This is a genomic window from Erythrobacter sp. NFXS35 (assembly GCF_040148725.1).
GTDB lineage: Bacteria > Pseudomonadota > Alphaproteobacteria > Sphingomonadales > Sphingomonadaceae > Erythrobacter.
Window position 1 is genome coordinate 1,366,952 of the sequence record NZ_JAGDEB010000001.1, and the last position, 57,671, is coordinate 1,424,622.

Consider the following 57,671-nt stretch of genomic DNA (forward strand, 5'->3'; position numbering starts at 1 on the left):
ATAAGCTGGCGTTGCACGTCGAGCACATCGAACAGCGAAGCGAGCCCTTCGCGGTAGAGCGCATTGGACTGTTCGAACGCAGCCTCGCTCTCGGTCACAGCGTTCTGGAATTCGCCGGTCCTGTCCTTGGCCGCGCTGATCGCGGTGAGCGCGGTCTCAACCTCCGCCAGAACCGCCAGCAGTGTCTGGCGGTAATCGGCCAGTTCAGCAGCAAGGAAGCTTTCCGCCGCCCGTACTTCGGCGCGGCGGCGGCCACCATCGATCAGCGGCACGCCCAGCACGGCGGACAGGCTGGCGATGGCCTGCGAAAACAGCCCGTCGACGCTGCCATTGCCCAGCGTCACCAAGCCGGGGAGCGCGAGCGCCGGCAGCAGATCGGCGCGCTCCACCCCGACATTCGCGGCTGCTTCGGCAATCGACGCTTCGGCCAGCAGCAGATCAGGGCGGCGGCGCAGCAGGTCTGCGGGCACACCGATCGCCGGGCCTCTGGCAAAGTTCGGCACCGTGGCATCGCGCGCGGCTTCGGGAACGCCGGACGGAGTCTCGCCCACCAGCACCGCCAAGGCATTGGCTGCCCGGGCGCGCGCCAGCAACAGCAGACCGCGCTGTGCTTCGGTGCGGGCCACATCGGCGCGGGCGCGGCGCACGTCGAGATTGGATGAAAGGCCCGCCTCGAACCGCAAGGTCACGATCCTGAGCGTTTGCCGCTGGAGATCGCTCGATTCCTCCAGCAGCCGCAGCCGCGCTGCGGTACGCTGCAATTCGATATACTGGCTGGCCACGGCAGCGGCGAGCAGGCGGCGGCGGTCTGCGACCAGTTGCGCAGCCCCGTCGGCAGCGGCGATGGCGGCGGCGCGTTCGGCCGAGAGACGCCCGTTGGTATCGATCCGCCAAACGCCGCCGAGGCTTGCGCCCGCACCATCGGTAAAAGAACCGCGATCGTCGAACACGCTATCGCCAGCCACTTCGCCATCGATGGTGGGAAGGAAATCGGATTCTTCGGCGACCACGATTGCCCGCGCCGCCGCCAGCCGCTGACGCGCCGCATCGAGCGAGGGGTTGCGGGTGAGCGCCGCATCGACCAGCCGATCAAGTTCCGGATCGCCGAAGCCGTGCCACCATGCATCCTCCAGCCCGGCTGCGGGCCGCGCACCGGCGAAATAGTCGGGCGGCAGGGTGACACCCGCCCCGGGTTCGACTGTCGGGATGCGCGGCGTGGCGCAGGCCGCCAGCAGCATCACCGCTGGCACAAGGGCTGCAACCCGGAACCTCATGCTGCAGGCTCCGCGTTGCGTTCCTCGTCGGCGCGCAATTCGCGGTCGAGACGCGCCAGATCGACACTGCGCGATTTCGCCAGCGGCGCAATCAGCGCATAAAGCGCAGGCACCAGAAACAGCGTGAACAACGCCGCGATCCCCAACCCGCCGAAGATCACCCAGCCGATTGCCTGCCGCGCCTCTGCTCCCGCCCCGCTGGCGATCACCAGCGGCACCGCGCCTGCGACGGTGGAGATCAGGGTCATGGCGATGGGACGCAGGCGGATCGTCGCGGCCTCGCGGATTGCGGCGGCGACGTCGGCGCCCTCCTCGCGGCGCTGATCGGCGAATTCCACCATCAGGATGCCGTTCTTGGCCATCAGCCCGATCAGCATCACAAGCCCGATCTGCGAATAGATATTGAGTGACGTTCCCGACATGAACAGCGCAAACAGCGCTGCGGCGAGCGCGAAGGGGATCGATGCGAGGATCACGAACGGGCTGGCGAGGCTTTCGAACTGGGCGACCAGCACGAGGAACACGATCAGGACTGCGAAACCATAGGTCAGCAGCAATTCGCGCGAGCTTTCCTCCAACTGCTGCGCTTCGCCGCGCAGGATCGGTTCGATTCCTTCCTCCAGCGCTTCGTCCGACAATCGCTCGATCTCGGCAATGGCGTCGGCCAGCGGCACGCCGGGCGCAATCGCAGCCTGTACCTCGATAGCGCGGCGCTGTTCGGTGCGGTCGAGTTCGGCGGCGACGCCCTGTTCGTTGAGGCGGGTCAGAGATGACAGCGGCACCAGCCCGCCCGCGCTGCTGCGGACATAAAGATTGCCCAGATCGTCCGGCCCGGTGATCGCGGATGTCTGCGAGGTGAGCAGGATCGGGATCGCCTGATCGTCGACATTGAGATCGACCACTTCGAACCCGTCCACCATCGCCTGAAGGGTCAGCGCCAAGTCGTCCAGATTGGCGCCGAGATCGGCGGCGCGGGCGCGGTCTATCGAGATGGACAGCTGCGGCTGAGTCGGCTGATAGGAAAGATCGGGATCGGAGAGGATCGCCGATTGGTCGATCGCGTCCGCCAGCGCGCGCGCGGACACATAGATGCCTTCGTAATCATTGCCGGTCAGCGCGACTTCGATGCCGCCCTGCCCGCCCCCGCCGCCGCCGCCCAGGGTAGAGCGCCCTCGGGCAGACGCGCCCGAACCGGGGATCGCATCGAGTGGTTCTTCCAGCGCGGCGACGATTTCACTTTGGCTGCGCTGCCGCTCGTCCCAGTCGGCCAGCGTGGCGGTGACTTGAATAAGGTTGGGATCGTAACGCCCGACGATCGCGAGCGTGGACTGGATTTCGCCGCTTTCCTCCAACGGCGCTAGCACCGCCTCGACTTGATCCATCTGGCGGTCCATGAAGGCAAGGCCTGTGCCGTCCGGCCCGCGCGCCCAGACATAGAAGGTGGCGCGGTCTTCCTCCGGCACCAGTTCCTCGTCGATCTGGGTGTAGGTCAAACCTGCGCCGAACAATGCCAGCAAGCACACGAGCACCACCCGCCATGGCCGGGCGATACAGGTAGCGACCAGCCTGTCGTAGCGGCGCGCAAATCCGGTGGCGAAGCGTTGCAGCCGCGGATGGGGATCGGCCCCGTCACCGGCGAGATCGACCTTCGCCGCCAGCGCGGGCACGAGGCTGACCGCGACGAACGTCGACAGGATCACCGCAATTGCCAGCACGAACCCGAATTCGCGGAACAGGCGCCCCGTTTCGGACGGCAGGAAGCTGATCGGCACGAATACCGAAACCAGCACCGCAGTGGTCGCAATAACCGCGAAATAGACCTGCCGGGTGCCCAGCACCGCCGCTGCCTTGCGCCCCAGCCCCTGCTCTTTCTGCAGACGCTGCGCGTTTTCCAGCACGACGATGGCATCATCGACCACAAGCCCGGTCGCGAGAACCAGTGCGAGCAGGGTGAGAAGGTTGATCGAAAAGCCCATCGCCCAAATCCCGGCTATGACACCGATCAGCGCCACGGGAATCGCAGTGCTGGGGATCAGGGTCGGCTTAAGATGGCCGAAGAACAGATAGATCACCGCCATCACCACCAGCACGGTAACGACCAGTGTCACCATCACCTCGCGCACCGAAACGCGGATGAATTCGGCATCGTCGGATATCACCCTGACCGAAATATCGTCGAACCGCGCGTCGAGCCGCTCCGCCGCCTTACGGGTCGCATCGGAGATGGCGATGGTGTTGGAATTGGCCTGCCGCACCACCCCCAGCCCGATCACCGGCTCCCCGTCGAGCCGGACATAGCTGGTGGCGTCGGCGGGCGCGAAATAACTTTCCGCAACATCGCCGATCGTCACCTCGCCCTGGATCACCACCTCCGCGATGCGAGCGGGATCGGCAGCGGTGGCTTCGGCACGGACCAGCAAGTTCTGCGCATCGGAGCGGAACGAGCCGACCGGCGTATCGAACGGTGCCTGCCGCAAAGCGGCGGCGACATCGCTCATCGTCAGACGGAAGCGCGCCAGCCTGATCGGATCGACCGCGACCCGCAGCTGCGTCGGGCGCGTGCCGAACGTGTCGATATTCGCCACGCCTTCGGCCGCCAGCAATTCGGGGATGATATCGTTTTCGACGATCCGGGTAAGTTCGGCGACGTCATAACGGCGGCTGGAGACCGCCAGCGTCATGATCGCCTCGGCATCCTGATCGGCTTTGACGACCTGAATCTGCTCGGTGCGTTCGGGCAGGTCGCGGGTCACCCGGCTGACCGCCTCGCGCAGGTCCGACGCGGCGGTATCGAGGTTGGTTCCGGGGTTGAACTCGACCCGGATCCGGCTGCTGTTTTCCTCGCTGGAGGAGCGGATATTGCGCACCCCGTTGACCCGCGCGGCGGCGTTTTCGAGCCGTGAAGTCACCTCGGCGTCGATGGTCTCGGGCGCCCCTCCCGGCAGCGTGGCCGTGACGGTGACGATCGGGCGGTCGACGTTGGGCAGCTCGCGCACTTCGGTGCCGAGCAGTGCGGCGACCCCGGCGATGACGATCAGCAGGTTGAGCACGATGACCAGCAGCGGCCGCTTGACCGCCAACAACGGAAGATCGGAGCCGCGGCTCACGACGGCGCGACCTCGACCTGTGCAGCGTCGCGCACAGGCGGACTGACCAGCGTCACCGCCTGTCCTTCGCGCAGCTTCTGCACGCCTTCGACGATGATCTGGGTTCCCTTGGCGATGTCGGCTTCGAGCAGCGCCAGACCCTCCCGGCGCGAAGCGATGGTGATCGGCACGCGCACCGCCTTGCCTTCGCGCACGGCGAAGACGGACGAGCCATCGCCCGTCCACATCACGGCCGCTTCGGGCACGGCCGGGCGCAATTGTCCGCTATCGGCGAACCGCACGGCAAAGCTCATGCCGGGGCGAAAGCGGTCAGCGGAATTGTCGATCGCGGCGCGCGCACGGTAGCTGCGCTGTTCAAGTTCGATATTGCTGTCGACCGCTTCGATGCTGGTGACGATCGTCCGGTCGGGATCGGCAAACGGTACCACTTCGACGCTCTGGCCTGGACGCAGGCGCCGGAACACCGCCTCGGGCGCGTTGAAATCGATGTAGAGCCGCCCGCGCTGGTCGATCTGAGCCACCAGCGTGGTCGGCGTCACGCGGTCACCGGGGTCGAGCTCGGAAAAGCTGACATGGCCGCTGAACGGCGCGCGGATGGTGCGTTCGGACAGCGCGAGCGCAGCCTGATCGCGTTCGACCTGCGCGGCGGCGAGCGCGGTTTCGCCCGCTTCGATCTGGCTTTCGGACAGCGCGCCGGTATCCTCGATCCGGCGATAGCGGCCGAGCAATTGCCGCGCCTCTTCAACGCGGACTTCGGCGAGCTTCAGCGCCAGCTGCTCGGCCCGCGCATCAAGCTCGACCAGCACAGCGCCCTGCCGCACGAACGCGCCGGGACTGAACCGCACTGCGGCGACCCGGCCCGAGACCTCGGGAAATATCTGCGCCGACCGGACCGCACGGGCAGTGCCGACCGCCTCGACGACATCCTCGTCGGCGAGCAGGCGCACGGGCTCGGCAACGACGGCGACCTTGCTCTCGTCGACGCGTTGTTCGTCGGCAGAGCAGGCGGCCAGCAGCGCCATGGCCGCCAGGGAAAGGAAAAATCGCATGGATTCGGGGTATTTCGTATCTCTGAAGGTTTGTCCATTCAACCCCGCTGGCGGCATAGGGTTCCCCTCAGGCCATCGAAGCAGCGCGCGCTTGGTGCTTGCCGAGCATGCAGCCCCGCGCCATGATCGATTGGAAGGCGACAGGGCAAAGGCGACGGGGCAAAGGATCGGCGATGATGCAGATGGGGCGGACGACGCGGGCTATGGCCAAGCTGACAATGCTGGCGGCGATCACCATGTCCACTGCCATTCTGTCATCCGGGCCAGTCCATGCCGACGATGCGGCGCCGATCGCCATGAGCCAGACCGAGCACGCCGCCCCGGCACTGCCGCCGATCCTGTCACCGCGCGACCGGGCCGTTCTGGAAAACCGCATTCTGGCCGGACGGCTCGATAGCATCATCCCTGCGATCATGCGCGAACAGGGCATCGACCTGTGGCTGCTGATGGCGCGCGAATATTTCGAGGAACCGGTGGTCGCCAGCATGCTCGATGCCGAGAACATGCACGCCCGGCGCCGGACAATCCTGATCTTCCACGATCCGGGCGAGGGCCAGCCGGTCGAGCGGCTGACTGTCAGCCGCTATGGCCTCGGCGGCCTGTTCGACCCCGCCTGGAACCCGGACGAACAACCCGACCAGTGGCAGGCGGTCGCCGGCCTCATCGCCGCGCGTGACCCCGCCAAAATCGCGATCAACACGTCTGATCTGTCCCAGTTCGGTGATGGCATGACGCTGAGCCAGTATGATCGCTTCATGTCCGCTCTGCCGCCCGCGCTGCACGAGCGCGTGGTGAGCGGCGAACGGCTGGCGATCCGCTGGCTCGAAACCCGCACCCCTGCCGAGTTGGAAATCTATCCCACCATCGTGCGCATCGCCCATGCAGTGATCGGCGAGGCGTTCTCGCGCAAGGTCATCACCCCCGGCGTGACGACCGCTGAGCAGGTGCAATGGTGGTATCGCGATCGGCTGATGCAGCTCGGGCTCGATCCGTGGTTCCACCCCTCGGTCGCGATCCAGCGGCAGGGCACAAAGGGCATGATCGAAGGCGATGCGGTGATCCAGCCGGGCGATTTGCTGTGGACCGATTTCGGCATCACCTATCTGCGGCTCAACACCGACACCCAGCACCTCGCCTATGTGCTCAAGCCCGGTGAGACCGAAGCCCCGGCGGGCCTGCGCGCGGGGCTGGCGAATTCGAACAAGGTGCAGGATTTCCTCACCCGCGCCTTCACAACCGGGCGCAGCGGTAACGAGGCGCTAAAATTGGCGCGAGCCGGTGCGATTGCGGCGGGTATCGACCCGTCGATTTACACCCATCCCATCGGCAATCACGGCCATGGCGCGGGGCCGAGTATCGGTTTCTGGGACAATCAGAACCCCGATCCGCGCGGGGACGGGCCGATCAACGCCGACACCGCATGGTCGATCGAGCTGACATCCTACGCCGCCGTGCCCGAATGGGGAGGCCAAATGGTCGATTTCCGCACCGAGGAAGACGCCTTCTTCGACGGCACCAGCGTGCGCTATATCGACGGTCGGCAGACGGAGATCACGCTGATCCCCTCGGGCTAGCGGCTCGACGACCCGATCCCGTGCGCCGCCGTCTTGACCCGGTAAACATCGGTCAGGGCGGTGATGTAAAGCTCGGACAGATCCGCCCCGGCCCACGCAAGATTGGTCGCGCGCTTGGGCGTTTCGAGCCGCGCGACCACCGTGCCGCTGGCCGGATCGACCACGCACAGCCCGCCCGGACAGGTGAAATAGACCCGCCCTTCGCTGTCTACCCGCACCCCGTCGACCCGGCCCTGCTTGCTCTCGTCCGTCACATCGACCACCAGCCGCTTGCCGGAAGCGGTGCCATCGGCGGCGATGTCATAGGCCCAGACCGTCTGCGTCGCCGTATCGCCGACATACAGCACGCGCTCGTCGGGCGAGAAGGCGAGGCCGTTCGGCCGGCTCAGCGCATCGTCGATCAGCACCATCCGGCCCGTGCCTTCATCGAAGCCATAGACGCCGTTGAACCCGACCTCGGCCTCGCGCTGGATCCCCTGATAAGCGCTGCCGAGACCATAGGGAGGATCGGTGAAGAAGATCATCCCGTCGGATGCGCGCACCACCACGTCATTGGGGCTGTTGAGATGCTTGCCCTCATACTCCGCCACCACGGTCTGCCGCCCGCCTTCGGGCGTCCAGCGCGTGATCTCGCCGCTGCCGTGCTCGGCATTGAGCAGCCGCCCTTCGCGGTCGAAGGTGTGGCCATTCGCCAAGGCGGACGGAGTGTAGAGCACGCTCGGCGCCCCTTCTCCCGGCGTATAGACGTAGACCGTGTCGCCCGGGATATCGCTGAAGATCACCCGCGCCCCATCCCACGCCGGGCCTTCGGTGAAGGTGTATCCGTCTGCAACAAGTTCGAGAGTGCCGGGGACGAAAATGCTCTCCTCGTCCACGGGCACCGGAGTGGGTGTCTGCGCCCAAGCAGTGCTGACCGAAAGCACCGCCGATGCTGCAATTAACCTCAAAGCCTTCCGCATTTTCGCGTTCCTTGTCGCCGTGTCTGCGGCACAACCTGCCTCGTCCGGCCCTTGCGCGCCAGCACTTTCGAGAGGAAGCGCGCCCTTGCCAGCGTGGGCCAGCATCGCCATTGGGAACGCCAGAGACAGGAGACTTATTCCATGCGTCAGATCGACCATTTCATTGTCGGCGACAGCCCCGCCCCCACACGCAAGCATCAAATCTGGAACCCTTCGACCGGCGAAGTGCAAGCGGAGGTTGCGTTGGGCGATGCCGCGTTGCTGACCCGCGCGGTTGAGACCGCCAAACGCGTCCAGCCCGGCTGGGCCGCCACCAATCCGCAGCGCCGCGCGCGGGTGATGTTCGCCTTCAAGGAGCTGGTCGAGGCGAATATGCAGGACCTCGCCGAAATGCTCTCGTCGGAGCATGGCAAGACCGTGCCGGATGCCAAGGGCGATGTGCAGCGCGGGCTCGAAGTGATCGAATATGCCTGCGGCCTCCCGCAGATCATGAAGGGCGAATACACCCACGGCGCAGGGCCTGGGATCGACGTCTACTCGATGCGCCAGCCGCTCGGCATCGGCGCAGGGATCACCCCGTTCAACTTCCCGGCGATGATCCCGATGTGGATGTTCGGCATGGCCATCGCGGCCGGCAATGCCTTCATCCTGAAGCCTTCCGAACGCGATCCCAGCGTTCCGGTGCGGCTAGCCGAACTGTTCCTCGAAGCGGGCGCGCCCGAAGGGCTGTTGCAGGTCGTGCACGGTGACAAGGAAATGGTCGACGCCATCCTCGATCACCCCGATATCGCCGCGATCAGCTTTGTCGGTTCCTCCGACACCGCGCAGTATATTTACTCACGCGGCACCGCCAGCAACAAGCGGGTGCAGGCCTTCGGCGGGGCCAAGAACCACGGGATCGTGATGCCCGATGCCGATCTCGATCAGGTGGTGAACGATCTTGCCGGCGCGGCCTTCGGTTCGGCGGGCGAACGCTGCATGGCGCTGCCGGTGGTGGTGCCGGTGGGTGAGGACACCGCCAATCGGTTGCGCGAAAAGCTCATCCCCGCGATCCACGGCTTACGCATCGGCGTGTCGAACGATCCCGACGCGGACTACGGCCCGGTCGTCACGCCCGAACACAAGGCGCGGATCGAACAATGGATTGGCGTGGCCGAGGAAGAAGGCGCGGAAATCGTCATCGACGGGCGCGGGTTCTCGCTTCAGGGGCACGAGAAGGGCTTCTTCGTCGGCCCCACGCTGATCGACCGCGTGACCCCGCAGATGAAATCCTACCAGGAGGAAATCTTCGGCCCCGTGCTCCAGATCGTGCGCGCCGATGATTTCGAACACGCGCTGCGCCTGCCGTCCGAGCACCAGTATGGCAATGGCGTTGCAATCTTCACCCGCAACGGCCACGCCGCGCGCGAATTCGCCGCGCGGGTCAATGTCGGGATGGTCGGCATCAACGTGCCGATCCCGGTACCGGTCGCCTACCACAGCTTCGGCGGGTGGAAGCGGTCGGGCTTCGGCGATATCGATCAGTACGGCACCGAAGGTCTGCGGTTCTGGACCAAGAACAAGAAGGTCACCCAACGCTGGCCCGATGGCGGGATGGACGGCTCGAACGCCTTCGTAATCCCGACGATGGGGTGAGGAATATGCACCGTCTGATCCTGTACGCCGCCGCCGGCATCGCGCTGGCGGGATGCGACCAGCAGGAAGCCGGACCGGTCGACGCCGAGGTTGCGCCGACGAGCGCGGCGGATGCGGCACAGACGCTCGAAGGCGAACGCAGCCTCGCCGACGAAACCGAGACCGGCCCGACCCGCGCGCGAGACGTGGCTTCGGGCGACATTGTGCCGGCGCGTTTCCACGGCGTATGGGACGCCGCCAAAGGCACCTGCGACCCGGCCTCTGACCTGCGGGTCGAAATCGGGCCGGACCGAATAGAATTCTACGAGAGCGCTGGCGAAGTCACCGGCGTTATCGAGGAGAATGGCCGCATTATGGCCGACCTTGCTTTGCAAGGAGAGGGCGAGACATGGACGAACCGTCTCGCGCTCTCGCTGGACGGAGACCGGCTAACCCTTGACGATCCTGATGCGCCGGGCGTTGGCGGCGCGCCTGCGCGGGTGCGCTGTCCCGGCTAGCCTCAGCACGCTTCGATCGCCGCAATCATCGACTTGAGCCATGCCCGCGGCTCCGGATCGCCGCCCACAGGCGCAACGAATTCCTGCCCGCGAGACACGGCCTGCAGCCGCCCCTCCTCGCCCCAGCGCCACGCCGCGTCGTGGCAGCTCAGACCGGTGCGATGCAGCCAGTCCGGCACGATCCATTGGCTCGGCTTCTCCCCCGGCGCGGTCAACCGCAAGGAGGCGGGCACGGTCTTCGCAGCCGGCCCGCGCCCGACATAAAGCATGTCGTTGGCGCCGTGCAGCCCGAAGGCATGCGGCTGGCCCAGCGTGCGGTAGCGGGCGCGGGTATCCTCGTCACAGGTGACCAGATCGATGCGCTGTTCGATAACGAGATAGGCGAAGACGCGGTGGTGCCGTCCCTCGCCCTCCCCATCGAACAGGCCGAAGAACAGGAAGACATCGCCCTCGCGCACGCCCTGCTTCACCAGATGTCCCTGCGCCGCATGGCACTGGCCCAGGATCGCAGTGCCACCCGCAAGGAACATCGGATCGTGATGGCAGGCATCGTCTGGCCCAAATCGCCCCTTGCTAGCCTGCGCAGCCTCCGCGCCAAGCCCCAGATCGCCGTAGGTGACGGGCGACAATCCCTTCCTATCGGGGATCGGCAGGCTGTGCGGACGGCCCGCGACAATCGGCGAAGGCCCGCCGCCCGAGGTGCTGTCAAAACCCTTGCGGGAGAGGATGATGCGCATCGCCTCTCATCGCCCCGTCCGCTTTGTTGCGCAAGCCGCACCATCCACGCTTGGCTTTTTTGCTCACAAGCGGCTAAGGGCCGCGCGCTATGGTGAACGACGTAAAGGCTACCGCGCTCGTGATGGCGGGCAAGCGTTCGGGCGTGCTCGATCCGCTGGCCGAGCGTGCTGGCGTCTCGCAGAAGGCGGTCGTGCCGGTCAACGGCACCCCGATGATCGAGCGCGTGGTGGCTCAGGTCGCGGCCTGTCCTGCGGTCGGCGCTATCCGCGTGGTTGCCCATGACGAGGGCGAAATCGCCCGCCTGCCAACCATCGCCGCGCTGATCGCAGAAGGTCGCCTCTCAATGGTCGAGGGCCGCTTCAACATCGTCGACAGCGTGTTCGCGGGGTCGGAAGGCGCGGATTTCCCGCTGTTGATCACCACCGCCGATAACTGCCTCGTCACGCCCGAAGGCTATGCCGAGTTCGTCGCCGCATGCCTTGCGGCGGACGCAGGCGGGGCGGCGGCGCTGGCCCGGCGCGAGGACGTGCAAGCCGCCGATCCCATCGGACAAAAGCGGTTCTACGAATTCCGCGACGGGGCCTATTCCAACTGCAACACCTACTGGCTCGGCAGCGCGCAAGCTCTGAAGGCCGCCGAGATCATGCGCGAAGGCGGGCAGTTCATCAAATATCCGCGCCGCATCATCAAGGCGTTCGGGCTCATCAACCTGATTCGGTTTCGCATGGGCTGGGGTTCCAAGGAAAAGCTGTTCGCGCAAATATCGCGCCGCTTCGGGTTCAAGCTGGTGCCGGTGGTATTGTCCGACGGGCATTTCGCCATCGATGTCGACAACGAGCGCACCTTTGCGGTGACCGAGAAAATCCTCAAGCGCCGCGAAGGCGATCGCACCACCCCTGCAGCGGCGCAAAATCCGCCCAGCGTCGACTGACGCGGCGAGGCCCCCGCACGGCATGAAACGGCTGTTTTCCAACATGGGCTGGCTGCTGGGTGGGCGCGGCTTCAATGCGGTGCTCAGCCTCGTCTACCTCGCGCTCGCCACGCGGGCGCTCGGCCCGGTCGGCTTCGGCCATTTCGCGCTGATCGTGGCGCTGGGGCAGGCGATCACCGGTCTGGCGAATTTCCAGACCTGGCAATTCATCGTGCGCTGGGGCGCCAACGGCGATGGCGGCAGCGTTGACCCGGTCAAGGCAGCCGAGGCGACCGGCTTTGCAATCGCGCTCGATTTCGTTTCGGTTGCGCTCGGCATTGCGCTCGCGGGCGCGATGATCCTGAGCGCGCCTTACTGGCTGGAGGTGCCGCCCGATCTGTTGTGGCTCGCGTTTGCCTATTGCGTGGTGTCGCTCGCAGCGATCCGCACCACGCCCACCGGCATCCTGCGGCTGCATTTCCAGTATGCCAAGGCGACAGGGGCCGAAGCGGTGCAGCCGCTGATCCGCGCTATCGGTGCGGGGCTGGCCTTTTTCTTCATGCCCACCGTGATGGGCTTCATTCTCGCCTATGCCGTTTCCGAAGTGGCGGTTGCGGTGTCGCTCTGGCTGGTGGCGGCACGGGTGCAGCCGCTGCGCCTGCAGGCGGTGAGTCTCAAGACGATCCCCGCACGCCACAAGGATGCCTGGCGGTTCGTCGTGTCGACCAATCTTTCAGGCAGCCTTTCGATCGCGGGCAAGCAAGTGATGATCCTGCTGGTCGGCACCTTCGGCGGTGCAGCGCTGGCGGGCGGATTCCGGGTGGCCAGCCAACTGGGGCAGGCGCTGGTCAGCCTTGCCCAAACCGTGTCCAAGGCAATCCTGCCCGAACTCGTCCACGCCCGCGAGAACGCGCTGGAGATCGCCCGGCGCATGGCCAATATCGCCGCTGTGGGCGGCGTGATCGCGGTGGTCACCGCGCTTGTGTTCGGCCGGGTCGGGCTGGAACTGATCGCGGGCCCGGAATTCGGCGTGTTCTACTGGGCGATGGTGATTCTTGCCATCGCGGGCGCAGTCGAACTGGTCGGCGCGAGCCTTGAATCGCTGCTGGTTTCGGCGGGCAAGGCCCATGTGTCCTTCTTCGTCCGAGCAGTGCCGACGGTGCTGGCGCTGGTCTTCCTCGATGCGGCGATCGACTGGAACGGTGCCAAGGGCGCGGCCTTCGCCATGCTCGGATCAAGCAGCCTCGCGGTGATCGGCTTCTACGTCGCGATCCTCAACCTCAGCCAGATCCGGCTGGTGGTGGAGCCGGAGGAAGCGGAGGCGGAGGAGCAAGCACTGCCCGCCTCTCCGCCTGAACGCTGATTACCCCTCGTAAGCCAGCTTGGGCTTGCGCGCCGCTGCCGTTTCATCGAGTCTGCGGCGGGGCGCATAATAGGGCGCCTGCTTTAACGCCTCGTCGCCCGCCAGCGCCCGTTCCACCACCGCGCGGAAGGCGGTAATGAACTGGTCGATGGTCGCCTTGCTCTCGGTCTCGGTCGGTTCGACCAGCATTGCGCCATGCACCACCAGCGGGAAATACACCGTCATCGGGTGATAGCCCTCGTCGATCAGGCCCTTGGCGACATCGAGCGTGGAGAGGCCGCCGGTGAAGTCCTTGTCGCCGAACAGCGCCTCATGCATGCACGGGCCGCTGGCGGCGAATGGCGCATGGAGAATGTCCTCCATGCTGCGCAGGATGTAATTGGCATTGAGCACCGCATCCTCGGCCACCTGCTTGAGGCCATCGGCCCCGTGGCTGAGCATATAGGTGAGCGCGCGGGTAAACATGCCCATCTGGCCGTGAAACGCGGTCATCCGGCCAAAGCTGGGGCCGCGCTCCTCGCGGTTTTCCTCCTCGACAAGGTAGAAAGTGCCCGCATTGTCGCGCCGAACGAAGGGCAGCGGCGCGAAGGGGGCCAGCGCTTCCGACAGCACCACCGGCCCGGAACCCGGCCCGCCGCCGCCATGCGGGGTGGAGAAGGTCTTGTGCAGGTTGATGTGCATCGCATCGACGCCAAGATCGCCCGGGCGCACCTTGCCGACGATGGCGTTGAAGTTGGCCCCGTCGCAATAGACGTAACCGCCCGCCGCGTGGACCGCATCGGCGATCTCGCGGAAATCCTTTTCGAACAATCCGCAGGTGTTGGGGTTGGTGATCATCACCGCCGCCACATCCGGGCCCAGCCGCGCCTTCAGCGCCGCCACATCGACCCGGCCTTCCGGCGTCGCGGGGATATCCTCGACCCGGTAATTGGCGAAGGCGGCAGTGGCAGGGTTGGTGCCGTGGGCGCTTTCGGGCACCAGCACCACCTCGCGCGCATCGCCGCGCGCTTCGTGAGCGGCGCGGATCGCAAGGATCCCGCACAGCTCGCCATGCGCGCCCGCCTTGGGGCTCATCGCCACGGCGGGCATCCCGGTGAGGGTGCACAGCCAGCCGCCCAGTTGGTGGATCACCTCCAGCGCGCCCTGCACCGCGTTCTGCGGGCTGAGCGGGTGGACATCGGCGAACCCGGGCAGCCGCGCGACCTTCTCGTTCAGGCGCGGGTTGTGCTTCATGGTGCAGCTGCCAAGCGGGAAGAAGCCGAGGTCGATCCCGTAGTTCTGACGGCTGAGGCGGGTGTAGTGGCGCACCGTTTCTGGCTCTGTCAGGCCCACGAGGCCGATCGCTTCGCTGCGTCCGAGTCCGGCGAGGCGGGTCGGCGCGCTGGCATCGACTGGCGGCAGGTCGACCCCGGTCACATCGCTGCGGCCGATTTCGAACAGCAGCGGTTCTTCCAGCATCAGCGCGCGGTTGCCGGTGGTGGTGGCGGGGCCGTTGTGCATCCCGTCTTCGGAGAGTTCCATCGCGGGCTTCCAGCCGGACTTGTTGGGGGCGTTCATGCTGCGGACTCCTTGATGCTGGCTTCAAGCTCGCGGGCGAGCGCTGCGATATCTTCCTCGGTGGTGGTCTCGGTCACGGCCACCAGCAGCGCGTGTTCGAGCGCGGCCACGCCGGGATAGAGCCTGCCCAGCGATACCCCGCCGAGCACGCCGCGATCCGCCAGATCGCGCACGATCTCGCGCGCAGGCTTGCCTTCGAGGATCAGCGTGAATTCGTTGAAGAAGGCAGTGTTGAGGACCCTTACCCCCGGCACCTGCGCCAGCCGGTCAGCGGCAAGGCAGGCAAGCCGGTGGTTTTCCGCCGCCAATTCGCGCAGGCCGCGCTCGCCCAGCAGCGTCATGTGGACGGTAAAGGCCAGCGCGCACAGGCCCGAATTGGTGCAGATGTTGCTCGTCGCCTTCTCGCGGCGGATGTGCTGTTCGCGGGTCGACAGCGTCAGCACGAAGCCGCGCCTGCCTTCGGCATCGGTGGTCTCGCCGCACAACCGGCCCGGCATCTGGCGCACATGCTTGGGATCGCGCACCGCGAACAGGCCGAGGTATGGCCCGCCGAACTGCAGCCCGACGCCGAGCGACTGCCCCTCGCCCACCACGATATCCGCGCCCATTTCGCCCGGCGACCTTATCGCGCCCAGGGCCACGGGTTCGGTATTGACCACCACCAGCAGCGCGCCCTTGGCATGGGCGGCTTCGGCCACCGGAGTCAGATCGCTGATCCGGCCAAGGATGTCGGGATATTGCACCACCACACAGGCCGTATCCTCGTCGATCCGCGCCATCAGGCCATCGAGATCGGGCTCGGCGGTGATGGCAGGCTGCGCATCGGCGATTTCGTCGCCGGTGAAACTCGCCATGGTCCTGACCACCTCGGCGTAATGCGGGTGCAGCGCGCCCGACAGCACTGCGCGCTTGCGGCGGGTCACGCGGGTCGCCATCGCCACCGCTTCCCAGCACGCGGTCGAGCCATCATACAGCGATGCATTGGCCACCGCGCAGCCATACAACCGCGCGACCTGCGTCTGGAACTCGAACAGCATCTGCAGCGTGCCCTGCGCGATTTCCGGCTGATAAGGGGTGTAGGCGGTCAGGAACTCGCCACGCTGGATGATCGTATCGACGCTGGCGGGCACGTGGTGCCGGTATGCGCCCGCGCCCAGAAAGAACGGCACCTCGCCCGCGACCAGGTTCTTCGCCGCGAGTTTCTTCATGTGGCGTTCGACCGCCATCTCGCTCGCGTGCATCGGCAGGTCGCGGATCGGGCCGTCGAGCCGGGCGACTTCGGGCACGTCGACGAACAGATCATCGACCGTTGCGGCGCCGATTGTTGCGAGCATCGCCGCGCGGTCTGTATCGGTGAGAGGAAGGTAACGCATTCTCAATGTCCCGTTGCGGGTCCCCGCGAAGGCGGGGATCTCGTTCAGATAAAGTGCCAGCCAGCCTGAGGTCCCCGCCTTCGCGGGGACTCACGCCAGATCACAAGTTCGCGACGAAGTCCTTGTAGGCGGCGGCGTCCATCAGCCCTTCGAGCTGGCCGCTATCGCCGATGGTCATCTTGAAGAACCAGCCGTCGCCCTCGGGCGCGGAATTGACCAGCGCGGGGTCTGCTTCGAGCGCGGGGTTCACCTCGGTCACTTCGCCGGTGATCGGCGCGTAAACGTCGGACGCCGCCTTGACGCTTTCGACCACAGCAGCGTCCTTGCCCTTCTCGACGCTTGTGCCGACGGCGGGCAGTTCAACGAAGACGATGTCGCCCAGCTGGCTCTGCGCATAATCGGTGATGCCGACCGTCGCGACATCGCCATCGACGTCGATCCATTCATGTTCATCGGTGAAATAACGGGTCATCGGTTCATTTCCCTCGGTAATAGCGGTGGGGGACAAATGGTGTGGGGGTGACAGTGGCGACGAGGCGTTTGCCCCGCACCTCGACTTCGAGCGCAGTGCCCAGCGCAGCGTGGGCGGCGGCGACATAGGCCATGGCGATGGGCGCGCCGAGCGTGGGCGAAAATCCGCCACTGGTGACGGTGCCGATGCGGTCGTCGCCGACGAACACCTCGGCCCCCTCGCGTGCGGGCAGGCGGCCTTCGAGCTTCAACCCGACCCACTTGCGGGGCGTGCCTTCGGCGATTTCGCGGATGATCCGGTCTGCGCCGGGGAAGCCGCCTTGCGTCCTGCGGCGCTTGTTGATGCCGAAGATCAGGCCCGCTTCGATGGGGCTGATCTCGGGCGTCATGTCATGGCCATACAGCGGCAAACCTGCCTCCAGCCGCAGCGAATCGCGTGCGCCGAGGCCGATGGGCTGTACCTCCGGCTCGGCGCAAAGCAGGTCGGCGATTTCAGCGGCGGCATCGGCGGAAGCCGAGATTTCGAACCCGTCCTCGCCGGTATAGCCTGCCCGCGCGATGGTGACGTCGTGGCCCGCCAGCGTGAACCGCCCGAACTTCATGAAGGTCAGGTCCTCCACGCCGGGCACGAGCCGCGCCAGCGCATCGACCGCCTTCGGCCCTTGCAGTGCCAGCAGCGCGTAATCGTCCATGTGGTTCAAGGTGATGTCATCGGGCAGTGCCTCACGCAGCGTGCCGATATCGTCCCACTTGGTTGCTCCGTTTACCACCAGATAGAGCGCATCGGGCCAGCGCGAGACCATCAGGTCATCCAGCACCCCGCCGTCCTCGTCCAGCAGCAGCGAATAGCGTTGCTGGCCGACCTTCAGCGTCGACAGGTCGATCGGCAATACGGCTTCAACCGCCGCGTCCAGACCGGGGCCGTCGAGCAGCAGCTGCCCCATGTGCGACACATCGAATAGCCCTGCACTCTCGCGAGTCCAGTTGTGCTCGGCAACGATGCCCCCAGACGGGCCGGTGTACTGAATCGGCATCTCGTAGCCCGCGAACGGCACCATCCGCGCACCCCGCGCACGGTGCCAGGCATCGAGCGGCAGCGCGTCGAGCGGCAGGTCTTCGAGCGTTTCGTCGTTGTCGTGGTCGGTCACTTGGATTCATCCCGGCAGCAGAAAGTCGGCAGTCCGACGACGCTTTTGCAAGCACCGCCATGATCCTGCCCCCTCTGTCGGGTGAACCTGAGAGCTTCGGTGCAACCGCCAGTACGGCGCAGCACCTCCCCTTCGGTGGCCCACAGCACAAGGCCGGGGGCGCTTTCCAGAGTGTCACGCAGCCGAGCGGTCCGTTGGCCTGAGAGTTTCCGGGGCGGTTGCTCCTTCGGCGCCTTTGCCCCGCAAAGGGCATCGGGCTCTCCCGCTCGCCTGCCCGCGCGAGAATCACTTCGCGCGCGGAAGACGCCTCAGCACTGCGCGAAATGCTGCACCGCGTCAATCGCACCCCACCCCTATTTCGCGTTGAGCCACAGCAAATAGACGGCAGACAGCACGATCCAGCTGCCATCGAGCGTCTTCAAACGCTTTGCCCCCAGCCACAGGGCGATCGGGCGGGCGAGGAATCCGCCCAGCGCCGCCGCCGGAGCGGCGAGCAGCACCACCTCCCACTGGATTGTGCCTGCGCCGATATGCCAGATGGTGCCGGAAATGCAGCTCACCGCAGAGATCACGCAGGCCGCACCCGTGCACAGCAGCACCGGATAGTGGCGGATGAACAGGTAAAGCGCGACCAACTCGCCCACCCCGACCGAAAACAACGCGGTCAGCACGCCGCCAGGCACCGCCAGCGCCAGCAGCACGGCGAGGTCGATCCGCGCCAGTCGTGCGCGTTCGGGCCGGGCAGCGTTGATCGTCCAGGTCGCGGCAATCAGCGCGCAGCCCAGCAGGATCGAGAACGCCTTGTAGGCATAAAGCACCTGCATCTGATCGAAGGCGGTGAGCCGCTGGGTCGCCAGCATCGCCGGCAGCGACAGCGCCAGCACAGCGCACACCACGACGGCGAAATCCTTCAGCCGGACCTGCGCTTCCAAATGACCGGACGCAGGCTGGTGCAGCAGCCGGTCGGTCCAGCGCAGCGCCCCCATGCTCATGCCGAAGCTTTGGATGCCCATTGACACGCCCACCACGGCGAGCGGCGCAAGGCTCATCACGCCCAGTTCGCGCAGGGCGTTGAACACGGGCACGAACACCACTCCGCCCCCGGTCCCAGAGGTGTTGGCAATGATCGCGCCAACAACGCCGACGCCGGGGAGGAACCACAGACGCGCCAACAGTGCCGGATCGGCGGGCACCAGTGCCGAGAGCACTACATAGGCGGTGAGCAGACCGAGCCCGCCGATCCAGACCAGCCGTCCGGGCGGCAGCGCCGAGCCTTGTTGCGTAACAGGAACGGCGGTCATGCCCTAGTCGCCGCGATCCGCCGACAGCGCCAGCGCGCGCTGCATCAACTCCACCTCACGCGGATCGGAGCCGCCGGTGTCCTCGCCGCCGGGCGGTGGGGGGACTGCGGTGGTGAAATAGGCGAGGCCGGAACCGCGGCCCATATCGAGCCAAAGTCCCGAGCGCAGCCCGTAAGCTTCTCCACCATGGCCGATGCGCTCGCTGCCATCCATGAACAGGTCGTCGCGGCACGGCTCTGCCTCCACCAGTCCGTAGGAGGCCAGGCCATAGCCGCAGAAATCGCGGGTAGCTTCGTCAGGCGGATAGTGATTGGCAGCCGCAATCATCGCCTGAAACCAGAGGCCTTGGCTGCGGCGGGACAGGAAATCGGTGCGCGTATCCATGCGCAGCAACGCCTGCCCGATTTTCGCCAGATCGACCATTCCGATCCGAACGCCGCCTTGAGGGCTGAACACAGACGCATTGGTGCCGGGCACATAGGCATCGATATCGCACGCCTCCCCCTCCGCCACAGGGATCGTGCAGTTGGGCGGCAGGTCTTGCGGAAAATCGCGCGCGGCCTCGCCGGTGTGGCGGTAGAGCGTCACTGCCCTCGCCTGCATGGCAGCATCGCAGCCGATCCAGTTCAAACAGGCCTTTACCCCCAAAGGTGCAAACACCAGCCGCTCGACCAGGCGATCGTAACGCTCGCCCGATGCTGCCTCCAGCGCCGTGGCGACCAGCGGCGAGCCGAGGTTGGCATATTGAAATCCGGCCCTGCCCGGGCGTCCGGTTTCGCGCCACGCCGCCGGGTCGGCAAGCTTGACCTCGAGGCTTGTCCCCAGCGGGATGATGTAGCCCGCCGCATCGGACAGGCCCGCACGGTGCATCAGCAGGTGGGTCAGTGTGACCGGCGCATCGGGATGATACGGCGAGCGCAATGTCCATCCCAGATATTCCGAAACGTCCCGGTCCAGATCGACCTTCCCCTCGTCCATAAGCCGCAGCGCGGTCAGCCCCATGATCAGCTTGGAAATGCTGGCGATCCGCACCGGATCGTTCGCCTCTACGGCGCGGGCCGTGTCCTTGTTCGCCTGTCCCTCGACGATCAGCGGGCGGATCGTGTCGCTGTCAAACGCCACCACGACTGCGGCGGGCGGGACCGGGTCTTGCGCAGCGGCGGGCGCGAGCGGGGCGAGGAGCGCGATAGCGGCAAGGGTGCGGTAAAGCATCCCCGCCTTATTCCCGCAAAACCCCGCCCGATCAATCGAGGTTGGGCCGAAGCCAGCGTTCCGCCGTCGCCAGATCGACCCCGCGCCGTGCGGCATAATCCTCCAACTGATCGCGGCCGACGCGGGCGACACCGAAATACTGGCTTTCGGGATGCCCGAAATAGAAGCCCGAAACCGCAGCCGTCGGCCACATGGCGAAACTTTCGGTCAGAGTCAGGCCGACATTCTTCGGCGCATCGAGCAGATCGAACAGGATCGGCTTCAAGCTGTGATCCGGGCACGCAGGGTATCCCGGCGCGGGCCGGATGCCGCGATACTGCTCCTTGATCAACGCCTCGCAGGTCAGCTGCTCGCCCGGCGCATAGCCCCACAACGTCGTGCGCACATGCTGGTGCAGCGCCTCGGCGAAGGCCTCGGCAAAGCGGTCGGCCAGCGCCTTCAGCAGGATGTCGGAATAGTCGTCCTTGTCCGCCTGGAACCGCGCCGAATGCGGGTCGATCCCGTGGATGCCAACCGCAAAGCCGCCGATCCAGTCGCCGTTCGGATCGATGAAATCGGCAAGGCACATATTGGCACGGTCGCGGCTTTTCTTCACCTGCTGGCGCAGGAAGGGCAGGCGTACGTGTTCCTCGGTCTCGGCGAGGTGGATTGTCACATCATCCCCGTCACGCGCGCAGGGCCACAGGCCCGCGACGCCGCGCGCGGTCAGCCATTTTTCGGCGATGATCTGGTCGAGCATCGCATTGGCATCGGCGAACAATTGCGTGGCGGTCTCGCCCACCACCTCGTCGGTCAGGATCGCCGGGTAATTGCCATGGAGTTCCCATGCGCGGAAGAACGGCGTCCAGTCGATGAAGGTGCGCAGGTGCTCCAGCGACCAGTCGGGGAACACATGCACCCCCGGCTGTTCGGGCGGAGCGGGCTTGTCCGACAGGAACGCATCGTAGAAATTGGCGCGCGCATCGTCGAGGCTGAGCAGCACGCTCTGCGACTTGCCAGCGCGGGCATCGCGGACGTGGGTATATTCGTCCTCGATCTGCGCGACATATTCGTCGCGCTGGGTGTCGGAGAGCAGCTTCGATGCCACCCCCACGGCGCGGCTCGCGTCGAGCACGTGGATCACCGGACCTTCGTAAGCGGGGTCGATCCGCAAAGCGGTGTGCACCTTGCTGGTGGTCGCCCCGCCGATCAGCAGCGGCATGGTCATGCCCGCACGCTGCATTTCCTCCGCGACGGTCACCATCTCGTCGAGGCTCGGCGTGATCAGGCCGGACAGCCCGATCATGTCGGCCTTGTTGTCATTGGCGCTGGCAAGAATCGTCGGCCACGGCACCATCACGCCCAGATCGATCACGTCATAACCGTTGCACTGCAGCACCACGCCGACGATGTTCTTGCCGATGTCGTGCACATCGCCCTTCACCGTCGCCATGATGATCTTGCCTTTGGCCTTGCGCTCGGCCTCGGGCAGCAGGTCCTTCTCCGCCTCGATGAAGGGGATGAGGTGGGCGACCGCCTTCTTCATCACCCGTGCGGATTTGACCACCTGCGGCAGGAACATCTTGCCGCTGCCGAACAGGTCGCCGACCACGTTCATGCCGTCCATCAGCGGGCCTTCGATCACTTCGATCGGGCGGCCGCCATTGGCAGCGCGGGCGGCGCGGGCTTCCTCGGTGTCGTCGACGACATAGGCGTCGATGCCCTTGACCAGCGCGTGTTCAAGCCGCCGCTCGACCGGCCAGCCGCGCCATTCCTCGGCGGCCTTTTCGTCGGCGACGCTCTTGCCCTTGTAGCTTTCGGCAAGGTCGATCAGGCGCTCGGTCGCGTCGGATCGGCGCGCGAGGATCACGTCCTCGCAGGCCTCGCGCAAGGTTGGGTCGATCTGGTCATAGACGTCGAGTTGGCCTGCATTGACGATCGCCATGTCGAGCCCGGCGGGGATCGCGTGATACAGGAACACCGAATGCATTGCTCGGCGCACGGTTTCATTGCCGCGAAAGCTGAAGGAGAGGTTGGAGAGGCCGCCGCTGGTTTTGGCGTGCGGGCACTGGGCCTTGATCTCGCGCACCGCCTCGATGAAGTCCAAGCCGTAGCGGTCGTGCTCCTCGATCCCCGTCGCCACCGCAAAGATGTTGGGGTCGAAGATGATGTCTTCTGCCGGAAAGCCCTCGCCCACCAGCAGATCATAGGCGCGCTTGCAGATTTCGATCTTGCGCTGCCTGGTGTCGGCCTGCCCGGTCTCGTCGAAGGCCATTACGACAACGGCAGCGCCGTAATCCATGCAGATGCGCGCCTGTTCGAGGAATTGCTCTTCGCCTTCCTTCATGCTGATCGAATTGACGATCGGCTTGCCGGAAACGCATTTCAGCCCGGCTTCGATGACGTGGAATTTGGAACTGTCGATCATCACCGGCGCGCGCGCGATATCCGGTTCGGCGGCGATCAGTTTGAGGAAGGTCGTCATCGCGTGGACGGCATCGAGCAGCCCCTCGTCCATGTTGACGTCGATCACCTGCGCGCCGTTTTCGACCTGCTGGCGCGCGACTTCGACGGCAGCCGGGTAATCGCCCGCCATGATCAGCTTCTTGAACGCGGCGCTGCCGGTGACGTTGGTGCGCTCGCCGATATTGATGAAGCGCGAGGAAGAGGGTTGGGTCACTTGCAATCTTTCGCTTCGGATCAGGCCGCCACTGTGAAGGGTTCAAGCCCCGCCAGCCGCATGGCAGGCGCGGGCGAAGGCACCGAACGCGGCTCGGCCTTCGCCACCGCCCGCGCAATGGCGGCGATGTGTTCCGGCGTCGATCCGCAACAGCCGCCGAGGATGTTCACCTGCCCATGATCGGCCCAGTCCGCGACCAGCCCTGCGGTCGTCTCGGGCGCTTCGTCATATTCGCCCAACTCGTTGGGCAGCCCGGCATTGGGATAGATCATCAGCAGCGTATCGGCGATCTGCGACAGCACTTTCACGTGCGGGCGCAATTGCTCTGCGCCAAAGCTGCAATTCAGCCCGATGGTGAGCGGCCTAGCATGACGCACGGCATACCAGAACGCTTCGACCGTGTGGCCCGACAGGTTGCGGCCCGACAGATCGGTGAGCGTCATAGAGATCATCACCGGGACCTCGTAACCAAGATCGCGCTCCAGCTGCTTGACCGCCATGATCCCGGCCTTGGCGTTCAATGTATCGAACACGGTCTCGATGAGGATGAAGTCCACCCCGCCCTCGAACAGCGCAGCGGCCTGTTCCTTATAGACCGCGACCAGTTCGTCGAAATCGATCTCGCGGTAGCCGGGGTCTTCGACATCGGGGCTGAGCGATAATGTCTTGTTGGTCGGCCCGATCGCGCCTGCGACAAACCGGGGCTTGCCATCTTTCGCGGCGTATTCGTCGGCGAGTTCGCGCGCGATCCTGCCACTGGCGATGTTGATATCTGCGACCAGACCTTCGGCGGCATAATCCGCCTGACTGATCCGGTTGGCCGAGAAGGTGTTGGTCGAAACCACGTCCGACCCGGCATCCAGATAGGCGCGGGTAATGTCCCCGATCACATCCGGACGGGTCAGCGCAAGGATGTCGTTGTTGCCCTTCTGATCGGCGGACAGGCCCAGATCGCCTGCGTAATCCGCTTCGCTTAAGCGGCGGTTCTGGATCTGCGTCCCGAACGCCCCGTCGAAGATCAGCACGCGCTTGGTAGCGGCATCGAGAAAGCGTTGGCGGGCGCTCATGCCGCATCTCCGACAGGACGTTTCCCGAGCATGTGGCAGATCGCATAGGCCAGTTCAGGGCGGTTGAGGGTGTAGAAGTGGAAATCGCGCACCCCGCCCGCATACAAGCGGCGGCACAATTCGGCGGCGACCGTGGCGGCGACCAGTTGGCGGGCGGCGGGCTTTTCATCCAGCCCTTCGAACAATCCGTCCATCCAGGCCGGGATTGCCGCCCCGCAGGCGCCGGCAAACTTGCGCGCCTGCGCGACGTTGGTGACGGGCAGGATGCCCGGCAGGATCGGTGCGTCGATCCCGGCAGCGGCACATTGATCGCGGAACCGGAAGAACGCTTCGGCCGAGAAGAAGAACTGCGAAATCGCACGGCTGGCGCCTGCATCCAGCTTGCGTTTGAGGTTATCGATGTCGTCCTGCGGCGACACGGCATCGGGGTGGGTTTCAGGATAGGCGGCAACCGAAATATCGAAATCGGCGATGTCCTTCAGCCCGGCGACCAGTTCCGCCGCACTGGCAAAGCCTTCGGGGTGCGGCGTGAACGGCGCGCCCGGCTCTCCCGCGTCGCCGCGCAGCGCAACAATGTGACGCACGCCCGCTTCCCAATATTGCTCGGCCACCTCGCGGATTTCCGCCTTCGAGGCCGCGACGCAGGTGAGATGCGCGGCGGCGGGCAAGCCCGCTTCGGCAATGATCCGCGCGACCGTGGCATGGGTGCGCTCGCGGGTGGATCCGCCTGCGCCATAGGTCACCGAAACGAAGCTCGGAGCGAGCGGTTTCAACTGCGTTACCGCGTCCCACAACTGCGTTTCCATCTTCTCCGACTTTGGCGGAAAGAATTCGAAACTCACCGCAACATCGCCCGGCAGGCCGGAAAACAGCGGCGTGTCGGTTGCGGTGCGGTATTCGTGAAGCTGGTCGAGCGTGGGGGTCATCGGACGGGTTCCATGGCGGCTATCTTCGGCGTGGAGGCGGCGGCGCGGCGCTTGCCGATCCAAATCTTGACGACCAGTTCCCCGCCTTTGAGAGCAAGCGGAGCGCTGGCGGTGAATCCGGCGCCCCGCAGCAGATCGGCCATCTGCCGGTCGGCAAAGCCCAGCCGCGCGTGCTGATGGCGATCGCGCAACTCCTCCCGGTCATGATTGGCGAAATCGACGATCGCGATGCGCCCGCCGGGCCGCAAAACCCGCGCCGCTTCGGCAAGAACCGGGGCCGGATCGGTGGCGAAATGCAGCACCTGATGCAGCAGAACGGTGTCGAAACCGGCATCGGGGAAGGGCAGATCGGAAAAATCGCCCTGCACCAGTTCGATTTGTGCAGTCGGCAGATGTTGCAGCTTGGCGCGGGCGAGGCGCAGCATCTCGAGGTTCTTGTCCAGCGCCACGATCCGCTCGGCCGATGCGGCGAACAATTCCGCCATGCGTCCGGTGCCGGTGCCGATGTCGAGGGCATGGCCCAGCGGCGCATCGGCCAGGGCCTCGGCCAATCGGCGCTCGACCTCGGCATCGGGGCTATGGAGCGCGCGCAGTTCGTCCCACTCACCGGCATGACGGGCGAAGTAATGTTCCGCCGCGCTCTCTCGCGATTGCCGGATCGCTGCAAGCTTGCGGCGGTCGGCCTCGCACAGGGCCGCGAAGTCGGGCTCTTCGCGTTCGGCGATAGCGAGCAGGCGCTGCACCGAATCGACCAGGGGTGCGCCCGGCTCGGCCTGACGCAGGAACACCCAGCTGCCTTCGCGCCGCCGTTCGGCAAGGCCGGCATCGCACAGGATGCCGACATGGCGCGAGACGCGCGGCTGGCTTTGCCCCAGCACCTGCGCCAACTCGCCCACGGCCAGCTCCATCGTCCCGAGCAAGCGCGCGATGCGCAGGCGGGTCGGATCGGCCAGCGCCTTGAAGATATCCTCGATCACCATGATGAGCGACATATAAAGATATTTTTATATCTGTAAATCACCTCGATGAGGGGATTGTCGTTCAACCGATGCAGAATCGCCTGCCACTCGGCTCCTGAAGGTGTTTCATCAACTAAAGCCCGATCCGGGCTGCACCCCCGGCAGGCCGAAACCCTTCGATCCGCGCCGGTTGGACGGCATCCGCGTTATAGCGGGCCACGACTTCGTCAAGCGCCGGGAGAGCCGCAGCCTGGCTTACCGCAACCAGGCAGCCACCGAAACCAGCCCCCGTCAGGCGCACCCCGCCCGCTGTGCCGAGCGCCGCCTGCACCAGCCCCGCCAACCGGTCGAGCGCGGGGAGCGACACCGCGAAATCTTCCGCCAACGAACAGTGCCCTTCGCCCAGCAGCCGGGCAATCATGGCCGTGTCACCGCCGGTCAGCGCGGCGGCGAACGGCGCCACTCTGCCGATTTCCGAAACCACATGCCGCGCGCGAGCGAACAGCACGGGATCGAGCCCGCCCCGACCCGCCTCCAGCTGTGCCGGATCGCAATCGCGCAGCGCCGCCACACCGTAATGCGCAGCCGCCGCTTCGCATTCGGCGCGGCGCTGGTTGAAGGCGCTTTGCGTGAGGTGGCGGCGGATACCCGAATCGATCACCGTGATGGCAAGATCTGGGTGAATCGGCACCGCGCGGGTTGCGAGCGTCCGGCAATCGAGCAGCAACGCCGCACCCGCAACGCTCGCCGCCGAAGCCATCTGATCCATGATCCCGCAGGCACAGCCGACAAAGTCGTTCTCCGCCGCTTGCGCTATTCTGGCGAGTTGCGCCGGGTTGAGGCCAAGCCCGGAATGCGCCGACACCGCGAGTGCTGCCGCCACCCCGAGGGATGCGGACGAGGACAGCCCCGCCCCGATCGGCACATCGCCCGCCACCGCGATCCGCGCCGGACGCACGCCATAACCGCCGGCCTGAACGAAATGCACGACGCCGCGGAGGTGATTCTGCCATTCGCCCTCGATCCGGGCGATCGGCGCATCCAGCGCGAAACTGTCGCGCGCTTGTGCGCCCATGTCGAGCGCGACCGCCTCGAACTGCGCACCATCGCCCTCGCCCAGCGCAATGATGGTTTCACGGTCGATGGCGCAGGGCAGGACGAAGCCGTCATTATAATCGACATGCTCGCCGATCAGGTTGACCCGCCCGGGCGCGGCGAACAGCTGCTCAGGATCGGCGCCATAGGCTGCGCGGTAGCCTGCAATGACGCGGGCGATCAGCGTTTCCCGGCGGTTCATGCGCGACTCCTGTAATGCACTGTCCCGCTGACGGCGCGCAGCATTTCGGCGGCGCGCTCGGGCGTCAGATCACGCTGCGGCTCGGCCAACATCTCGTAGCCGACCATGAACTTGCGCACATTGGCAGAGCGCAGCAGCGGCGGGTAAAAATGGGCGTGGAGTTGCCAATGATCGATATCGGGCATCCCGAAAGGCGCGCCGTGCCAGCCCATCGAATAGGGAAAGCTGGTCTCGAACAGATTGTCGTACCGGGTAGTCAGCGCCTTCAGAATGCTGGCCAGGCTATCGCGCTGGCTGGCGCCAAGCTGCGGCATCCGCTGCACCTCGAAACGCGGCAGTAGCAGCGTTTCGATTGGCCAGGCCGCCCAGAACGGCACGATTGCCAGCCAATCCGCGTTCGCCTCGACCACCCGTTCGCCCTGCGCAAGCTCGCGCTCGGCGGTATCCAGCAGCAGCGAGCCCCCATGCTGTTCGTGATATTGGCGCAGGTGAGTGTCTTCGCGCGCCACCTCCAACCCCCAGTGCTCCGTCGCCCACACCTGTCCGTGCGGGTGCGGGTTCGAACAGCCCATCATCGCGCCTTTGTTCTCGAAAATCTGCACGTTTCCGAAGCGCTCGCCAAGCTCCTGTGTCTGGGCGGCCCAAACGTCGATGACTTCGCGGATCGCACGGCTGGAGAGTTCCGGCAAAGTCTTCGAATGATCGGGCGAAAAGCAGATGACGCGGGACAGCCCCCGCGTCGTCTCAGCGCGAAATAGCGGGTCGTGGTCGCTGTCGGCGCTTCCTTCGTCCATCAGCGCCGGAAAATCGTTGTCGAAAACATGAACGCCCCGATAATCGGGATTCACCGCGCCGCCTTTCCGGGCGTTGCCGGGGCACAGGTAGCAGTCCGGATCGTAGGCCGGGACCGGCGGCGCGGTCTGGGTTTCCTCGCCCTGCCATGGCCGGTCCAGCCTGTGCGGAGAAACCTGCACCCAGCCGCCGTTCAGCGGATTCCAGCGGCGGTGCGGCTTTGAAAAATCCACCGGCATCAGACCGCCTCCACCCCGGCTCCCCGGCGGGCCAGCGCCTGACGCGGCGCGAACTCGGCCCGTCCCCCCAGCACGAACCGGTTGACCGCCAGCGCCGCCATGACGCTGGTCACAAGCGTCACCACCATGAAGTGGATATAATGCAGCGTGATGATCCCGGCAGGCTGTAGCTGGAACGTGAACAGCGCGTAGAGCGCCACGCCCCACACCACCCCGGCAATCGCTGCCGGAGCCGCCACGCCGCGGAACAGGAGGCCAGCGACGAAAGCCGACAGGATCGGCATGGAGAGGAGCCCGTTCAGCTGCTGCAGCAGGTTGATGATGCTGGTCGCGGATTGATACATCGGCACCAGCATGATCGCCACCATGGCCAGCAGGGTCGAAACCGCGGCGGACAGCTTCCAATGGTCCTTGACCTCGCCGATGAACTGCTCGTGGAAATCGACGGCATACAGCGCGACCGAAGAATTCAGCACTGCGCTGAAGGTGGTGATCACCGCCGCCGCCACCATCGCCGCGAACGCACCCGACAGCCACGGCGGCAGGATTTCGGCCACCAGCCTGCCATAAGCGGCATCGCCGACATCGCCGAACAGCTTGAACGCGATGATGCCGGGGATCACCACGATCGGCGGCACGATCAGGATGCGGATGAAAGCGGCAACCATCACCCCTTTCTGCGCCTCACGGATGGTGGGCGCGGCCATCGCCTTTTGCGTGAGGTTCTGGTTGGTCGACCAGTAGAAGATCTGGATGAAGATCATGCCGGTGAACAACGTCTGCCATGGGATCGGGCTATCCGGTCCGCCGAACATTGTTACACGCTCTGCCGGAACGCCGCTGACGATATCCCAGTCCACCGCCGCCAGCCCCAGCACCACGATCAACAGCGCCAGCCCGAGAATGCCGACCCCGGAATAGGTGTCCATCACCGCCACCGCGCGCAGGCCGCCGAAAATGGTGTATCCCGCCGAAATCACCGCGAGGACCGCAGCGAAGGCCAGCAAGGGCACGCCATCCCCAAATAGCGACTGCATGAACAGGCTGCCCGAATAGAGCGCGGCAGGCAGGTAGATCAGCACATTGCCGAGCAGGAACAGCGCCGAAATCAGCGTGCGGATGCTGCGCCCGCCATAGCGCTTTTCGAGCAGCTCGGTCACCGTGGTGCACTGTTCTCGGTAATAAACCGGCACGAACACGAAGGCGAGGATCAGCAGACCGAAGAACCCGGCGATCTCCCACCACGCCAGCAGCAGCATCTGATTGCCGTTCATCCCCACCAGCTGATCGGTGGAGAGGTTGGTGAGCGTGATTGACCCCGCCACGAACAGCCATGACAGCTTGCCGCCCGCCAGATACACATCCTTGCGCGAACCGTCATGGCCAGAGCGGCGGATGGTCATCCAGGTCGCCAGCCCCACCAGCACGGTCAGCCCCACGCAGACCGCGATCTGGATCAGGCTGGCGGCCGACATGGTATCGAGCATTGGACGCTTCCCCCTCACGTTTGGTGCGGTTACAGCCGATTGCCGGATAGCGGGCAAGCCTGCAGGCTGCGCTCATCACCGGAACGGGTGGGAGAGGGATCGCATGGAATTCGTTCGGCTGGATGGAAATGCGCTGGCGCTGGTGTTCGCCCTGGAGGCAGGCGGCTCGGCGGATCTCGTCTATGTCGGCGCGCGATTGCCCGATGGCGAAGACCTACCGGCCCTCGCGGCCGCCAGCGCGCGCGGGCGGCACGAAAGCCAGCCCGATGTGCCGCCCTGCCCCGGCCTGCTGCCCGAACGCAAAGCAGGGTGGAGCAGGACGCCGGCACTGGCTTTGCGGCGCAACGGACAGCGGATCGATACCGATTGCCGGGTCAGCGACTGGGGCGTGCAGGATTGCAGCATTACGATCACCTTCGTTGACGCTGTCGCAGGAATAGAGGTCGCCTGCCATTGGCGCATCGGTGCGGGCGATGTGGTTACTGCAAGGCTTTCCCTTGCCAACCGAGGCGATGCCACGCTCAATATCGATTGCCTCGCTTCGCTGGCACTGCCGATCCCGGCGCGGTTTACCGAACGGACGAGCTATTCCGGCCGCTGGGCGGAGGAGATGCAGGAACATCGCCAAGCGATTGCGCCCGATGGCCTCGCCCGCCAGTCCGCTATAGGTAAACCCGGCTTCAGCGGCGGCAACTGGTTGTTGCTCCATGCAGCAGGCGAAGTGCTGGGCGCGCATCTGTCATGGAGCGGGGACCATCTGCTGGCGCTGGAACCCGATGCGCAAGGCGCAGGCGATGGACGCACGATGCTGCAAATGGGTGCTGACTGGAACGCGGGCGAAATGTCGTTGGCACCGGGGGAGAGCTTCACCACCTGCCCAGCGGTATTCGCGATCGCACCGGACCGCAGCGCGCTGGCGCAGGCGCTCCACATCCATTTGCGCACCGAAACCCTGCCGGAGCGCGCAAAATCAGAGCCGCGCAAGGTCCACCTCAATTCGTGGGAAGCGCTCGGCTTCGACCTTTCGCAAGACAAGCTGATTGCGCTGGCCGAGGATGCGGCGGGGCTGGGGATCGAACGCTTCGTGCTCGACGACGGGTGGTTCGCAGGGCGACGAAACGATCAGACCAGCCTTGGCGACTGGACGGTATCGCGCGATGTGTTCCCGCAAGGCCTCAATCCGCTGATCGCCCGCGTCCACGCACTTGGCATGGATTTAGGCCTGTGGGTGGAGCCGGAAATGGTCTCGCCTGACAGCGATCTCTACCGCGCGCATCCCGACTGGTGCCTGCACATTGAGGGGCGCGAGCGGCCGACGATGCGCGGGCAGTTGGCGCTCGACTTGGCTCGGGCGGAAGTGCGCGATCATCTGTTCGCCGCGCTCGATGCCCTGCTGCGCGATCAGGCCATTGCTTACCTCAAATGGGATCACAACCGCGACCTCTTCCCCTCGGGTGCCGGGCAGACGCAGGGCTTCTACGCCTTGCTTGATGCCTTGTGCGCCGCGCACCCGCATGTGGAGATCGAAAGCTGCTCCAGCGGCGGGGGGCGGATCGACTTCGGCGTGCTGGCGCGCACCCACAGGGTCTGGCCTTCCGACAACAACGACGCGATCGAGCGGCTGCGGATCATGCGCGCGTGGAGCCAGTTCCTGCCGCTGGAAGTGCTGGGCAGCCATGTCGGCCCTTCGCCCAATCCGATCACCGGGCGGCAAATCGCGATGGATTTCCGCGCCAAGGTGGCGGTCTTCGGGCATATGGGTGTCGAGGCCGATCCGGCGCGCATGACCGAGCACGACCGCGCCGTCCTTGCCGCGCACATCGCGCTCTACAAGGCGTGGCGCGGGGTGTTGCATGAAGGCGCGCTGCACCGGCTCGATCACCCCGATCCGGGCGTCATCGGACTGATCGCGGTGCACCGCGACGAAGCGCTGGCGCTGGTCGCGCAGACGGAATTTGCCGCGGCGTTCGATGTCTCGCCCGTGCGCCTCGCCGGTCTCGCGCCCGAGGCAAGCTATCGCGTCACCCTTCCCGAACCGTGGCCGAACAAGGCGCGGCATTACCTCGCCACCCCCGGTCTGTGGCGCGAAGGAATCGTCCTGTCGGGCACAGCGCTGATGACGCACGGTCTCGCGCTGCCGTTGACCCATCCCGAAACCGCGTGGCTCATCGCGCTTGAAAGACTGCCCGCATGAAACTTGGCTGCTGTTATTATCCCGAACATTGGCCGGAAGACGTGTGGGCCGAGGATGCGCGCCGGATGGCGGACATGGGCCTTTCGCTGGTACGCATCGGCGAATTTGCATGGAGCCGGATCGAACCGGAGCCGGGCCGATACGATTGGGGCTGGCTCGACCGTGCGATTAATACGCTGGCGTCTGCGGGCCTGAAAATCATCCTCGGCACGCCGACCGCCACCCCGCCGAAATGGCTGGTCGATACCATGCCCGATATGGTCGCCCTTGACGAACAAGGCCGCCCGCGCGGGTTCGGCTCGCGGCGGCATTACTGCTTCAGCCACGCTGGTTACCGCGCCGAGTGCCGCCGGATCGTAACCGCGCTGGCACAGCGTTACGGCCATCACCCCGCCATCGTCATGTGGCAGACCGACAACGAATATGGCTGCCACGACACGGTGCTGAGCTTCTCGGATGCCGCCGCAAATGGCTTCCGTGAGTGGCTGGCGGCCCGTTACAGCACGGTCGAGGCGCTTAACACCGCATGGGGCAATGTGTTCTGGAGCATGGAATACCGCGCCTTCACCGAGGTTGATCCGCCGCACCTGACCGTGACCGAGGCGAACCCCGGGCATTGGCTCGATTACCGCCGGTTCGCCTCCGATCAGGTAGCAAGCTTCAACCGCGAACAGGTCGAAATCCTGCGCAAGCTGTCGCCCGATAAAGACATCACCCACAACTTCATGGGGTTCTTCACCGAATTCGATCACCACGAGGTGGGCCGCGATATCGACTTGGCGACCTGGGATTCCTATCCGCTCGGCTTTCTCGAACAGTTCTGGTTCTCTTCGGAAGAGAAACGCGCTTACCTGCGGCAAGGCCACCCCGATATCGCCGCCTTCCACCATGACCTTTACCGAGGCTGTTCGAATGGCCGCTGGGGGGTGATGGAACAGCAACCCGGCCCGGTAAACTGGGCACGCTTCAACCCTGCGCCACTGCCGGGAATGGTGGCGCTGTGGACGCTGGAGGCGTGCGCGCACGGGGCGGAGTTCACCAGCTATTTCCGCTGGCGGCAGGCTCCGTTCGCGCAGGAGCAAATGCACGCCGGGCTGCTGCGCCCCGACAGCACCGAGGCCGAAGCCGTCCCCGAAGTGCGCACAGCGGCGGCAGTGCTTGCCGAAATCGGCCCGCAGCAACCGGTGCAGGCGGCGGCGGCACTGGTGTTTTCCTACGAGGCGGCGTGGGCCATCGGCATCCAGCCGCAGGGACAGAGCTTTCGCTACCTCGAACTGGTGTTCGAATGTTATTCGGCGCTGCGGGCACGCGGCCTGGATATCGATATCGTCGCGCCCGATGCTGACCTTGAAGGTTACCGGATGGTGGTGGTGCCGAGCCTGCCGATCATCCGCAAAGGGTTCGTCGAACGCCTCGCCGGACTGACCTGCCCTGTGATGCTCGGCCCCCGGTCGGGAAGCAAATCGGCGAGCTTCAGCATCCCAGCAGGCCTTGCACCCGGCGACCTCAAGCGCCTGATCCCGATCACCGTCACCCGCGTCGAATCCTTGCGCGACGGCGTGGCAGAACCCGCACAAGGCTGGGCAGTGACCCGCTGGCGCGAGGACGTGGCGGGCGATCTTGTGCCCGAACTTTCCGACGATGCGGGGCGGGGCGTACTCTATCGTAACGGAAACGTTCGCTACCTTGCCGTCTGGCCCGATCGGGCACTGCTGCGGCTACTGTTCGAGCGCATGGCGGACGAGGCCGGGCTGCCGCTTGTCGACCTGCCCGAGGGCATCCGCGTGCGGCGCACCGCTTCCCACGCCTTCACCTTCAACTACGCCGCCGAGCCGGTATTCGCAGCACATCTCGGGGAGACTTTGCCCCCTGCCAGCTGGCACATTGCTCCGCTGTAATCAGCCCTCTGCCAGCAGCCGGGCGTAATGATCCCGCAGGGTGTCGCTGCCGTATTCCGGCGTGAGATCGGCAGAATAACCGCCCGTCTCCGGGTCGAGTACCAGCATGCTTTCTGTCGCATAATAGCGTGCGATGCGGGCGTACTCGGCCTTCTCGGCGAACCAGCCCGACATACCCGAGCCCAGCCCCAGCGCCCGCTCGGCATAGTCGAACAGCCGGGGCGAGACCGATTTGAAACGCACCGGCCTGCCCGCAATTTCGAACAGCAATTCGCCCTGTTCGCGCAAGCTGATCGCCGGGCCGGGGCCGCCGATCGGCAGGATACGGCGACTAGTATCCGGATTGTCGATGCACGCAGCGATAAACCGCGCCAGATCATCATCGCTGATCGGCTTGCAGCGGGTGAGTTCCCCGTCCCCGAAGATCAGAAAGGGCTTGCCTGCCTTGACCCGCTTGACCTGCCCGGACAGCGATTTGAAGAACGCTGTCGGGCGCACGATGGTGTAATCGATCCCGCTCGCCGCAAGCCGCGCTTCGAATGCGAGCTTGGCGTGCTGGAAAGCAAGCAGCGGCTTCTGCACGCAAATCGCGGACAGCAGAATGAACTGCCGCGCCCCTGCCGCCTGCGCCGTTTCGAGCAAGGCGACATTGGCTCCGTAGTCCACCGCCTCGGCATCCTTGGGCGCGCCGCTGCGCGAAGCGATGCAGGATATGATGCAGTCGGGCCGGGCGTCCCCCATGACCTTGGCGATGGCATCGTGATCGGACAAGGCGGCGTGGGCAAGTTCGGCTCCTGCCAATGGACCGGTATCATGACCGGCGCTGCCCGGCCGCAACAGCGCAGTCACGCTATGGCCATCCGCCACCAATCGCCGAACCACTGCCTGGCCAATCGTGCCAGTGGCACCGGCAACAACAATGCGGCGGGGGGGAGTGTCATTCTTTACCATCACATTCACCCTAACCGGGCCGCGCCAGCGGTCAATCGAGGGGAACGAAGGATTGGGTGGTGCGCTGTCAAGGCCCCGCAGGCGAGGCTCCTATCACCGCGCCCCGCCCGCCGTGTTAGCGGCGATGAAATCCACCGAGATCAGCGCTCCCGCGGCGATCATAAGGGTTCATAATGACAAGCGACCTTCGGCATTGGCTTGTTTGCGCGCGCCGCCAATAATGACCACCTGCTCGGGCTCCGCGGTTGCGGCGGCGGCCAAGCGGCCGGTGGCTTTTCTCATGCGGGCACCAAAGCCAACCTTGCAACGCTCCAGACGCCGAATGCCGCACCGAAGAACGTAAAGGCATACATCGCCGCGATGCAGACGGCCTGCGGAAAGGGCTGATGGACGTAATCGTCGATCAGCTCTTTCAGCCCGTATTTGGTGTGCCAGAAGCTGGTGATGATCAGAAGGATCATCATCACGGAATTGAGCGGTCGCCGCAGCCAGTCACGCACGACTTCGTAGGAAAGTTCCGGCAGCAGAACGAGCGCGACCAGCAACCACGCGTAAAGCGCCAGCAGCGCAAGGGAATTGAGGCGGACCGCGATCCAGTCTTTCGCGCCGCCCCGGCCTTTGCCGACGAGTCGGTCCGCGCTACGGGCTTGTCGCGCCATTCCTTGATCCTTTGCCGATTAGCCGAAGTTGATCTGATTGCGTCACCCCCAGCGCTATTGGCGGCGAGGCCGATGCGCCCTCACATAGGTCAGGCAGACTGCATGACGTTGCGGTCCGCCCGCCGCGCAGTCGAGAGCGCACTTCAGGCGCCGCTCTCATGCGCATTCTACGGTGCGAAGGGACAATGCCGGGCAAGGCGACAAGCTCAGATGCCACACCCGCCTCTCGTTGACGCAAATCGAAATTGTCCGAGCAGGATGGAGAATGCGCAAGGCTTCCTAGAAAAGGATTCTGGCATACACTCTCGCGCCATCGTCTCGGCGGTCGGAGGCACGATCAACCCGGTAGAGGGCTCCGAACCGAATTCCGCCTGCACTGGCGAAGTCCAACCCTGCTTCGCCAACGAAATGCGACCGTCCAAGTGTCGTGCTCGTCACAAACGGATCGACGCCGGTCGTGTCGGCAGCAAATCGCGCCGAGATATTCACGACGGGATTCGACAGGTACTGCCGCAGCGCTGCCCGCGCATAAGGACGGATGGTCCAACTTTCGGAAAGTCTGGCTGAATAGCCGGCCTCGACTTGAGGCATGACCCATGTGAACGTCCCACCGCTACCTCCGAGGGAAAGGTCGTTGGGTCCCGCCCCCTGTTCGATCGCATCGCCGCCGCCAATGCCGGTCAACCCCACAGCGATGCCCGGCTTGAGTTTGAAGCCGCCAAAGTCGAATTGTCGGTTTATTCCAACCCGTGCAGCGATCATCTCGACATCGCGCGCGCTCGAGGCCGAGCTGCCAAAGCCTGGCAATTCACGGGTTGTGTCGAAGCTTGTCTCACCATAGCTGGCAAAGCCGCTGAGTTCGGTTGCACCGATCTGATAGATCGTTCCGACGCCGAACTGGATCGCCTCTCCTCTCGCCATCCAGCGATTATCATAACCGGCAAGATCAAGGTCGCTATATCCAACCGCCAGCGCGATCGACAGCTTTTCAGACATCGCGTAGTGAGCGCCGGCAGAGAACGAAAGCACCTCTCCGTCGATACGCGGCGAACCCGGAATCGCATCGCGAACCGTATCCGCAAGACTGACCTGCGCCCACGCGCATCCTGCCTTCCGTCGCGGCAGGTCGGCACTGGCATCAAGTCCGCAATTGGCCATGGTGCGTCCGAAATCCTCGGCAACGTCAATGGCCCGTGCGTCCTGTTCAGCATAGATATCGGCGCCCAGCTGGTTCAGGAAATCGACGTAAACGGCAGCGTCCTGTTCAAAGATCAGCTGGTCGAAAGTGGGTTGCAGTTCCGATGAAACACCCTGCGCCTGGACGCGATCCAGATAGAGGCCGAGTTCTTGCTGATTGCCTTCCGCTTCGACTGGCGCGAACGTCATGTCGTATTGCAATTCAATTCCATCCCCATTGGCGGCAATGCCCAGCAGGTTCAAGACGACCGAACTGTCGGCGCGCAGATCAGCATCCGCCAAATCGGCGCCGGCAGCGCCAGTAAAGACGCGATAGGCCTTCATGCCGGGAATGAACCGTGTGGGATTGAGCAGCCGGGCATCTACCTGGCCACCCAGCGCAACGGAGCCTGTCGCGTTGATCGCATCGAAGGTATCATCGGCGGCGTCGATCTCGAGAAATGTACTGCCACCTGCGCTCTGAACGAAATTTCCGTTCAACTGCGTCTGCACGATTGTATCGGTCCCGCCCGGTGCGAAAGTGCCCTGGTTAGTCAGGGTGCTCGTTCCGCCGCCGAGATCGACAATCGAGCCGGTCAGCAAGGTTCCATCGGCAAGATTGTCCAGCGCATTGGTGCCGCCGCCGAGCTGGAAATTCCCGATCAGCATACCTGCATTGCTGACCAGATCGTTGCCGCCCGACCCCTGCATGACAGTTCCCATCAAACCGTCCTGCGTCATCACGGTGCCGAAATTGGCGAAGGTGTTGTCCGATCCGCCGTCGAATTCGATTGCGATGCCTTCGCTTCCAACAAGGATTGCTCGATCCGCCGCGAGGGCAAGATTAATCGGTCCTGCCCCGTCGGAGCCAAGGCTTTGCAGAAGGATGGCGCTTACATTGCCGGTCGTGACGAGGACATCGCCGTCGATCATGACATTGATCGCGCCCCCTGAGCCCGAACCTCCCGCAGTGCCCGCAAAAACGTCATCGACCAACCCGCCACCGCCGCCAAGGCTCTGGACGACCAGCGCCGATGAACCCGCGCCCGAAGTGACGATGTCGCCGGTCTGTGTGAAACTGACGGTACCGCCCGATCCGCTGTTGTCCGCCGAGGTCTTGACAAGGACATCAGGCGCAGCACCGAAAACAGCACCGCCGCCGCCGCCGGTCGACTGCAGCACAACGCCGTGCGAGTGGTGGCCTTCAGTCAGTATCATCCCGTCATGCGTCAGGCTGAGCGATCCGCCATTGCCGCTCGCCGCGTCTCTCCCGCCGAGTGTCACCTGTCCCAGCGCGAGTCCGTGATTGTTGAGCAGTCCGCCCCCGGCTCCGATCGACTGGAGAACGATGGCGGGCGACGCATCACCGGCAGACATGGTGTTCCCGACCGCGGTCACGGCAATCGCCCCGCCATCGAGCATTGTTCCACCGATGGTGCCCAACGTGACGTTGCCGAAAGGAGATCCGGCCGATGCGGTGCCGATGGCAACGCTCGCCATGCCCTGCAAACGCTGGGCCGAAACCGGCGCGCCCGGTTGCGGGCGCAGGGAAAATACAAAATCGGTGACGCCGCCGCCGCCGCCAATGCTCTGGGCAAGCAACGCAACCGAGTTGTCACCAAGCGTCACAACGTTGCCGGTCTGCGAATGCTCGATCAGACCGCCCGCAGCATTGCTCAGGGCGCTGCCACCAAAGGCCAGGTCGACGGGGCCGACCTGACCTGAACGAGCGAGGATTGAAAAGATCGACCGGCCACCGCCGCCGCCGATCGATTGCAGCAGCACGCCGGGCGTGTTGGCCCCTTCGGTCAGCATATTGCCAATCTGGGCGCTGGCAATATCACCGCCCATGACGTTCGCGCTGTCGCGACCGCCGAGGCCGGTCCGGATCGGCAGGGCAACCGCACGTGCGTCTACTTCCTCGGTGAATTCGAGATCCACGACGATCCGCCCGCCGCCGCCGCCGATCGCCATCAGGTTGGTTGCAGCGCCGCCATCGCCGCGCGCCGTTATGGTGCCGGTGGACGTGATGGTAACTTTTTCGGCATTGGCCGATCCCTGTCCGGCAGCGCCGCCGAACAGCGTCAATGCGGGAAGCTCTGTCACCGGCTCGACCGGCAGGAAGCCGGGCAGCAAATCGCCGGAGACGAAGCCGGCTATACCGCTGAGGTCCATGACAAGACCGCCGCCGCCGCCATTGATGCTTTCCGCGACGATACCGAAAGCGTTCTTGCCCGAGACTGCGATGTCGCCGGTATTGGTGACGGTCACTTCGCCGCCAAGGCCGCCATCGCCCGGCTGGGCACCCAGCAGGATGCCGACGGTATTGGCGAGGAAGTTCACCCCGGCATTGATCTGCGGATCGAATGTCAGGCCCAGACCCAGGCTCATGTTGCCGCCACCACCGCCGAGACTCTGCGCGAAGATGCCGTGCGCGTCTTCGCCGCTGGTGAAGATCGAGCCGGAATTGGTGACGACCACATTGCCTGCGTCGTTTCCATTGCCCCCTGCGCCCCCGATTGCGATCAGGGCCTGGTTCGGGAAAGCGCGCTTGGCGTAAAGGTTGCCGAACGCAAGGCTCAGCCCGCCATTACCGCCCCCGCCGCCGATGGACTGGGCGAAGATGCCATGGGCTTCCTTTCCGCGGGTTTCGATCACGCCGAAATTATCGACCGAGACCAGGCCGCCCACGCCGCCAATTCCCCCTCTGCCGCCGATATTGACAGCAAGCTGATAAGCTTTGGATGAGCCTGCGAAGTTCCCGGACAGGGTTGAACCGCCATTGCCGCCGCCGCCGCCGATGGATTGGGCAAAAATCCCGTAGGACCGCTCCCCGAGGGTGAGGATGCTGGCACTGCCGTCGGATCCGCTGCCGTTGACAACGGTCACCGAACCGGCCGCGCCGCCCATTCCCCCGGTTCCGCCGTGATTGTAATCAAGCGTGACCGCCCGACTGCCCGGCCCGGGATTAACCTTCGAGAAATTGCCCGCCAGACCGGCATTGCCGCCGCCGCCGCCGATGGATTGGGCATAGATTGCGGCCGCCTCAAAGCTGCTTGTCTGAAGGATTCCGAGGTTGGTGACTTCGACGTTCCCGCCGGTTGCGCCGGTCCCTCCATCGCCTCCGAACGTGAAGCCGAGCGAGTAGCTGTCCGAGTTGCCGGGCGTCTCGACATTGAATGCCGCACCCGCGTCGCCGCCGCCGCCGCCGATCGAAAGGGCGCGAATGGCATTCGCCTGCTTGCCGAATGTCAGCACCGTGCCCGTGTTGGTCACGGTGACACGATCGCTGACTGCCCCGCTCCCGCCGGCTCCGCCGATCTGGACGGCGAGCGAATATTCGCCGTCGGAATCATTATCGCCCTCGAACGGGTTCGGAATCTCGCTCAGCCGGTCGATGATCGCTGCGCCGCCATTGCCGCCGCCGCCGCCGATCGATTGCGCGAATATCCCGTGTGCGTCCGCTCCGGAGGTTTCGATCAGGCCGAGATGATCGACCGTTACCATACCGCCTGCAGAGCCTTCGCCGCCTTCGAGGCCAATGGCGAATTCCAGATTGAACGCCTGACTGGCCGAGCCATCGCCTGATGAGCGATCCCCTTCGACGCTTACGGTCGTCGTGGAGGAGTTCCCTCCTCCTCCGCCGATCGACTGGGCATGGATGGCGTGGGCCCCTTGCCCCATGGTGGAAATCATGCCGTCGGCGGTCACCATGACATCGCCGCCCAAGCCTCCCGTTCCGCCGATCCGTCCGATAGCGACGGCCAGCGAACCCCTATCGTTGAAGTTCTGCGAAATCTGGTCTGCGGCGTTCCCGCCGCCGCCGCCGATCGACTGCGCAAACAGCGCCGTGCTTCTGTCGCCCCCGGTCATGATGATCCCGGTGTGATCGACCGTGACCGCCCCACCGTCGCTGCCGGCACCCGGCCCGCCTCCGATCTGGAGATCGACGGACCGCGCACCGCCCTGCCCTCCCGAGGCGCGGGTGCGCTGCCCGATGAACGACAGGTTGAGATTCATCGCGGCATTGCCGCCGCCGCCGCCGATCGACTGGGCGACGATGCCATGCGCATTCGCACCTGCCATTGCGATGTCACCGATATGGGTCAGGTTGACAGTCCCGCCATCGCCGCCGGCGCCGCCGGCACCGCCGATCGCCAATTGCACATCGAAGCGGGCGCTGGTGCTGCCGGAGACAACGATATTGCCCCCCGCATTGCCACCGCCTCCACCGATCGACTGGGCCAGCAGACCGATATCGCTGTCCTGACCGAGCGAGATGAGCGATGCGGTCCTGAGCCCGCGATTGACCGTGACCGCCCCCGCTGCGCCCCCCGCTGCGCCCGATCCGCCAATCCCGACCGATAACGGAGCGCCATCGCCGGTCCCGGCGCCAGCGATATTGAAGCCGGCATTGCCGCCGCCACCGCCGATCGATTGGGCCAGCAGTCCGATACCCCGCCCCGAAATTGCATTTTCGATGCCGTCAGGATCAGTCGCATCGACTATGATCTGGCCATCCGAAACGACAGTCACCGCGCCGCCGGTTGAGCCTGCGCCTCCGCTTCCGCCCACGCCGATGCCCAGATTGAAGTTTCGCGAGGTGCCCAGTGCGGCTGCGACATTGAAGCCGCCATTGCCGCCTCCGCCCCCCACACTCTGAGCGAAAATGCCGCGGCTTTGCGCACCCATGACCATGATACTGCCGCTATGCGTCGCGTTGACTGTGCCGGCTGCGCTACCATCACCGCCGGTTCCGCCCAGCCCGAACGCGACGGCGGGCAGCGAGGAGCCAGACCCAGCGCTGATTCCGCCGGAAATGTTCACCCCGCCGTTGCCGCCGCCGCCGCCGACACTTTGGGCCAGAAGACCGATTGCGCCCAGTCCGGATGCGACCAGTTGCCCCGTAACATTCGCGTCCACCAGACCGCCGGTCCCTCCGGCGGCGCCGAACCCTCCGACCCCGGCCGTCAGCGTTCCGTTCAAGGCGATTCCGCCGGAGACGTTAAGCGCTCCGTCCCCGCCTCCTCCACCTAGGCTCTGGACGAAGACGGCTGCACGGAAATCGCCGCTGGCCCGATACAGCGTTCCGGTCGCATCGAGGTCCACCTCGCCGCCATTACCGCCGCCGCCGCCGAACCCGCCAAGGCCAAGAGCAAGCGACTGCGCCGAGGATGAACCCGAAAGGCCGATACCGCCACTTATATTGATACCGCCCGAGCCTCCCGAGCCCCCAACACTTTGGGCAAAAATGCCATGCGATCCGTCAGCCCGGAGCGGAAGAACAAATGAACCCAGGTCGAAAATAGTATCGGCGGTCGGTGCCGACACACCCATGGCGATTGCAGAGCCGGAAATATTGGCGACGACCTTGCCCGCATTGCCGGCGCTGCTGCCGAAACCGCCAATACCGACAGCGCCGCCCACCGATGTGCCACCAGCGCTGAATATTACCCCGGCGGCAACGTTCAGACCGCCGTTTCCGCCACCTCCCCCGATGCTTTGGACTGTAATGGCGTTGGAAAGAATGCCCTCGGTTCCGGTATCCCCGGTGCGGATAAGCGTCGCAGCACCCCCGTTGCCTCCGACCCCGCCGAAACCGCCAATGCCGAAGCTGCCGCCCACGGCTGTCGCGCTGGAAAGCGCAAGGCTGCCGGTGACATTGATGCCGCCATTGCCGCCGCCGCCGCCAAGGCTCTGGACAAGGACGGCAGTCGCTTCGTTGCCCGTCGTCAGGACATTGCCGCCAATGCTGGCGTCGACAGTATTGCCGAACCCGCCAATGCCGCCGAACCCACCGACGCCCACACCGAGCGCTCCGGTACCTGATGCGGATGCCGAGATCGAGCCGGTGACGTTGACCCCTCCATTGCCGCCCCCCCCGCCGAGCGACTGCGCGATGATCCCGAACGCCCCTGTTCCGGTGGTCACGGTATCCTGAAGGGTCGTGAGATTGACTGTGCCGCCATTTCCGCCAGATCCGCCCTTTCCGCCGACGCCGACGCCGATCGTGCCGGACGTACCGGCAGCAAGAGTGAGACCTGCCGTAACGTTCACACCGCCATTGCCGCCGCCGCCGCCAAGACTCTGGGCAACGATTCCAGCGGCCTCCTCACCGAAGGTCCGGGTCAGCCCGTCGACCGTCAGCGTGACTTCGCCGCCGTTGCCGCCCGTGCCTCCAGCACCGCCGACACCCACACCGATCGTTCCGCCTTGGCTTGTCACGGTCAGTCCGGCTGAAACATTGACTGCGCCGTTACCGCCACTGCCGCCGATGCTCTGCGCGACGATCGCATCGGCGGACTTGCCGCGCGTCAGTGTGGTCCCGGAGACGCTCGCGGTCACGGTGCGGCCGGCGCCAGCGGTTCCGCCCGATCCGCCGACGCCGATGGAAATTCCGCCCGCGCCCGATCCTCCCACCGTCAGAGCGCCCGAGACGTTGATCGCGCCATTGCCACCGCCGCCGCCGAGAGACTGGGCGATGAAGGCCGATGCGCCCTCACCGAAGGTCGTCAGATTACCGGTCGAGGTGGCGTTTACGATGCCGCCATTCCCCCCGCTGCCACCTGCGCCGCCAACGCCAACGGCAACGCCGACCGCACCGGTCGCTGCGGCATTGATACTGCCCGAAACATTGATACCCCCATTGCCGCCACCGCCGCCAATCGACTGCGACAGAATGCCGTCCCCGAAGGCTCCGCGCGTTATAAGGTTTCCATTGAACGTGCTGGTGACAGTGCCTCCGAAACCCGCGCCACCGCCCGTGCCACCAACGCCGATGGCGACTCCGCCTGCGCCTCCGGCTGACAGCGCAAGCGTACCGCTGACATTGTACCCGCCATTGCCACCGCTTCCGCCGACGCTCTGGGTTACGATGCCGTCGGAAAACAGTCCGAGGGTCTCGACATTGCCGGCAACGGAGCTGATCGCAGTTCCGCCATTGCCCCCCGTGCCGCCGATGCCGCCGACACCCACGGCGATGCTGCCCGAAGCCGCTGCAGACCCCGTGATCCCGGCGGACACGTTGAACCCGCCATTGCCGCCGCCGCCGCCGACGGACTGGACGAGCATGCCATGCGAAGCGAAGCCTTCGGTGCGAATATCGCCCGTGAAATCGACATCGGCGGTTGAACCAGTACCGCCCGCATTGCCCGCGCCCCCGACCCCGACGGGGATCGCCACCGCCGGTCCGGCCGCTGCCGCTCCGGCAACGGTCACGCTGAAGCCGCCGTTGCCGCCGCCGCCGCCGACGCTCTGCGCAAGAATACCGTGCGACAGGAGGCCCGTTGTTCCGATGAATCCGCCGATATCGAGATCGACGACGCCGCCATTGCCGCCCGCGCCGCCCTTGCCCCCGACGCCCACCGCGACCGAGCCCGCAACGGGACCACCGGCAAGCGATACGGAGACTGCCCCGCCGCCATTGCCGCCGCCGCCGCCAACACTCTGTGCAAGGATGCCGTGCGAGAGCAATCCTTCGGTCAGGACGATCACGTCGCCGTCCATATCGACGAGGCCGCCTGTGCCGGCGCCACCGCCTGCGCCGCCGACGGCCACGGACACTGCGCCGAATGCCCCGCCGGTCACCTGGACAGCCGTGCCGCCATTGCCGCCGCCGCCGCCGACGCTTTGCGCGATCACCCCGATAGACAGATCACCGCTGGTCTGGATCAGCGGCAGGAAAGTCTGGGAGACCCCGTCGATAGTCCGGCTGAAGCTCTGGAAGTCGATGTCGACCGTTCCGCTGTTTCCGCCGGATCCCCCGGTACGGCCGATGGCGAGGCCCACGAATGCCGATGCCGAGCCTGCAAAGCCGCCATTGCCGCCGCCACCGCCAATCGACTGTGCGACAATGCCATGGGAAAGTACGCCTCCGGTTTCGATCGCGCCGCCATGGGTGATATTCACTCGGCCGCCGGAACCCGCATTTGCTCCCGGCCCGCCGATCGACAGAAGGCCAAGCGTGGTCGATCCATTGCCGCCGCCGCCGCCGATCGACTGCGCCAGCACGCCAAGCGAGCGATCGCCGACTGTCCTGATCGAACCAGTATTCGTCAACGTCGCGGTGCTGGCCGTTCCCCCGGCTCCGCCGCGCCCGCCAATCGACAGGGCTCCGGCTGCAAAGCCGGCATTGCCGCCGCCGCCGCCGATGGATTGGACCAATGCGCCATGCGCATCGTCGCCGAGGGTTTCGATGGTGCCTGCGTTGGATACGAGGGCCGTCCCCGCATTACCTCCGGTGGCCCCTCTTCCGCCAAGCGCCAGGGTTCCTGCGGTCGTCGACCCAGTGCCGCCGCCGCCGCCGATCGACTGGGCGAAGGCGGCATGCGCACCGTCGCCGCCGGTCACGATCAGCCCGTCATTGCGTGCGGTTGCAGAACGCCCGATGCCGCCGGACCCGCCTGACCCGCCAATGGCGACCAGGCCGCCGGTCAATCCGGCCGATCCGCCGCCACCGCCGACGCTCTGGGCGAGCATTCCGAAACCGCGCGCGCCTTCGGTGACGATAATGCCGCCATTCAGGTTGCGCACGGTGACGTTGCCGCCTTCCTTGCCCGAGCCGGCGCTGTTTCCAAGCGCAACAAGGGCCGCAGCCGAACCCGCAGCGCCGCCCCCACCGCCGATGGACTGCGCCAGAATGCCGTGCGCGCCGTTGCCTGCGGTATAGATGAAACCGCCGAATTCATTGTCGAGCGTGACGGTGCCGCCAATCCCACCCGCGCTGCCAGCACCCGATCCGCCGAAGATGCCGGTCGCATCCCCTCCGTCGCCGCCGCTTCCGCCAAGCGACTGGCCGACGAGACCGTGCGCGGAGGCACCGAAGGTATGCACGCTGCCGAAATTATTGATCGCTACAGTGCTGCCATTGCCGGCGCTGCCTGCGGAACCTGCGACCGAGGACGTCGCCAGATCGGCATCGCCGCCATCGCCGCCGACCCCGCCGCGGCTGAGCCCGTAAATGCCGAAGGCGTTGGCTCGCCCAGTAGTGATGTTCGCGCCATCAAGATTGTTGATCGTCACGATGCCGCCATTGCCGCCCCGGCCGCCATTACCGCCATTGGAATTCGCAATTGAGAATTCACCGTCTCCTCCGTTGCCGCCGCGGCCACCTTGGCTACGGACATACAGGCCGTAAAAGCCGTTCTGGCCGCCGGTAGATATTGTGCTCGACGAGTTCACGGTCAGTGGAGTGCCGTTACCTCCTCTGCCGCCGTCGCCGCCGCCCAGCGATGCGACCACGAAAGTGAACCCGTTGGCTCCTGCCCCGCCCGAACCGCCGGTTCCGCTAACATCAATGCCAAATCCGGGTATGCCAACGCTTACCGCTCCGAAGTTCAGCGTGGATCCGATCGCTTCGATATCGCCAGCGTAGCTTCGAATGGCGGCTGCGCGCGTACCACCATTATTGCCATCGCGGCCCTGCGACGTCGTCAGGTTATTGTCCCCGCTGCCGCCGTTGCCGCCATTTATCGGAACGTTGATTGTTCCGCGGTTCTCGTCCGCGGGCGCGAGCGGATCAAAGCGTGCAAGCGGGTTGTTCGAACTCTGACCAAACACCTGACCGCGCACGTCGCGGACAACGGGAATCGTGCGGCCATCGCTGAGCGTCACACTTTCGACAAGTCCCGTTGCCCCGTTGATTGTGACGGATGCAACCTGCACGCTCACGGTGGCACCAGCCGGGTCAGGTATTGATGCGCCGACCTGCGGATCGGAAAGAACGAGCCGGTAACCTTCGACGATTACGACACCATCGCGCACGGCGATGATGCGAAGCGGGTCGCCGCTGGAAGGATCGAGGACGCTTCCGCCGATTTTGCGTTCGTCCGACGACTGCGCATGAACCGGTGTCGCCATGCCCAGGCCAGAGGTCGAAAGGGCGGCCATCGCCATCGCACCTGCTATGGTCATGGCACTGCGGGATGAACCGAGGCGAAGCGTCGATCTCAAGCTGGACGAATGCTCGCGCCGCTGGTCTCTGGCGAGCGCCGCTCCGGTAGCAGCGTGCGATACCCCGTCGATCTGCATAATCCGCCTCCTGACAACCCGGCTCCACCCGGAAACACGGGTGTCGACGCGCGGTGAACGCCTGGAAAACTATGGCCGACTGGGTGCTTGGGAAATGGGGGCAAACCCCCATTTTGCCGCCTCTGCAAAAACACGCTTCCGGACACAGTTTCGGTGCCGGCGGGCGCGGTCCTGACGACGGCTGGGACGGCCATTGCGAGTCCGGTCCTTCTACAGCATAATGGCCGCGAAGGGGGAGTTCGCAGATGCATCGGGTGGTGATCGCCGATGATCACGAAATAGTTCGCAAGGGTCTCGCCGAAACGTTGCGCTCTCTGGGCGATTGCGAGATCGCAGGCGAAGCCTGCGATGGGCTCGAAACGATTGCAATGGCGAAGGCACTGGAGCCTCACCTCCTGCTGCTTGATGCTGCGATGCCCTATGCGAGGGGGATCGAGGTGTTCAGCGAGATCAAGCGCTGGAATCCCAAGATAATGGTGGCTGTCGTCACCGGATTCACGTCGGCTGCCACTCTTGCCCAATGGCTTGATGCCGGTGTCGACGGACTGTTCCTGAAGAGCTGTGAGGAACTCGAACTGCGAAAAGGCCTGCGAACGATCCTATCTGGCGGCCAGTATATCTGCGAAGCCTCAGCCCGGATACTGGAGCAGCGACCCGAAGCAATTCAATTGACGGGCCGCGAGCGCGAGGTGCTTGCGCTGATCACGAACGGATTGAGGAACGTCGAGATCGGGGAACGACTATGCATCAGCGCCAAGACCGTGGAAAAGCACCGCACAAGCCTGATGGCGAAAGTAGGCGTGCAATCGCTCCCGGCGCTGCTCACATTCGCCTTGCGTGAAGGCCTGCTGGATGAACACCGCCAGTTATGATCGCGGCTGGATGGCGGCAAACCGATCTTTGGGGGAATCAACCCATAGCAACCGTGGTGCTGTCGTTCTATTCCCGGTGTATGGCCAGAGCGCGCTCAATCACTGCGAGCGAGAAGGGCGAGCAATGCACTCGCGTTCGGTTCGATTTCGACTGGCTAGCATTGCTGCTGGCAGTCCTGGCTCTGCTGGTTCCCGTCGCTGCCTCCGCTGAGCGGGTGCCGACGATCCCGCTTCTGGGCGAACCATACGAAATCGAGCCATCCAGGGGACAGGCGCGGTTCCTGATAACCGACGAAGGCGATCTTCCGCCGGACCGGATCGTGAAACGTCTCGATCGGTTCACGCTCTCCGAAAGCCGACACATCGAGGTCCCGTCTTTGACTTGGCCAGCATCCGATGTCTGGCTGCACTTCCGTGTCGCCAACGCCTCGGGGGCACCGGGCAAATGGGTGGTCGATTTTCATCGTCCGGTCGGCACGATCAACGCGCAGGCTTTCCAGATCGATCCCCAAGGGGCAGAGCTAACGGGCGACCTGCTGTTCGAATGCACACCGAATTCCTGCAAGGGTGCCTACGGCAGCGCATTTGTTTCGGGCATCCTGTCGCTCGATCCCGGAGAGACGCGCGACATCCTGATCCGTCACCGATTGGGCTTCAGCAGCCAGTCCCCCATCCGGTTCGTGACACCGGCACTCTATCTCTCAGGCAAGGCGCAGCGCGACAGCTGGGCGTGGATTCTCAACGGCATCTGGATCGGAATGATCGCACTGGCGCTGCTTCTCTACCGTGTGATCGGATGGCCGCTGGCGATGAGCTTTGCCGGCTACAGCCTGACCGCGATGTTGATGGTCAACATATCGGGTGCGGTCATCAACCTTGGTCACCTTTCGGTGTTCGCTCCCTTCATCGAAGGGGCATTGTTTCAATCCGGCCTCATCCTGTTCTTGCAGTTCGGGCGGACCTTTTTCGCAACGCCCAGAAAGCACCCCGTGGCCGACAGGGCAATGCGTGCAATCATGGCGCTTTCCGCATTCAATCTCGTTGTTCTGATAGCAGGGTTCGATTTTCCTGGCAGAGTGGTTCTCCAGTTGCTTGCGCTGGCCGCCCTTACAGCACAACTTTCGGTGGCGCTGAAAGCGCTGGTGGCCGGTTGGAGCGGCGCTTTGCCGATTTTGATCGGGACCATGCTGATCGTGCTGTCGTTCATGGTCGACACTGCCAACAAGGTGTTCGGCGGGCTGATCCATCGCGATACCGTCATCTGGACGGGGCACGTGGCATTCTTTGTCGAAGCCATCTGCTTTGCCGTCGCGATTTCATTCGCAGTCATACGAATACAGGGCGAGCGCGACGCTGCTGTGCACAAGCAGCTTGCCGTAGCCCGGGAGAAACTGGATCTGGTTGCCGAACTTCAGACCAGCCAGCGCAGGTTCCAACGCGCCCGAAGCGAGGCCGAACGACACAGGCGCGAGTTCGAAGCGCTGGGTCACGATCTGATGCAGCCACTTCGAACGCTGAGATCGGCGTTTCGCATTCGCCAGAAGAGGGGAGCGGCGGAGGAACAGCTGAACGACGCCGAAGCGGCCTTTTCGCTCCTGGAGGGGATCCTTGCCAAGCCAGTCGTAGTGACTGGCGAGCATTCGGCGGAAGCGGTGGAGACATTCCCGATTGCCGCCGTTATCGACAATACGCGCCGCATGTTCGAAAACGAAGCCAATGCTGTCGGCATCGCGCTGAAGACCGTTGAAAGCACGCAAACCGTGCGATCTGATCCCATCGCCGTAATGCGCGTCGCCGGCAACCTTGTGTCAAATGCGATCCGCCATTCCCGCGCAGATCGTATCTTGCTGGGTTGCCGCCTAAAAAATGATATGCTCAACCTCGAAGTCCATGACGACGGGATCGGCATGGAAGCTCATGAGCTCGAGCGGTACCTTGCAAGAGGGGAACGATCACGCGAAAGCGAAGGCCGCGGGCTCGGTCTTGCCATAGCCAGTTCCCTGTGTGGAAACGCCGGACTGCGCTTCACCTTTGAAAGCCTGCCCGGCCGCGGTTCCGTTTTCATAATCGAACTGCCCCTTGATCACAGCACAGGCAAACTCACCGACTAGCGCGAGGCGGCGACCACTCCGAGATCGCATCCGCCAAGCGGCACATCCACCGGTCTGTCGGGTATTTCGATGCACTGGGTAGAGCATAGGTCAGCCGTCTGCGGTCGGCGAAGGCAGGCCTCGCCGAGATTCAAATTGATCATCTGTATCTCTTTGTTGAAGTGACGGGTCACCCCTGCCGGGCGGTCCCAAGCCTTTTGACCTTCTGTAAGGCAGGCTCACTTCACTGGACTCGACCTGCTTCCAACTGCGCTCGTTGCGACAACGCTCGGTCGTCGGCAGTTCGATCACCGTCGGCTTCCCGCCGAAGATGTCGGAATACCACCGCAGTTCGGCATCGAAATCAGCACAAATCTTGCCCATGAACTCTCGCCGTCGCGACAGACATAATCCAGCAAGTCGTCGAACGAGAGCACGATCGAAACATGGTGAAGGGAAGCTATCCATGGTTCATGGCCGCAAGGAACCGACACTGGCAAATTACTGCACGCGGTTCTCAGTTTTTTTTGCATGATCGAGAAACGTCAAATCACAAACGTGCGATAACCCGCTTTCACACGGGGCTTCCTTCAAATTCAACTACTGGAACTCAATCGACATCGGAGGGATTATGGAAGAGTTGCGGAAAATTCTGGCCAGCGGGCCATCGTTCGTGGGCCTATACCTGTTGTTGATGGTCCCTACCTACATATTGCCTTACTTGGGATCGAACTCGCTTGTTGCAAATGCGACCCTCGCAGCCGCCGATGCAGCCTCCTCCGACGTTTCCGGCCTTAATCTGCTTCTGTTCGTCCATTTGGCCTGCCTTGGAGGTCTGGTGCTGCTGGCATGGTTGCGCGGTTCATTGGTTGCAAAGACCTGGATCGTGGCGCTTCCCATCATCGCCGCAGTCTTCGACATTGTCCCCGGCCTGAGCATGATCCCGCTGGTTCCAACCGCTCTCCATATCACCGCCATCGTCGTTGGTGTGTCAGGAACTCCGATAGCGAAAAGCGATCTCTAACGCCTTGCCATCAGGCGGCCCTCCTCGGGGCGACGGCCACGTCCGATCGATAGGCCAAGAACACAGCAGAAGGTAAGGAGGACCTCAATGCGTGCTACCCTGATCGCTCTCAGCCTCTTGGTAGGAGCCTGCTCCAGTGTCCCGGGTGAGCAAGAAGGACGCGATGCGCTTGATGAGCACTTGGCGAATAAAGCCGGCGGCGCTCCATACTCAATCGCAGGATTTGAAAAAACAAACGGACAGGAATTGGAGGTGTCGGGCTCGCCAGCATACAAACTGTTTTTCAGTGCAGATGTTCGCTTCCCCGAAGGCCTCTACCCGATCTGCCTGAACCTGGATCAGATTGCCAACGGTATGAAGCAATTCCAAACGGGCTTGCAGTGCTCGCAAAGGTTCAGCCCGTTTTCGGACGATCCTTTGAAAGCACTGCCAGTTGGAGCGACAACAAAATTGACCGGCGAGATTACACTTTCGCAATCCGAGAACGGCTGGCTTACGAAAAATGTAAAGCTTACTTCATCTTCACCGATCTAATTCGTATTTTTCAATCTCTATTTAAGGAATTGATTTAATTGTTGTGTGTATAACATTGATCAATCCCGAATCTTAAATGTCATTTTGGTTTTTACGATGAAGCAGAGCATCGAGCATATTCATCGACCGCTTCAGGCCCGCTCACATAGCAATTTTAGTGCAGGTGGCGTCGATTGTTCCAGTCCTCGCCGTGCAGCGGTAATTCCCGATCACCGTCTCTGCGGTCCAGCTCTCCACGCCATCTGCTTTTTGGACATCTTCAATTTCGATATATCGCGGGAGAAGGTCGTTCCCATCCTCGCCAAGAGCCACAATCGTTGCCGCCCGCCGCTCTCCCTTCCCCATAACGCCCTTACCCATCTCGTCGGCACCAAGGAAACTTGCGCCCATCAGCGCAACTCCGCACCCCGACAGCGCTACGCTCGAGATCACAATAAACAATCCTTTGAACATTCACATTCCCCTTAATAAGCCACTGGCGTGCGCCCTGTGTGCGGGGATTTAATAGATCAGGCTGCAGCATCCCTTTCGCAGGTTCAGCCGAAAAAATGAGAATAAATGCTTGTGCTGAAAAGCCTTCTTTGTGATCCTACTTAGCACAGCGATTGCAGGGGGCTGGAAGTTGCGATTCTTTGTTCATTCTGATCAGACGAGACAACTTCTAGAGAAGCGATTTGGTGGAATTGAAAATTTCGTCGACGAGTGGATAGCCCGGGGCGTAAATAAAGCTGATCGGGCATCTTCATCGAAAAGCGTGAAATCAGTTTACCGTTGGATCGCGCAAGGATTGCCGAAGAACGAGGAGACTTTTTTCGGATTCTTCGGAGCTTTAGGCGTGGACCCGCTATCGCTCCTGGATCTTGAAAGAAGTAAGTTCCGCGAGAATTTCAGTCGATACAGGCAGGCCATGATGTTGGCGGGAATCGACGTGGGGGGCTTTCGCCCGTTGATGCAGTTGATGCGCCCTGCGGTCCATTGGCCTGCCGATCAGACCGCCCTGAGGCATTTCGGCAGACCCTGGTTTGCTTGTGAGTTCAAGCATGATGCGATCGAAGCAAAGAATGTTCACGTCACAGTGCGACTGCAGAACGAAGATCCAGACGCGACCGAAGTGCCGCGCGTATATCACATAGCATATCGCCGGAAATCGAATGCCGATGGGCTGTGGCGGCCATTCGGCAGCATAATCTCCCGATCCTATGAAACGATCCTTGTTCATGAGAACGGCGACATCCAGGAAATCCGTCCTGATCGTTCCAGTGATCGTGTCGAGTTCAAGACTTTCTTTGGCCCCAGTCCTGCGGAATTCCGTGTGGCGTCGATCTTCGACTTTTCGCTTGATCTCGACCTGTACGACGATCCCGACGTGCGTCTGCAGTTCGATGGATAGAGCGACTGAAGGGAACGGGGTACGCGCCTGTAAGGATCGACGGGTCAGCCTGTCGCAGCGTGCCACCTATGGGTTGGGTGATTTCGGGTTCAACCTTTATTGGACCACAGTCGGGTTCTACGTGCTCTATTTCTACACGGATGTCTTGGGCCTTTCAGGGAAGGCGGCAGGGCTGATATTCCTCATTGCGATGCTGTGGGACGGGATCACCGATCCCGTCATGGGGTACCTTGCCCAGCGCACGCGAACGCGTTGGGGCAGCTACCGGCCATATTTGCTGTTCGGTGCGGTTCCTCTCGCCGCGAGTTTGGTGCTCGTCTTTTCCGATCCCGGCCTCGAAGGGGTTTCGCTCGCCGGGTTTACCTTGTTCGCGCATATGCTGTTTCGGACCGCCTACACCGCGGTCAACATTCCATACAGCTCGCTATCAGCCCGGATGACGAGATCGAGCGAAGACAGAAACCGCTTGGCGGCCTGGAGGATATCGCTTGCAACGCTGGGAAGCGCCTTCGTCGCCTACTCGACGCTCCGATTGGTCGACCACTTCGGGAACGGTGACCCCTCCTTGGGTTTCGCCATGACTGCCGGCCTTTATGCTGCCTTGTCCTTGCCGATTTTTCTCGTCGTGTTTCTGGTCCTGCGCGAGCCTGTTAGCGAGATCAGACACGTTGCGTCGTCCGATCTTGGGCAGGCACTTTCAACGCTCCGCAGAAACACACCTTTCTTCATCATCATGACTGCCATGTTTTTCGCTACCATCGGAGGCGTCATCACAAGCAAGCTCTTGGTCTATTACTTCAAATACACGGTCGGCAACGAGGAGGCGGTAGGAACATTGTTCGCGACGAACTCCCTCATGATTTTGCTAGCTGTGCCGGTCTTGTCCTTCATAACAAGAAGGTCGAGCAAAAGACGGGTCTGGCAAATGGGCGCCATCATCTCGATAACGGGTTCAATCCTGCTTTACGCAAATCCCTTTGAGACGGTGACTGTCGTAATCTGCATAGCTGCATTCGGCGCGATCGGGTCTGCCGCTGGATATCTGACCTTTTGGTCAGCGTTACCGGACACGGTCGAGTATGGTGAAATGCAGAGCGGCAAGCGCGAGGAGTCCCTCACATTCGGAGTCATGAGCTTCACACAAAAAGCCAGTTACGGAGTTGGCGCTGCGCTTTCCGGCTTGCTGCTCGACGGGATCGGCTATTCAGCAAACGGGACACAGTCGGCCGAAACGATCGAAATGCTGAAAACCTTGATGACGCTTCTGCCGGCAGGCCTTGTCGCAATAGCTTTTCTCATCATCGCCAAATACCGGCTGGATGTGGAGGCACATCGGCGCGTGGTGGGCATCATCGATGCTCGGGCTCGGCGACACAAATCGAGAAAAGTCGGACATGCAGTTCCGCTGCAACTTCCTGCAGATGGGAGCACAAGTTGAGCTGGGCCGAGGAGGATAGGCTCTGAAGGGTCACCTGAAGCCCCATGCGGTGCTTCTGGACTTGTAACGCCGGGCTCAGATCCAGACAGGGGCGTTGGCGAGCATCCATCGAACGAGCGCCTCGGGAAGATTCGCATTCTCGAGCAATTCGGCATGTCGCCGCACAGCCTCGTCGCACTCCTCCTTTGCCCAACTTACTCTCACCTGAGCGTTGCGCGACGCGCTGTCGCCGACCTCGCCGGCGAGGTGGTTGCAAATTCCCAATTGCCGGATCGTTCGCGCAGTAGAGGTCGAAATAGTTTGCGCCCGTTGAATCAGTAATTCGGGGTGCGCGATGAAGTAGGCGCGCGGCTGCTCCGTAATTGCGGTGCCGTTCAAGATTGTGGACCATGTGTTCGGCTGCATCGCTCCGCGATCATTGGCAGCAACGCGTGTATACGCGCCATTCGAGCCGAAGAAATGGAAGGTCGTTCCGATCGCATCACGCGACATCACTCCATTCTCGATCCGGCGCTCGGGGTTGTCGGGATCGACGCCATCACGGTACGTCAGCGAACCATCCCGTTCGAGCGAGATCGTCACATGCGACGTTTTCGAGGCCGCAACATAGGCTAGGTTGCCGCCGTCAATGCACTCGCGGCGTTCGCCTCGATCGTTGGACACGCTCGAAAGGCCAGAGGTTGCCTTCAATGATCCTTCCAGCATGCCCGGGGCGGCGAAAGTGAGGTAGAGCAGCGTCTCCGGGTCCGATGTTCGTACAAGGGAGTAGCGGCGAGTTCCTGTCCCGGCATCGACCTCGCCAACGGCGACCGCATCTGTCTCGCGCTCAGTATGGACCAATGCATCGGTTTCGCCTGAACCGGGTGCGAGTGCGAAATAGGCAGGAACGCCTTTTGCGAAGCAAATCGTTTCCGCTTCAATGAAGTAGCGCTGCGCGCCGTCGGCGTTCCTGTCGGGCGCCACGAAGTAGGTGCCTGCCTGCGCGCCTTGGGTCATCGGTGCGTCGTCTTCGAGCGCGACCTTGCTGCAATCTCTGGCTGCGACAGCAGAACCATGCGCCCCCGCCGAGACATCGAACCGGGCTTCGTCGCCCTTCACGTGGAAAACCGCGTTCCCGTTGCTGAAGCGGACGCCGCTGCCCGTAGGCCCCGCGACGAGGACGAAGCGACCATCATGGCCGGACTGGGGTGAACCGCTTTCGATCACGGTAATCTCGGCCACCGACGTGCCCCATAGGGATGCGTATTGCACGATGAGGCTCGTATCGCTCGCGCATCGATAGCGCGCGACCTCGCTCGGTTCGAACGGCACCGCTCCCGGGCCGAAGGAGGCCCCAACGGGCACCGAATTGGCGAGCGCCATCACGATTGTCGCCAACCCCGCTGAGACAGTTTTCATCCTTCTTCTTCCTACAGTTCCCATTGCTTAATGCCGGGATGTCGTGATTGGACGTTGTCCAATTTCCCTCGCCCGGCTTTATCCCCTTACCCAAAGGGAAATTTTCAGCTGAGCAGGCGCGCGTCGGGGCAGGTTCGGTTACGACCGGGCCGCTTGATCGCACGAATGCAATTCATTGCTTCGAACGACCGCTATTTCAATGGCAGCTCCATAAGTGGATCAGCTGCTTGCTGCTTGTGTTCGATCGCCAGATCGCATGGTTGTTGGCGACGAATTCGTATGTTCCAGGTCCATCCGCATCTCGGAAAAGTCGCTCGCCGATCTGGATGTATGTCGCTGAACGTCCGCTGCTCGGCGTCACCGTCATCGAGCCGCCCGTGTATGACATATAGTTCTTGTTCGATCCGCTCTCGAAGCACCAATTGCCGGTTGGGTCGAAGCCAGCTTGGGCCTGGCCCATTTCCGGTGGTGGGGGCGATGCCACTTGAGGACCGTAATATCCACTGGTGCCGGGGTTCATACAAGCCGACGTCGCCGCCAATACCAACACAGCGTTCGCGGAATGGAGGGCTAGGGAAGAAATGAACTTCATCATCGTCTATCTCCTAAATCAGTTCAATTGCAGAGTGCAGAGCCAAGCCCGGGCAAGGCGTGGCGCGCCACCTTGCAGGCAGATTTTCCGGCCTTGCCGGCGGTCTTCGCGGCTTTCTTGAGTTGCTTCGAGGCAAAGCGTGGGTCGTAGGTCACGCGGGCAGCGTCGCGGGTAGTGCGTGCTGTGGTTTCGCCGGCCCACAGCACGGTCTCGCCAACACCGCGTGCCGTACCCACAGCGGCACGCGCGGCATTGCCCGGAAGTCGACGTGGATCCCGGATGGTCTCGGCCACGCCCGTCATGCCATTGGCGAAATTATCTCCGAAGCGGCGGGTTGCCTGTCCGGCTGCTTCGATCGGATCCCCCCCCCTTGCCAGGACCGCGGCCTGCCCGACCGTCATGTCGAACGCATACTCACCGACACCGGTGCTTTGCCCTCCGAAGGCTTCCACGGCCAGATCGGCCTTTGCAACGTTCTGGGCACCACGCGCCGCGGCGCTTCCCCGCTCAAAACGCGGTGCGGCTGAGGCCGTCCGGGCATAGCGTGCTGTCGTCGGCGAAGTTGGCAGCCGCGTTCCGCGCGCGCGCTGTGCCGCACGTCCCTGCCGGTCCAACCGATAGCGTTCTTCCACCGCGAGATCTTCTATCCGGGCGATGATCTGATTAGGCCGCGCCCGCCTCGCATTGACCCCTCGGCGTTCAACCTCCTGCCAGTTAGGATCGGTACCGATCCGAACCGCATGAGAGCGGTAAGCGGGATTAGCGGAGCTTGCCTGACGGGCCTGCTCGCCTTCTTGCTGGAGCCTATCGAGATCAAATTCACTCTGACTGAGTGCGGGGCTGGCGCCGATGCTCGCCAGCGCGATGGCCATAAGGGCCGATGTGTACGTTTGGCTTGGCATGGAATTGATCCTCCTTGCTGCTCGCCGGGAAGAAAGCGCAGGCCGAGATCTTCTTGCTTGGTCCGCCCGAGGGCGAGAGATCTTGCTGCGTTCGTCCTTGCTTTGTCTGGACGATGGCGAGTCAAAAGTTTTCGTCCCGCTCGTACCAGCAGTCGAACGGACCCAAAACGATCATCGCACGAGAAATTATTTTTTCGGAAGTTACGCAATCGGCACTAAGGCAGTGTATCAGGCACCAACTCGGCAGGTTTGGTGGAAGCGGCCTTTCGAGTTTGTAACTGCGAACCGCCCCAAGTGGTCTGCCGGACAGGTGGGCAAGTAAAAACTGTATTTGGCGCATTTTTCTGCCAAAAAAATCTTGATTACAAAGCATCCAATTGAAAAGCTGCGATCAGTAAAGTGACGCGCCGTCTGCTCATTGTAAAGCTTCCGCAAAACCGGGCGAGTTTCCTCAATCAGGCGAGGTTTCTGATTCTTGCGCTTTAAGCTCAAGAACCTTACGTTAGCGAACGGATCCCGATCTTCTGGATAGCTTCTATGCAAGTAGAGGACGGCTCGCATGACATTTGACGACATGGCCGTTTTGCAGAAGGCCTTCGACAAGGCACGCATCCTTTCGGGCGGCGAGTACGACACCTTTCTCTTCCGCTTCGCGCAGACGCATCCAGATCTTTCCGCAGATTTGAAATCGATCCTTGCCGCCGACAAGGATTCAGACCGGACCATGGCGGATCTTGTTGAAGCCTCGGTAAAAGAAGTTTTTGACGAGCGGGAAATCGTCGCAACAGGAGAAAAGGTCGGCGCTTGGTCAATCCGGCGGCGCCTCGGCAAGGGGGGCATGGGGGCAGTATTCCTGGTTGAGCGCGATGATGGCGCATATCACCAGACCGCAGCGCTTAAACTTGCCACAATGCGCTTGCTAGGCTCCGA

At 63.8% G+C, this 57,671-nt stretch carries 40 protein-coding genes and 2 riboswitches (2 of these 42 running past the window's edge); of the genes, 14 read left to right on the forward strand and 26 right to left on the reverse strand.

Annotated features, from left to right (window positions below):
• The 3 genes in view from J3454_RS06485 to J3454_RS06495 are tightly spaced (each overlapping or abutting the next) and all read right to left on the reverse strand, a layout consistent with a single transcriptional unit that may run on beyond the window.
• On the reverse strand, positions 1–1,274 hold the 5' portion of the coding sequence (locus J3454_RS06485; RefSeq protein ID WP_349512920.1) for a TolC family protein. The gene continues 121 nt to the left of window position 1, outside the view; 1,274 of the gene's 1,395 nt are visible here — the first part of the coding sequence; it begins with the start codon at positions 1,272–1,274; the stop codon falls past the left edge of the window.
• On the reverse strand, positions 1,271–4,381 hold the full coding sequence (locus J3454_RS06490) for an efflux RND transporter permease subunit (protein WP_349512921.1): 3,111 nt from the start codon (positions 4,379–4,381) through the stop codon (positions 1,271–1,273). The genes J3454_RS06485 and J3454_RS06490 overlap by 4 nt, the downstream gene beginning before the upstream one ends.
• Positions 4,378–5,430, reverse strand: coding sequence for an efflux RND transporter periplasmic adaptor subunit (locus J3454_RS06495; protein WP_349512922.1), 1,053 nt, complete (start codon positions 5,428–5,430; stop codon positions 4,378–4,380). Before J3454_RS06495 ends, J3454_RS06490 begins: the two co-directional genes overlap by 4 nt.
• A 173-nt stretch (positions 5,431–5,603) precedes the next feature.
• Here J3454_RS06495 and J3454_RS06500 point away from each other — a divergent pair, with 173 nt between their 5' ends.
• Positions 5,604–7,004 (forward strand): M24 family metallopeptidase, encoded by a 1,401-nt coding sequence (locus J3454_RS06500; RefSeq protein ID WP_349512923.1) that lies wholly within the window; start codon positions 5,604–5,606, stop codon positions 7,002–7,004.
• Here the strand turns inward: J3454_RS06500 and J3454_RS06505 are convergent.
• Positions 7,001–7,963, reverse strand: coding sequence for an SMP-30/gluconolactonase/LRE family protein (locus J3454_RS06505; protein WP_349512924.1), 963 nt, complete (start codon positions 7,961–7,963; stop codon positions 7,001–7,003). The two genes, J3454_RS06500 and J3454_RS06505, sit on opposite strands and share 4 nt — an antisense overlap.
• Before the next feature lie 141 nt (positions 7,964–8,104).
• On the opposite strand from J3454_RS06505, the gene J3454_RS06510 reads away from it, so the two are divergent.
• On the forward strand, positions 8,105–9,598 hold the full coding sequence (locus tag J3454_RS06510) for a CoA-acylating methylmalonate-semialdehyde dehydrogenase (protein WP_349512925.1): 1,494 nt from the start codon (positions 8,105–8,107) through the stop codon (positions 9,596–9,598).
• A 5-nt stretch (positions 9,599–9,603) separates the two neighbouring features.
• On the forward strand, positions 9,604–10,095 hold the full coding sequence (locus tag J3454_RS06515) for a hypothetical protein (RefSeq protein ID WP_349512926.1): 492 nt from the start codon (positions 9,604–9,606) through the stop codon (positions 10,093–10,095).
• 2 nt (positions 10,096–10,097) lie between these two features.
• Here J3454_RS06515 and J3454_RS06520 read toward each other — a convergent pair whose 3' ends face one another.
• On the reverse strand, positions 10,098–10,832 hold the full coding sequence (locus J3454_RS06520; protein ID WP_349512927.1) for an Nmad3 family putative nucleotide modification protein: 735 nt from the start codon (positions 10,830–10,832) through the stop codon (positions 10,098–10,100).
• 89 nt (positions 10,833–10,921) lie between these two features.
• On the opposite strand from J3454_RS06520, the gene J3454_RS06525 reads away from it, so the two are divergent.
• On the forward strand, positions 10,922–11,764 hold the full coding sequence (locus tag J3454_RS06525) for an NTP transferase domain-containing protein (protein WP_349512928.1): 843 nt from the start codon (positions 10,922–10,924) through the stop codon (positions 11,762–11,764).
• A 22-nt stretch (positions 11,765–11,786) separates the two neighbouring features.
• The gene (locus J3454_RS06530) at positions 11,787–13,106 is read left to right on the forward strand and encodes a lipopolysaccharide biosynthesis protein (protein ID WP_349512929.1); all 1,320 of its coding nucleotides are present in this window, start codon (positions 11,787–11,789) and stop codon (positions 13,104–13,106) included.
• Here J3454_RS06530 and gcvPB read toward each other — a convergent pair whose 3' ends face one another.
• The 13 genes from gcvPB to J3454_RS06595 form a co-directional block, all read right to left on the reverse strand.
• Entirely contained in the window at positions 13,107–14,663 is a 1,557-nt protein-coding gene (gene gcvPB, locus J3454_RS06535; protein ID WP_349512930.1) for an aminomethyl-transferring glycine dehydrogenase subunit GcvPB, read from the reverse strand. It lies immediately after the preceding gene.
• Complete coding sequence (gene gcvPA / locus J3454_RS06540) at positions 14,660–16,036, reverse strand: aminomethyl-transferring glycine dehydrogenase subunit GcvPA (RefSeq protein WP_349512931.1); 1,377 nt, start codon at positions 16,034–16,036, stop codon at positions 14,660–14,662. The genes gcvPB and gcvPA overlap by 4 nt, the downstream gene beginning before the upstream one ends.
• Positions 16,037–16,136: 100 nt before the next feature.
• Complete coding sequence (gene gcvH / locus J3454_RS06545; RefSeq protein ID WP_349512932.1) at positions 16,137–16,508, reverse strand: glycine cleavage system protein GcvH; 372 nt, start codon at positions 16,506–16,508, stop codon at positions 16,137–16,139.
• Positions 16,509–16,512: 4 nt separating this feature from the next.
• A complete protein-coding gene (gcvT, locus tag J3454_RS06550; protein ID WP_349512933.1) occupies positions 16,513–17,655 on the reverse strand; it encodes a glycine cleavage system aminomethyltransferase GcvT in 1,143 nt (380 codons plus the stop codon).
• A 64-nt stretch (positions 17,656–17,719) separates the two neighbouring features.
• A riboswitch (glycine riboswitch) is annotated at positions 17,720–17,832 on the reverse strand.
• Positions 17,833–17,930: riboswitch (glycine riboswitch) on the reverse strand.
• 78 nt (positions 17,931–18,008) lie between these two features.
• Positions 18,009–18,956: a sulfite exporter TauE/SafE family protein gene (locus J3454_RS06555; RefSeq protein ID WP_349512934.1), complete on the reverse strand. Its 948-nt coding sequence runs from the start codon at positions 18,954–18,956 to the stop codon at positions 18,009–18,011.
• A gap of 3 nt (positions 18,957–18,959) precedes the next feature.
• Entirely contained in the window at positions 18,960–20,168 is a 1,209-nt protein-coding gene (locus J3454_RS06560; protein ID WP_349512935.1) for a serine hydrolase domain-containing protein, read from the reverse strand.
• A 31-nt stretch (positions 20,169–20,199) separates the two neighbouring features.
• Complete coding sequence (gene metH / locus J3454_RS06565; RefSeq protein ID WP_349512936.1) at positions 20,200–22,827, reverse strand: methionine synthase; 2,628 nt, start codon at positions 22,825–22,827, stop codon at positions 20,200–20,202.
• 20 nt (positions 22,828–22,847) lie between these two features.
• On the reverse strand, positions 22,848–23,894 hold the full coding sequence (locus J3454_RS06570) for a homocysteine S-methyltransferase family protein (RefSeq protein WP_349512937.1): 1,047 nt from the start codon (positions 23,892–23,894) through the stop codon (positions 22,848–22,850).
• Entirely contained in the window at positions 23,891–24,820 is a 930-nt protein-coding gene (metF, locus tag J3454_RS06575) for a methylenetetrahydrofolate reductase [NAD(P)H] (RefSeq protein ID WP_349512938.1), read from the reverse strand. The genes J3454_RS06570 and metF overlap by 4 nt, the downstream gene beginning before the upstream one ends.
• Positions 24,817–25,800, reverse strand: coding sequence for an ArsR/SmtB family transcription factor (locus J3454_RS06580; RefSeq protein WP_349513151.1), 984 nt, complete (start codon positions 25,798–25,800; stop codon positions 24,817–24,819). The genes metF and J3454_RS06580 overlap by 4 nt, the downstream gene beginning before the upstream one ends.
• A gap of 112 nt (positions 25,801–25,912) precedes the next feature.
• Entirely contained in the window at positions 25,913–27,076 is a 1,164-nt protein-coding gene (gene galK / locus J3454_RS06585) for a galactokinase (protein WP_349512939.1), read from the reverse strand.
• Complete coding sequence (locus tag J3454_RS06590) at positions 27,073–28,107, reverse strand: UDP-glucose--hexose-1-phosphate uridylyltransferase (protein WP_349512940.1); 1,035 nt, start codon at positions 28,105–28,107, stop codon at positions 27,073–27,075. Before J3454_RS06590 ends, galK begins: the two co-directional genes overlap by 4 nt.
• On the reverse strand, positions 28,107–29,594 hold the full coding sequence (locus tag J3454_RS06595; RefSeq protein WP_349512941.1) for a sodium:solute symporter family transporter: 1,488 nt from the start codon (positions 29,592–29,594) through the stop codon (positions 28,107–28,109). Before J3454_RS06595 ends, J3454_RS06590 begins: the two co-directional genes overlap by 1 nt.
• 103 nt (positions 29,595–29,697) lie before the next feature.
• Between J3454_RS06595 and J3454_RS06600 the strand changes: the two genes are divergently transcribed.
• Both J3454_RS06600 and J3454_RS06605 read left to right on the forward strand, forming a co-directional pair.
• Positions 29,698–31,788, forward strand: coding sequence for an alpha-galactosidase (locus J3454_RS06600; RefSeq protein ID WP_349512942.1), 2,091 nt, complete (start codon positions 29,698–29,700; stop codon positions 31,786–31,788).
• A complete protein-coding gene (locus J3454_RS06605) occupies positions 31,785–33,686 on the forward strand; it encodes a beta-galactosidase (RefSeq protein ID WP_349512943.1) in 1,902 nt (633 codons plus the stop codon). Before J3454_RS06600 ends, J3454_RS06605 begins: the two co-directional genes overlap by 4 nt.
• Here J3454_RS06605 and J3454_RS06610 read toward each other — a convergent pair whose 3' ends face one another.
• From J3454_RS06610 to J3454_RS06620, 3 genes are all read right to left on the reverse strand, one after another.
• Complete coding sequence (locus tag J3454_RS06610; RefSeq protein ID WP_349512944.1) at positions 33,687–34,637, reverse strand: NAD(P)H-binding protein; 951 nt, start codon at positions 34,635–34,637, stop codon at positions 33,687–33,689.
• Positions 34,638–34,915: 278 nt separating this feature from the next.
• Complete coding sequence (sdhD, locus tag J3454_RS06615; RefSeq protein WP_349512945.1) at positions 34,916–35,296, reverse strand: succinate dehydrogenase, hydrophobic membrane anchor protein; 381 nt, start codon at positions 35,294–35,296, stop codon at positions 34,916–34,918.
• A 279-nt stretch (positions 35,297–35,575) separates the two neighbouring features.
• Positions 35,576–46,501, reverse strand: coding sequence for an autotransporter outer membrane beta-barrel domain-containing protein (locus tag J3454_RS06620; protein WP_349512946.1), 10,926 nt, complete (start codon positions 46,499–46,501; stop codon positions 35,576–35,578).
• Between the two features lie 245 nt (positions 46,502–46,746).
• On the opposite strand from J3454_RS06620, the gene J3454_RS06625 reads away from it, so the two are divergent.
• Positions 46,747–47,373, forward strand: coding sequence for a response regulator (locus J3454_RS06625; RefSeq protein ID WP_349512947.1), 627 nt, complete (start codon positions 46,747–46,749; stop codon positions 47,371–47,373).
• A 56-nt stretch (positions 47,374–47,429) separates the two neighbouring features.
• Positions 47,430–49,484: a sensor histidine kinase gene (locus J3454_RS06630; protein ID WP_349512948.1), complete on the forward strand. Its 2,055-nt coding sequence runs from the start codon at positions 47,430–47,432 to the stop codon at positions 49,482–49,484.
• Between the two features lie 90 nt (positions 49,485–49,574).
• Here the strand turns inward: J3454_RS06630 and J3454_RS06635 are convergent, their stop codons facing one another.
• Positions 49,575–49,847, reverse strand: a complete 273-nt coding sequence (locus tag J3454_RS06635; RefSeq protein WP_349512949.1) for a hypothetical protein — start codon at positions 49,845–49,847, stop codon at positions 49,575–49,577.
• 247 nt (positions 49,848–50,094) lie between these two features.
• Between J3454_RS06635 and J3454_RS06640 the strand changes: the two genes are divergently transcribed.
• Together J3454_RS06640 and J3454_RS06645 are read left to right on the forward strand one after the other, a co-directional pair.
• On the forward strand, positions 50,095–50,487 hold the full coding sequence (locus tag J3454_RS06640) for a hypothetical protein (protein WP_349512950.1): 393 nt from the start codon (positions 50,095–50,097) through the stop codon (positions 50,485–50,487).
• A gap of 87 nt (positions 50,488–50,574) precedes the next feature.
• The gene (locus J3454_RS06645; protein ID WP_349512951.1) at positions 50,575–51,021 is read left to right on the forward strand and encodes a hypothetical protein; all 447 of its coding nucleotides are present in this window, start codon (positions 50,575–50,577) and stop codon (positions 51,019–51,021) included.
• Between the two features lie 141 nt (positions 51,022–51,162).
• Here the strand turns inward: J3454_RS06645 and J3454_RS06650 are convergent, their stop codons facing one another.
• Entirely contained in the window at positions 51,163–51,474 is a 312-nt protein-coding gene (locus J3454_RS06650) for a hypothetical protein (protein WP_349512952.1), read from the reverse strand.
• 130 nt (positions 51,475–51,604) lie between these two features.
• On the opposite strand from J3454_RS06650, the gene J3454_RS06655 reads away from it, so the two are divergent.
• On the forward strand, positions 51,605–52,411 hold the full coding sequence (locus J3454_RS06655) for a hypothetical protein (protein WP_349512953.1): 807 nt from the start codon (positions 51,605–51,607) through the stop codon (positions 52,409–52,411).
• Positions 52,404–53,849, forward strand: coding sequence for an MFS transporter (locus tag J3454_RS06660; protein WP_349512954.1), 1,446 nt, complete (start codon positions 52,404–52,406; stop codon positions 53,847–53,849). The genes J3454_RS06655 and J3454_RS06660 overlap by 8 nt, the downstream gene beginning before the upstream one ends.
• Positions 53,850–53,924: 75 nt before the next feature.
• On the opposite strand, the gene J3454_RS06665 is transcribed toward J3454_RS06660, so the two are convergent.
• The 3 genes from J3454_RS06665 to J3454_RS06675 form a co-directional block, all read right to left on the reverse strand.
• Positions 53,925–55,247 (reverse strand): hypothetical protein, encoded by a 1,323-nt coding sequence (locus tag J3454_RS06665; protein ID WP_349512955.1) that lies wholly within the window; start codon positions 55,245–55,247, stop codon positions 53,925–53,927.
• Between the two features lie 196 nt (positions 55,248–55,443).
• Positions 55,444–55,842 (reverse strand): hypothetical protein, encoded by a 399-nt coding sequence (locus tag J3454_RS06670; protein WP_349512956.1) that lies wholly within the window; start codon positions 55,840–55,842, stop codon positions 55,444–55,446.
• A gap of 20 nt (positions 55,843–55,862) precedes the next feature.
• Positions 55,863–56,741 carry a hypothetical protein gene (locus tag J3454_RS06675; protein WP_349512957.1) on the reverse strand — a complete coding sequence of 293 codons (879 nt, stop codon included), beginning with the start codon at positions 56,739–56,741 and terminating at the stop codon, positions 55,863–55,865.
• Positions 56,742–57,300: 559 nt separating this feature from the next.
• Between J3454_RS06675 and J3454_RS06680 the strand changes: the two genes are divergently transcribed.
• Positions 57,301–57,671, forward strand: partial view of a protein kinase domain-containing protein gene (locus J3454_RS06680; protein ID WP_349512958.1) — the 5' end (the start) only. The gene runs 2,518 nt beyond the window's last position; 371 of the gene's 2,889 nt are visible here — the first part of the coding sequence; it begins with the start codon at positions 57,301–57,303; the stop codon falls past the right edge of the window.

Excerpts from the sequence above, each read along its gene's own strand:
- J3454_RS06640 (WP_349512950.1), top strand. The coding sequence starts at position 50,095 with ATGGAAGAGTTGCGGAAAATTCTGGCCAGCGGGCCATCGTTCGTGGGC.
- J3454_RS06520 (WP_349512927.1), bottom strand. The coding sequence starts at position 10,832 with ATGCGCATCATCCTCTCCCGCAAGGGTTTTGACAGCACCTCGGGCGGC.
- J3454_RS06670 (WP_349512956.1), bottom strand. The coding sequence starts at position 55,842 with ATGATGAAGTTCATTTCTTCCCTAGCCCTCCATTCCGCGAACGCTGTG.
- J3454_RS06560 (WP_349512935.1), bottom strand. The coding sequence starts at position 20,168 with ATGCTTTACCGCACCCTTGCCGCTATCGCGCTCCTCGCCCCGCTCGCG.
- J3454_RS06675 (WP_349512957.1), bottom strand. The coding sequence starts at position 56,741 with ATGCCAAGCCAAACGTACACATCGGCCCTTATGGCCATCGCGCTGGCG.
- J3454_RS06515 (WP_349512926.1), top strand. The coding sequence starts at position 9,604 with ATGCACCGTCTGATCCTGTACGCCGCCGCCGGCATCGCGCTGGCGGGA.
- J3454_RS06580 (WP_349513151.1), bottom strand. The coding sequence starts at position 25,800 with ATGGTGATCGAGGATATCTTCAAGGCGCTGGCCGATCCGACCCGCCTG.
- J3454_RS06500 (WP_349512923.1), top strand. The coding sequence starts at position 5,604 with ATGATGCAGATGGGGCGGACGACGCGGGCTATGGCCAAGCTGACAATG.
- gcvPA (WP_349512931.1), bottom strand. The coding sequence starts at position 16,036 with ATGCGTTACCTTCCTCTCACCGATACAGACCGCGCGGCGATGCTCGCA.
- J3454_RS06645 (WP_349512951.1), top strand. The coding sequence starts at position 50,575 with ATGCGTGCTACCCTGATCGCTCTCAGCCTCTTGGTAGGAGCCTGCTCC.
- galK (WP_349512939.1), bottom strand. The coding sequence starts at position 27,076 with ATGAACCGCCGGGAAACGCTGATCGCCCGCGTCATTGCAGGCTACCGC.
- J3454_RS06600 (WP_349512942.1), top strand. The coding sequence starts at position 29,698 with ATGGAATTCGTTCGGCTGGATGGAAATGCGCTGGCGCTGGTGTTCGCC.
- J3454_RS06570 (WP_349512937.1), bottom strand. The coding sequence starts at position 23,894 with ATGAGCGCCCGCCAACGCTTTCTCGATGCCGCTACCAAGCGCGTGCTG.
- J3454_RS06555 (WP_349512934.1), bottom strand. The coding sequence starts at position 18,956 with ATGACCGCCGTTCCTGTTACGCAACAAGGCTCGGCGCTGCCGCCCGGA.
- J3454_RS06660 (WP_349512954.1), top strand. The coding sequence starts at position 52,404 with ATGGATAGAGCGACTGAAGGGAACGGGGTACGCGCCTGTAAGGATCGA.
- J3454_RS06665 (WP_349512955.1), bottom strand. The coding sequence starts at position 55,247 with ATGAAAACTGTCTCAGCGGGGTTGGCGACAATCGTGATGGCGCTCGCC.
- J3454_RS06530 (WP_349512929.1), top strand. The coding sequence starts at position 11,787 with ATGAAACGGCTGTTTTCCAACATGGGCTGGCTGCTGGGTGGGCGCGGC.
- J3454_RS06510 (WP_349512925.1), top strand. The coding sequence starts at position 8,105 with ATGCGTCAGATCGACCATTTCATTGTCGGCGACAGCCCCGCCCCCACA.
- gcvH (WP_349512932.1), bottom strand. The coding sequence starts at position 16,508 with ATGACCCGTTATTTCACCGATGAACATGAATGGATCGACGTCGATGGC.
- J3454_RS06495 (WP_349512922.1), bottom strand. The coding sequence starts at position 5,430 with ATGCGATTTTTCCTTTCCCTGGCGGCCATGGCGCTGCTGGCCGCCTGC.
- J3454_RS06505 (WP_349512924.1), bottom strand. The coding sequence starts at position 7,963 with ATGCGGAAGGCTTTGAGGTTAATTGCAGCATCGGCGGTGCTTTCGGTC.
- gcvPB (WP_349512930.1), bottom strand. The coding sequence starts at position 14,663 with ATGAACGCCCCCAACAAGTCCGGCTGGAAGCCCGCGATGGAACTCTCC.
- J3454_RS06525 (WP_349512928.1), top strand. The coding sequence starts at position 10,922 with ATGGTGAACGACGTAAAGGCTACCGCGCTCGTGATGGCGGGCAAGCGT.
- J3454_RS06635 (WP_349512949.1), bottom strand. The coding sequence starts at position 49,847 with ATGGGCAAGATTTGTGCTGATTTCGATGCCGAACTGCGGTGGTATTCC.
- metF (WP_349512938.1), bottom strand. The coding sequence starts at position 24,820 with ATGACCCCCACGCTCGACCAGCTTCACGAATACCGCACCGCAACCGAC.
- J3454_RS06620 (WP_349512946.1), bottom strand. The coding sequence starts at position 46,501 with ATGCAGATCGACGGGGTATCGCACGCTGCTACCGGAGCGGCGCTCGCC.
- J3454_RS06610 (WP_349512944.1), bottom strand. The coding sequence starts at position 34,637 with ATGGTAAAGAATGACACTCCCCCCCGCCGCATTGTTGTTGCCGGTGCC.
- J3454_RS06625 (WP_349512947.1), top strand. The coding sequence starts at position 46,747 with ATGCATCGGGTGGTGATCGCCGATGATCACGAAATAGTTCGCAAGGGT.
- J3454_RS06650 (WP_349512952.1), bottom strand. The coding sequence starts at position 51,474 with ATGTTCAAAGGATTGTTTATTGTGATCTCGAGCGTAGCGCTGTCGGGG.
- sdhD (WP_349512945.1), bottom strand. The coding sequence starts at position 35,296 with ATGGCGCGACAAGCCCGTAGCGCGGACCGACTCGTCGGCAAAGGCCGG.
- J3454_RS06605 (WP_349512943.1), top strand. The coding sequence starts at position 31,785 with ATGAAACTTGGCTGCTGTTATTATCCCGAACATTGGCCGGAAGACGTG.
- J3454_RS06595 (WP_349512941.1), bottom strand. The coding sequence starts at position 29,594 with ATGCTCGATACCATGTCGGCCGCCAGCCTGATCCAGATCGCGGTCTGC.
- J3454_RS06590 (WP_349512940.1), bottom strand. The coding sequence starts at position 28,107 with ATGCCGGTGGATTTTTCAAAGCCGCACCGCCGCTGGAATCCGCTGAAC.